Annotated in this window: 47 protein-coding genes and 2 tRNA genes (1 of these 49 running past the window's edge); 8 read left to right on the top strand and 41 right to left on the bottom strand. The window is 40.3% G+C overall.

Annotation, left to right across the window (positions count from 1 at the left end):
• Window positions 1-190: 190 nt before the first annotated feature.
• Complete coding sequence (locus tag WC819_05120) at window positions 191-466, bottom strand: HU family DNA-binding protein (protein ID MFA5986698.1); 276 nt, start codon at window positions 464-466, stop codon at window positions 191-193.
• Window positions 467-751: 285 nt separating this feature from the next.
• Window positions 752-2,302: a ribonuclease Y gene (gene rny / locus WC819_05115; protein MFA5986697.1), complete on the bottom strand. Its 1,551-nt coding sequence runs from the start codon at window positions 2,300-2,302 to the stop codon at window positions 752-754.
• A 271-nt stretch (window positions 2,303-2,573) separates the two neighbouring features.
• Here rny and gpmI point away from each other — a divergent pair, with 271 nt between their 5' ends.
• Complete coding sequence (gene gpmI / locus WC819_05110) at window positions 2,574-4,160, top strand: 2,3-bisphosphoglycerate-independent phosphoglycerate mutase (protein MFA5986696.1); 1,587 nt, start codon at window positions 2,574-2,576, stop codon at window positions 4,158-4,160.
• A 99-nt stretch (window positions 4,161-4,259) separates the two neighbouring features.
• Here gpmI and WC819_05105 read toward each other — a convergent pair whose 3' ends face one another.
• The 6 genes from WC819_05105 to nusA form a co-directional block, all read right to left on the bottom strand.
• Entirely contained in the window at window positions 4,260-4,856 is a 597-nt protein-coding gene (locus tag WC819_05105; protein ID MFA5986695.1) for a hypothetical protein, read from the bottom strand.
• A gap of 178 nt (window positions 4,857-5,034) precedes the next feature.
• The gene (locus WC819_05100; GenBank protein ID MFA5986694.1) at window positions 5,035-5,610 is read right to left on the bottom strand and encodes an ATP-dependent Clp protease proteolytic subunit; all 576 of its coding nucleotides are present in this window, start codon (window positions 5,608-5,610) and stop codon (window positions 5,035-5,037) included.
• 218 nt (window positions 5,611-5,828) lie between these two features.
• Window positions 5,829-7,118: a trigger factor gene (gene tig / locus WC819_05095; protein MFA5986693.1), complete on the bottom strand. Its 1,290-nt coding sequence runs from the start codon at window positions 7,116-7,118 to the stop codon at window positions 5,829-5,831.
• Window positions 7,119-7,195: 77 nt separating this feature from the next.
• A complete protein-coding gene (locus tag WC819_05090) occupies window positions 7,196-7,549 on the bottom strand; it encodes a four helix bundle protein (protein ID MFA5986692.1) in 354 nt (117 codons plus the stop codon).
• Window positions 7,550-7,774: 225 nt separating this feature from the next.
• Window positions 7,775-8,305 (bottom strand): inorganic diphosphatase, encoded by a 531-nt coding sequence (locus tag WC819_05085; GenBank protein ID MFA5986691.1) that lies wholly within the window; start codon window positions 8,303-8,305, stop codon window positions 7,775-7,777.
• 196 nt (window positions 8,306-8,501) lie between these two features.
• The gene (gene nusA / locus WC819_05080; GenBank protein MFA5986690.1) at window positions 8,502-9,890 is read right to left on the bottom strand and encodes a transcription termination factor NusA; all 1,389 of its coding nucleotides are present in this window, start codon (window positions 9,888-9,890) and stop codon (window positions 8,502-8,504) included.
• 358 nt (window positions 9,891-10,248) lie between these two features.
• On the opposite strand from nusA, the gene WC819_05075 reads away from it, so the two are divergent.
• The 4 genes from WC819_05075 (at window position 10,249) to WC819_05060 (ending at window position 13,626) form a co-directional block, all read left to right on the top strand.
• Complete coding sequence (locus WC819_05075) at window positions 10,249-10,881, top strand: hypothetical protein (protein MFA5986689.1); 633 nt, start codon at window positions 10,249-10,251, stop codon at window positions 10,879-10,881.
• Between the two features lie 42 nt (window positions 10,882-10,923).
• Complete coding sequence (locus WC819_05070) at window positions 10,924-11,409, top strand: hypothetical protein (GenBank protein MFA5986688.1); 486 nt, start codon at window positions 10,924-10,926, stop codon at window positions 11,407-11,409.
• Window positions 11,410-11,660: 251 nt separating this feature from the next.
• On the top strand, window positions 11,661-12,323 hold the full coding sequence (locus WC819_05065; GenBank protein ID MFA5986687.1) for a hypothetical protein: 663 nt from the start codon (window positions 11,661-11,663) through the stop codon (window positions 12,321-12,323).
• A gap of 10 nt (window positions 12,324-12,333) precedes the next feature.
• Entirely contained in the window at window positions 12,334-13,626 is a 1,293-nt protein-coding gene (locus WC819_05060; protein MFA5986686.1) for a hypothetical protein, read from the top strand.
• 66 nt (window positions 13,627-13,692) lie between these two features.
• On the opposite strand, the gene WC819_05055 is transcribed toward WC819_05060, so the two are convergent.
• The 9 genes from WC819_05055 to WC819_05015 form a co-directional block, all read right to left on the bottom strand.
• Entirely contained in the window at window positions 13,693-14,295 is a 603-nt protein-coding gene (locus WC819_05055) for a TrbC/VirB2 family protein (protein MFA5986685.1), read from the bottom strand.
• Between the two features lie 85 nt (window positions 14,296-14,380).
• On the bottom strand, window positions 14,381-14,728 hold the full coding sequence (locus tag WC819_05050; GenBank protein ID MFA5986684.1) for a hypothetical protein: 348 nt from the start codon (window positions 14,726-14,728) through the stop codon (window positions 14,381-14,383).
• Between the two features lie 39 nt (window positions 14,729-14,767).
• Window positions 14,768-15,115 (bottom strand): pilin, encoded by a 348-nt coding sequence (locus tag WC819_05045; protein ID MFA5986683.1) that lies wholly within the window; start codon window positions 15,113-15,115, stop codon window positions 14,768-14,770.
• A gap of 92 nt (window positions 15,116-15,207) precedes the next feature.
• Window positions 15,208-15,552: a DUF2523 family protein gene (locus WC819_05040; protein ID MFA5986682.1), complete on the bottom strand. Its 345-nt coding sequence runs from the start codon at window positions 15,550-15,552 to the stop codon at window positions 15,208-15,210.
• 330 nt (window positions 15,553-15,882) lie between these two features.
• Window positions 15,883-16,152 (bottom strand): hypothetical protein, encoded by a 270-nt coding sequence (locus tag WC819_05035; GenBank protein ID MFA5986681.1) that lies wholly within the window; start codon window positions 16,150-16,152, stop codon window positions 15,883-15,885.
• Between the two features lie 19 nt (window positions 16,153-16,171).
• Window positions 16,172-16,630: a hypothetical protein gene (locus WC819_05030; GenBank protein MFA5986680.1), complete on the bottom strand. Its 459-nt coding sequence runs from the start codon at window positions 16,628-16,630 to the stop codon at window positions 16,172-16,174.
• 137 nt (window positions 16,631-16,767) lie between these two features.
• Window positions 16,768-17,922: a lytic transglycosylase domain-containing protein gene (locus WC819_05025; protein ID MFA5986679.1), complete on the bottom strand. Its 1,155-nt coding sequence runs from the start codon at window positions 17,920-17,922 to the stop codon at window positions 16,768-16,770.
• Window positions 17,923-17,930: 8 nt separating this feature from the next.
• Window positions 17,931-19,352: an extracellular solute-binding protein gene (locus tag WC819_05020; protein ID MFA5986678.1), complete on the bottom strand. Its 1,422-nt coding sequence runs from the start codon at window positions 19,350-19,352 to the stop codon at window positions 17,931-17,933.
• 18 nt (window positions 19,353-19,370) lie between these two features.
• On the bottom strand, window positions 19,371-19,901 hold the full coding sequence (locus tag WC819_05015) for a class I SAM-dependent methyltransferase (protein MFA5986677.1): 531 nt from the start codon (window positions 19,899-19,901) through the stop codon (window positions 19,371-19,373).
• A 340-nt stretch (window positions 19,902-20,241) separates the two neighbouring features.
• Here WC819_05015 and WC819_05010 point away from each other — a divergent pair, with 340 nt between their 5' ends.
• Window positions 20,242-20,721 carry a nucleoside 2-deoxyribosyltransferase gene (locus tag WC819_05010; protein ID MFA5986676.1) on the top strand — a complete coding sequence of 160 codons (480 nt, stop codon included), beginning with the start codon at window positions 20,242-20,244 and terminating at the stop codon, window positions 20,719-20,721.
• Between the two features lie 69 nt (window positions 20,722-20,790).
• Here the strand turns inward: WC819_05010 and WC819_05005 are convergent, their stop codons facing one another.
• Complete coding sequence (locus WC819_05005) at window positions 20,791-21,411, bottom strand: GDSL-type esterase/lipase family protein (protein ID MFA5986675.1); 621 nt, start codon at window positions 21,409-21,411, stop codon at window positions 20,791-20,793.
• A 230-nt stretch (window positions 21,412-21,641) separates the two neighbouring features.
• On the opposite strand from WC819_05005, the gene WC819_05000 reads away from it, so the two are divergent.
• Complete coding sequence (locus WC819_05000) at window positions 21,642-22,958, top strand: radical SAM protein (protein MFA5986674.1); 1,317 nt, start codon at window positions 21,642-21,644, stop codon at window positions 22,956-22,958.
• Between the two features lie 184 nt (window positions 22,959-23,142).
• Here WC819_05000 and WC819_04995 read toward each other — a convergent pair whose 3' ends face one another.
• The 14 genes from WC819_04995 to WC819_04930 form a co-directional block, all read right to left on the bottom strand.
• Entirely contained in the window at window positions 23,143-24,318 is a 1,176-nt protein-coding gene (locus WC819_04995) for an MFS transporter (protein MFA5986673.1), read from the bottom strand.
• A gap of 623 nt (window positions 24,319-24,941) precedes the next feature.
• The gene (locus WC819_04990; protein ID MFA5986672.1) at window positions 24,942-25,109 is read right to left on the bottom strand and encodes a hypothetical protein; all 168 of its coding nucleotides are present in this window, start codon (window positions 25,107-25,109) and stop codon (window positions 24,942-24,944) included.
• A gap of 178 nt (window positions 25,110-25,287) precedes the next feature.
• Complete coding sequence (locus WC819_04985) at window positions 25,288-25,797, bottom strand: hypothetical protein (protein ID MFA5986671.1); 510 nt, start codon at window positions 25,795-25,797, stop codon at window positions 25,288-25,290.
• Between the two features lie 200 nt (window positions 25,798-25,997).
• Window positions 25,998-26,669: a hypothetical protein gene (locus WC819_04980; protein ID MFA5986670.1), complete on the bottom strand. Its 672-nt coding sequence runs from the start codon at window positions 26,667-26,669 to the stop codon at window positions 25,998-26,000.
• Between the two features lie 195 nt (window positions 26,670-26,864).
• Window positions 26,865-27,335, bottom strand: coding sequence for a hypothetical protein (locus WC819_04975; GenBank protein ID MFA5986669.1), 471 nt, complete (start codon window positions 27,333-27,335; stop codon window positions 26,865-26,867).
• 10 nt (window positions 27,336-27,345) lie between these two features.
• Window positions 27,346-27,474 (bottom strand): hypothetical protein, encoded by a 129-nt coding sequence (locus tag WC819_04970; GenBank protein MFA5986668.1) that lies wholly within the window; start codon window positions 27,472-27,474, stop codon window positions 27,346-27,348.
• Window positions 27,462-27,983, bottom strand: a complete 522-nt coding sequence (locus WC819_04965; GenBank protein ID MFA5986667.1) for a hypothetical protein — start codon at window positions 27,981-27,983, stop codon at window positions 27,462-27,464. Before WC819_04965 ends, WC819_04970 begins: the two co-directional genes overlap by 13 nt.
• A gap of 13 nt (window positions 27,984-27,996) precedes the next feature.
• Complete coding sequence (locus WC819_04960) at window positions 27,997-28,524, bottom strand: hypothetical protein (GenBank protein ID MFA5986666.1); 528 nt, start codon at window positions 28,522-28,524, stop codon at window positions 27,997-27,999.
• A 12-nt stretch (window positions 28,525-28,536) separates the two neighbouring features.
• The gene (locus WC819_04955) at window positions 28,537-28,947 is read right to left on the bottom strand and encodes a TIR domain-containing protein (protein MFA5986665.1); all 411 of its coding nucleotides are present in this window, start codon (window positions 28,945-28,947) and stop codon (window positions 28,537-28,539) included.
• 319 nt (window positions 28,948-29,266) lie between these two features.
• On the bottom strand, window positions 29,267-29,938 hold the full coding sequence (locus WC819_04950; GenBank protein ID MFA5986664.1) for a DUF2268 domain-containing putative Zn-dependent protease: 672 nt from the start codon (window positions 29,936-29,938) through the stop codon (window positions 29,267-29,269).
• Window positions 29,939-30,097: 159 nt separating this feature from the next.
• A complete protein-coding gene (locus WC819_04945) occupies window positions 30,098-30,412 on the bottom strand; it encodes an STAS-like domain-containing protein (GenBank protein MFA5986663.1) in 315 nt (104 codons plus the stop codon).
• Complete coding sequence (locus tag WC819_04940; GenBank protein ID MFA5986662.1) at window positions 30,409-31,380, bottom strand: hypothetical protein; 972 nt, start codon at window positions 31,378-31,380, stop codon at window positions 30,409-30,411. The genes WC819_04945 and WC819_04940 overlap by 4 nt, the downstream gene beginning before the upstream one ends.
• A gap of 228 nt (window positions 31,381-31,608) precedes the next feature.
• Window positions 31,609-32,403, bottom strand: coding sequence for an amidohydrolase family protein (locus WC819_04935; GenBank protein MFA5986661.1), 795 nt, complete (start codon window positions 32,401-32,403; stop codon window positions 31,609-31,611).
• A 311-nt stretch (window positions 32,404-32,714) separates the two neighbouring features.
• Entirely contained in the window at window positions 32,715-34,055 is a 1,341-nt protein-coding gene (locus tag WC819_04930) for a hypothetical protein (GenBank protein ID MFA5986660.1), read from the bottom strand.
• Window positions 34,056-34,330: 275 nt separating this feature from the next.
• Here WC819_04930 and WC819_04925 point away from each other — a divergent pair, with 275 nt between their 5' ends.
• The gene (locus tag WC819_04925; protein MFA5986659.1) at window positions 34,331-35,407 is read left to right on the top strand and encodes a hypothetical protein; all 1,077 of its coding nucleotides are present in this window, start codon (window positions 34,331-34,333) and stop codon (window positions 35,405-35,407) included.
• A 360-nt stretch (window positions 35,408-35,767) separates the two neighbouring features.
• Here the strand turns inward: WC819_04925 and WC819_04920 are convergent.
• The 9 genes from WC819_04920 to WC819_04880 form a co-directional block, all read right to left on the bottom strand.
• Window positions 35,768-35,859 (bottom strand) — tRNA-Ser (locus tag WC819_04920).
• 96 nt (window positions 35,860-35,955) lie between these two features.
• On the bottom strand, window positions 35,956-36,120 hold the full coding sequence (locus tag WC819_04915; GenBank protein MFA5986658.1) for a hypothetical protein: 165 nt from the start codon (window positions 36,118-36,120) through the stop codon (window positions 35,956-35,958).
• A gap of 40 nt (window positions 36,121-36,160) precedes the next feature.
• Window positions 36,161-36,859: an ABC-2 family transporter protein gene (locus WC819_04910; GenBank protein ID MFA5986657.1), complete on the bottom strand. Its 699-nt coding sequence runs from the start codon at window positions 36,857-36,859 to the stop codon at window positions 36,161-36,163.
• 101 nt (window positions 36,860-36,960) lie between these two features.
• A complete protein-coding gene (locus WC819_04905; protein MFA5986656.1) occupies window positions 36,961-37,761 on the bottom strand; it encodes a hypothetical protein in 801 nt (266 codons plus the stop codon).
• Window positions 37,748-38,731 carry an ATP-binding cassette domain-containing protein gene (locus WC819_04900; protein ID MFA5986655.1) on the bottom strand — a complete coding sequence of 328 codons (984 nt, stop codon included), beginning with the start codon at window positions 38,729-38,731 and terminating at the stop codon, window positions 37,748-37,750. The genes WC819_04905 and WC819_04900 overlap by 14 nt, the downstream gene beginning before the upstream one ends.
• Window positions 38,732-38,934: 203 nt before the next feature.
• Window positions 38,935-39,019, bottom strand: a tRNA-Ser gene (locus tag WC819_04895).
• Window positions 39,020-39,200: 181 nt separating this feature from the next.
• Window positions 39,201-39,830, bottom strand: coding sequence for a hypothetical protein (locus WC819_04890; GenBank protein MFA5986654.1), 630 nt, complete (start codon window positions 39,828-39,830; stop codon window positions 39,201-39,203).
• Window positions 39,802-40,071, bottom strand: coding sequence for a hypothetical protein (locus WC819_04885; GenBank protein MFA5986653.1), 270 nt, complete (start codon window positions 40,069-40,071; stop codon window positions 39,802-39,804). The genes WC819_04890 and WC819_04885 overlap by 29 nt, the downstream gene beginning before the upstream one ends.
• Before the next feature lie 452 nt (window positions 40,072-40,523).
• Window positions 40,524-40,888, bottom strand: the 3' portion of a protein-coding gene (locus WC819_04880) for a VIT1/CCC1 transporter family protein (protein ID MFA5986652.1). The gene runs 115 nt beyond the window's last position; only the last 365 of its 480 coding nucleotides appear in the window; its start codon lies off the right edge, out of view; its stop codon occupies window positions 40,524-40,526.

Below are 40,888 nucleotides of genomic sequence, written 5' to 3'. Positions count from 1 at the left end.
GACCAATGAGGAAGCAGGTGCTCATGATCGCAAAGAAGACTTTTCTGAAAGGCATGAATTTTGTTTTGGCTATTTATGCTGTGTATTATAGCATTTCTCACTAAAAAGCAAAAATTCTTTCCGTAATCCGAAAAGAATTTTTGCGCCATCTTTTTGTTCTCAAACAAAAAGCAGAATCGTCCAAAAAAATTTATGCCTTGATCGCATCTTTCAATGCTTTACCAGCCTTGAATTTTGGGACAGTTGTTGCAGCGATTTGGATCTTCTCTCCTGTCTTAGGATTGACGCCTTGTCGTGCTGCACGCTTTGATGCTGAAAATGTACCAAAGCCCGTAAGAGCAACTTCGTTTCCACCTTGTAGTTGTGACGTAATCTCATCTGTAGCAGCTTCGATCATACGCTCTACATCGCGTTTGCTCATATCAGTCTTTGCTGCAATTGCATCGATCAACATTCCTTTGTTTATTTTTGCCATTGTAATTTCACCGTCCTTTCTATCTTTAGATTTTACCTATTATTTTTAATGCACTTATTGTACTACTTTTCTAGCAAATAAGGCAAATCTGTTATTCACAGTCCTTCACTCATGATGCGTGCAAGGACGATATTTGTCAATATTTAGATTTATGAGACACACTGCATTACTAGACACACCTTGTTTTAGACACGCTACCGCTTTAGATTTGTAGACCTTCTCACGCGTCTACTGGTCTACCTGTCTAAAGTGTAGCGTGTCTACCGATCTACTTATCTATCGTGCGTATTCCACAGCACGCAATTCTCGTAATACATTTACCTTGATTTCTCCAGGATATTTCAATTCCTCCTGAATTTTGTCAGCAATATCGCGGGCAAGTTTTATTGCGCCAAGATCATCCACAGCCTCCGGCTTTACAAACACACGAATTTCACGACCTGCTTGAATTGCATAACACTTTTCGACTTCCGGAAAACTATTCGTTAGCGATTCCAATTCTTCCAAACGCTTGAGATAATTTTCTACCGTGTCTTTGCGCGCTCCCGGACGTGCCGCAGAAAGTGCATCCGCCGCCGCAACAATATACGCTTCAGGTGTTGCATAGGGGTACTCATCATGATGCGACATCATGGCATCGATCACGCGCTTATCAACATTGAATTTTTGCAAGATCTTGATCCCAATTTCCACATGTGTGCCCTGCACTTCATGATCAACCGCTTTCCCGATATCATGAAAAAGCCCCGCCATCTTGGCAACTTTCACATCACACCCTAATTCAGACGCAAGTGCACCCGAAAGATAGGACACTTCCAATGAATGTAACAACACGTTTTGTTTGAAACTTGTACGATAACGCAATCGTCCCAAAATATACAGCAATTTTGGTTCTAATCCGGCAATACCCACTTCATAGGCAGCAGCATCTCCCGCCTCACGAATACGATTGTCAATCTCTTTTTCCGCCCATACCACGATCTCTTCGATCTTTGCGGGATGAATGCGCCCATCCTCGATCAACTTCTCCAGAGCGATCTTTGCTACTTCCCTGCGTACAGGATCAAAAGATGACAAAACGATCGAATCCGGCGTTTCATCAATGATCACTTCCACACCCGTCATGCGCTCCAAAGCACGAATATTGCGCCCCTCCTTACCGATGATCTTCCCTTTGATTTCCTCTGAAGGAATCGTGAGTGTCGACGTCATCACCTCCGCCGCATGAGAGCGTGAATACTTTTGGATGACATGTGTCATGATATCCCGCGCCTCTTTTTCCAGCTCTTCATGTGATTGCTTTTGTAAACGTGCAACATGCTGTGCAAAATCCTCTCGATTTTGCTCTTCCGTTAACTGCAAAAGTGCTTTGCGCGCTTGTTCCTGCGTAAGCTCGCTGATACTCTCCAGTCGTTGCATTTCCTCTATACGCATTTCCTCTATACGCGTGCGCACATCACGCACCTCTTGTGCTTTTGCTTCCAGCGCCTTTTTACCTTCTTCCGCCTCATCCAATTTGCGATCAAGGAGATTTTCACGTTTTTCCAACCGTTTTTCCGTAGCGCGAATTTCTTGCTTGCGTTCCCGCTCTTCTTCCTCGGCCTTTTCTCGAATACTGACTACCTTGTTTTTTGCCTCGAGTTCGATTTCCTTTGCCCTATTTTTTGCCTCGAGTTCGATTTCCTGCGCCTTCGTTTTTGCCTCTGCAATGTTGTTTTCCGCCGTCTTTGCTTGACTTTTGGCAATGGTTTGTCGCACGACATAACCAACGCCGGTTCCAACAATTAACGACGCAACAGCTATAAGCAATAGTGTTGAGCTTATCATAAAAATATTCGGTCGTCTGCTGTGTACGATAAGGATATATCAAAAACAAACACGCAAGTCCACACGTATTATGTCTGTTTTTCTCCTGTGATTGACACTAAAAGATAGATCATATCATTTGATAATTTGCACCATGATACTCCTGATATACATCCCATTATTTCCACAACAGCAACCGTTCGGATCATTAATATTACTGGGTAAATCATACTATATGTAGGCATATTTGTCAAAAGAGCTAAAAGAGTGATAAAATGAAAGAAGTAAAATAATGATACAAAAAAATATTATGTATTCTCCCGTTGTTCTCGTAGTAATTGATGGATGGGGGTTAAGTAGTTCACCCGACAATCCGCTCAATCAGATCGAATTGCCAACTTTTGACAAACTTAATAACTATTATCCCCTCGTTGCCTTACAAGCATCGGGTATTTCTGTCGGTCTCCCGTGGGGCGAGCCAGGCAACAGTGAGGTTGGTCATATGACAATGGGCATGGGCAAGATCATCTATCAAAGCTTTCCGCGCATTTCCCTCTCAATTCAAAACGGCAGCTTTGATCAAAATCCTGCTCTTACCAATGCCATGCAAGAAGTCAAAGATCATGATGGCGCACTTCACATCATGGGACTCGTTGGCGACGGTGGCGTTCATGCGGCAAGAGAACATTTGTACGCCCTAGTTGACCTCGCACACAAAAAGAATGTCAAAAAACTTTTCGTTCACTGTTTTATGGATGGTCGCGATTCTTCACCCACATCCGGCATACGCGTCATACAGGAGATCGCTGACAAGCTCAAACAGATTGGCGTTGGCACAATTGCGTCACTGATCGGTCGCAATTGGGCGATGGACCGCAACAATAACTGGGACCGCGTTGAAAAAGCCTACCAAATGCTCGTACACGGCATAGGCGAAAAAACCACAGACCCTGTCGCCACAATCCAAAAATCCTATGATAATAACGTCACAGATGAGTTCATTGAACCGATCATCATCACAGACAGTGCTGGCGCGCCACTCGCAACGATCAAGAATGGCGACAGTGTGATCTTTTTTAATTTCCGTGAAGATCGCGCACGAGAACTTACGATGGCATTTGCTCTTCCCGGTTTCGAAAAATTTGATCGCGGCGAAAAACTTGAGATCAATTTTGTCACAATGGTAGAGTATGAAAAAGATCTCCCCGTCAATATCGCTTTTCCTCCGGAAAACGTACAGAATGGTCTCGGCGAGGTCATCAGCAAACATGGTCGCAAACAACTGCGCATCGCAGAAACTGAAAAATATGCGCATGTGACATACTTTTTCAACGGTGGCGCCGAAGAGGCTTTCCCCGGCGAAGATCGCGCATTGATCCCCTCCCCCGCAGTTGACAAATTCGACGAGAAGCCGGAAATGAGCTCCTACGAATTGACAGACAAGATCATTGAGAGTGTTGACGCAGAAAAATATGATTTTTATGTGATCAATTATGCCGCTCCCGATATGGTCGCCCACACCGGCAATGAACCGGCAGCCAAAGAAGCAGCCAAGGCAACGGATGTCTGCATGAACAAACTCATCAAAGCAGTCCTCACCAAAGGCGGTTGCCTCCTCATTACCGCAGACCACGGCAACATCGAGATCATGCGCAACTCACACACCGGTGAAGTAGACACCAAACACAACACCAGCCCGATCCCGCTATGGTTTGTCGCTCCGGATAATCATCGCAAACGAACCGAGGAAGAGGTTATGCGCAATCAAACGGAGATCCGCGGACTCATGAGCGACATCGCCCCAACCGTTCTCGACATCATGGAAATCCGCAAGCCCGAAGAAATGCAAGGCGAAAGCCTCCTCCCATCATTGCAATAAAAATATTCCTAATATTATACCATTTAAAAAACGCATACTTTCATTTTTCATAATTAAAAAGAGAGTTGGCAAAAATTCTTGCAAACTCTCTTTTTGGCATCACATTGCCATAATTTTTTCAAGAAATATTTCTATCTCTTGAGGATCTTTTCCTCTGTTTTCACACATGACGATCTCCTCCATAATGGAGAGATATGCGGATGCCTTGGCAGATTCAACGATATCTATCGCTGAATCAAACTCCAAGGGCAGGGACTTCTTGCTCATCTCGAATGTCAGGTATTGATAGAAGGATGTTCTCCTCTTTCCAAAAAGATATAAGATATTGATAAAATCGCTTCCTAGTTCTTTTCGTTTTTGAATCATCTCCTCAACCACATCAAGAATCGTTTTTCCTTCGATATCCGACTCAAGCTTCAACGCAACATGCGTCAAGCTGAGCCATGCGATATACTCCAAACCCGAACCATCAAAATTAGTGATACCAATTTCACGAAAGATCAACGCCTGATGCTGCTTATCTGGAACAAGATCTTTCAATTGGATATCCGATGATGCCTGCAACAATTTCGGAAGTTTTTCGATATACTCATACCACCGGCCATACCGTTGAAGGATTTTCCCTTTACGATAAAAATCATTTTTACCAATAACCATTTCCTCAGAAATATCTTCTACTATTCTTTTTCGTCCCATATTGTGATCCTCCTGCGTTAATTTTGATTGTTTTTTGAAAATTCTAATTTGTAATGTACAATAACCGAAAATTATATCATATAATACACAATTTGTCAAATACGCAAAAAACTCCCTTTTTAAGGAGTTTTTTGCTCTCTACAACCTACTCTTCTACCACCTAAAACCTAGTCCGCATTTATTTCACAATTCTGTCCACGATACCATATTTTTTTGCTTCTGTTGCGCTCATGAAATTGTCACGATCACTGTCTCGTTCGATCACTGTGATCTTTTGCCCTGTGTGTTTTGCCATGATCGCATTGAGTCGTGCTTTGGTCTGGATGATGTGTCGCGCGTGGATATCCACATCGCTTGCTTGCCCTTGCGCGCCACCCAATACTTGATGGATCATCACTTCTGCATTTGGCAAGATGAGACGTTTCCCTTTTGCACCGGATGCAAGGAGGAGAGACGCTGCCGATGCGCTCATTCCCACACAAATTGTCGACACATCCGCTTTGACGTGTTGCATCGTGTCATAGATCGCCAACGCGCTCGTCACCACACCGCCCAGTGAATTGATATACATGCGGATATCCTCATCACTCCCTTGCGCATCGAGAAACAGGAGCTGTGCGATCACACTGTTTGCGACATCATCATCGATCGCCGTCCCCAAAAAGATGATCCGATCTTTGAGCAAGCGCGAATAAATATCATACGCACGCTCATATTGTCCGCTTTTTTCGATCACTGTTGGGATGTAGTACATAAAATTAGTATATTAGATTAATTTGACACACCTTGTTTTAGACACACTGCGTTTTAGACACGCCATTGCTTTAGACACACTGCGTTACTAGACACGCTTTGCTTTAGACACGCTACCGCTTTAGATTTGTAGACCCCTGTCTACCTGTCTACATGTCTACATGTCTACCGGTCTAAAGCGTAGCGTGTCTACTAGTCTACCCGTCTAAATTGTCTAAATTATATTTTTTCTAAGATCTCAAAAACTTTTTCATTGCGCATCATGCCACGTGTGTATTCGTACAACTGGCGCATGTCGAGATTTTTCCCCAGATCCTGCACACCCTTGTACATCGCAAGCGTTTTGTTCATCTCTTCTTCAATCTCCTTACTATCGATATTTACTTCTTCATCCTCGGCAAGTTGCTCCAAGACAAGCGCACTGAGCACACGCTTTTTGGCCTGTGGCTCCCATTCTTTCTCCACGTCATCTTTGGTTTTGCCGATCTTTTCGAGATACATGTCCAACTGCATGCCACTCATTGACAGTTGTTGTTCAAATTCTCCCAGCATGCGATGCAATTCTTCGTGGATAATCATTTCTGGGAGGACAACATCGATCGTGTCAGCAAGTGCATCCAAATATTTCGCACGTTTTTCTTCTTGCATTTTTTTCTCTTTTTCTTTCTCCATGCCCTCTTTTACACTTTTTTTGAGATCATCCACTGTTGCAAATTGCGCACCAAGCGACACAGCAAATGCATCTGTGATCTCCGGCGTGATCCGTTCTTCGACAACATTCAATTTCACTTCAAATGTCGCATCTTTCCCTGCGAGATTTTTTGCATGATAGTCTGCAGGAAATTTCAACGTAAATGTTTTTTCTTCACCCTTTTTCATACCAATCACCTCTTCTTCAAATCCCGGGATAAAAACCCCTTTGCCCAACACCAATGAGTGATCTTTACTTGTGCCATTTTCGATGATCACACCGTCTTGCTTGACCGTAAAGTCAATCTTCACATGGTCATCTTTTTGTGCGGCACGCTCCACCTCTTTGTGCTGTGCACGACTGTTGGCAATATGTGCGATCTCTTCCTGCACATCTGCATCAGAAATCGTTTTTACATCTTTTGCGCTTTCTTTGTTGACCTTTTTGATCACATCTTTCCATTTCTTTGGCAAAACAATATCCGGCAAGACCGCCACCACGATTTTGATCTCGATATCATTGCCCTCTGCGAGTTTTGTCACACTGACCCGTGGCGCACCGATCACCTTAAGCATCTCCTTTGCCATGATATCTGTATAGTGCTTACGCAACAATTGATCCGTTGCATCCGCAAGGATTTGCGCACGATTCACACGTCCCAAAGCAACATCTCGTGGCACAGCGCCTTTGCGAAACCCCTTCACCGAAACATTTTTGACCGCCTCGTTCAAGAGAATCTCAAATTTTTCTTCCGCTTCGATCCACGGGATCACCACGTCAATATTCACATCCTCATTTTTTTCGATCTTATACTCCATAATGATAGTATATTAGATTAATTAGACACACTGCGTTTTAGACACGCTATGCTAGTAGACTTGTAGATTCTTTTGCACTATTTCAATCCAGATCTAAATTTATTGATCATTTTCATCACTTCTGTGATTTGTCGAATTGTATTTTGAAAATCAACTTCTTCTATATAATGCAATCTCCTTGATATATGCAGTTGCGTTTCAAGCTCTGCTCCAGAGCCAAATGCCATCGTAACAAAATGATGAAAATCTTTATTGGAATTACGACGACTTCCCTCTGCAATATTTGAAGGAATAGAAACGGCACATCGTCGCATTTGTGCAGACAAGCCGTACTGTTCATTCAGTGGAAATTTTTGAGTAACACAATAAATTACCTCCACCAAATCCATTGACTTTTGCCACACAGTAAGTTTTTCGTAACGATGGTTCATATATTTTTTTAGACACACTATGTTTTTAGACACGCCTTGCTTTAGACACACTACGCTATTAGACACACTGCGTTTTGGACACACTACCGCTTTAGATTTGTAGACTTGTAGACCCCTGTCTACATGTCTACCCGTCTACTAGCGTAGCGTGTCTACCCGTCTAATAGTCTACCGGTCTAAAGCGTAGCGTGTCTACTTGTCTAATAATCTACCCGTCTAAATTGTCTATTTATTGAACTTCTTCTTGTAAATTTTCATACTGCGTACCACAGCGGCCATTGCGGCCTTTTTGTTTTTGAAACCGGAAACGATCACTTCCTTCTTCTCAATTTGTTTATATGTCTCAAAAAAATGTTGGATTTCTTTGACTGTGTGCTTGTTGATGTCTGACAAATCTTTTACATCATCCCATCGCGGATCATCCACAGGCACAGCGATGATCTTGTCATCGCTATCGCCGCCATCGATCATGCGCATCACAGCGACCGGTCGTACCTGCACCAAGATACTCGGCGCGAGAGGATATGTCGTCAACACAACCACATCCAACGCATCATTGTCGTCCCATAGTGTTTGCGGTGCAAAACCATAGTCAAACGGGTAATCCTGCGCTGTCTTCATCGCGCGATCCAATTTGATAAGACCGGTTTCCTTGTCGATCTCGTATTTGTTCTTTGACCCTTTCGGGATCTCGATGATCACATTGAATTCTTCCGGTACATTTTTCCCGAGAGTAACATCATGCCATAGGTTCATATATTTTGATCATTATTAAATTAATATAATATTGGACACACCTTGTTTTAGACACACTACGTTTCAGACACACTGCGTTACTAGACACGCTACCGCTTTAGATTTGTAGACTTGTAGACCTTTCTACATGTCTATTTGTCTAACAGTCTACCTGTCTAAAGCGTAGCGTGTCTAATAGTCTACCCGTCTAAATTGTCTATTTCTCTTCCTTTTTCTTTGTTGTTTTTTTCTTTGCTGCCTTCTTTGCTACTTTTTTTGTCGCTTTCTTTTTTGCCTTTGGCTTTTCTTCTGTAGTTGTTTCCTCTGCAACTTTTTCCTCCTCCACAACTACTTCTTCCGTCGCGATCTCTTCTGCAGGCACATCTTCTTTTGCCACCTCTTTTTCAACCTCTACATTTGCGCCCGGCACACGACTTTCGTCCGCACTGATCACGTCCAGATCCCAATGCGTCAATTTCACTGCGAGACGCACGTTCTGTCCGCGTTTGCCGATGGCGAGTGACAACTGATCATTTGGGACAATGACCGTCGCTTTGTGTGTTTCCTCATTCAAACGCACGCCCAAAACTGTTGCGGGAGAAAGTGCCGCTGTGATGAAATCTTCTGTTTTTTCATTCCACTCGATAATGTCAACCTTCTCTCCGGCCAATTCTTCAATGATCGCATTGACGCGTGTGCCTTTCTGCCCTACACATGATCCGATCGGATCAATGCCCTCTTCCTCAGTGTACACTGCGATCTTGCTACGGGATCCCGCTTCACGTGCAATTGCCTTGATCTCGACAGAACCGGCAAAGATCTCCGGCACTTCCAATTCAAACAATCGACGGATGAGATCCGGATGCACACGGGATAACTTGATACCGGGACCCTTTGGATCCAACTCCACACTCTCCACATACACCTTGATACGTTGTCCTACATTGTATCTTTCACCACGCACTTGCTCCCGTGGGAAAAGCACACCCACTGATTTGCCCAAATCCACAAAAACGTTTTTGCCTTCCACACGTTGCACTGTACCGTTGACCACTTCGCCTTCTTTTTCTTTGTATTCGCTGTACATCGCATTGCGTTCCGCCTCGCGGATGCGCTGGATGATCACCTGCTTTGCTGTTTGCGCCGCCACTCGACCAAATTCGGTATATGAAGGCAGCTGTTCCTCTACGACAGAACCCAGCTCCACAGCACCATAACGCTCACGCGCGTCAGCGATCGTAATATCGCGCTCCGGGTTAAACCGTGGCTTGCGATCTTCTTGCTCTTCTTCATCGACGATAATATCTTGCACCTCAGATACAGGAGCCTCTTCTTCCACAGCATTCGGATCGATAAACTCACGCGTCGTTTCATCTACCACTTCTTTCATAAGATAAAACTTCATGTCACCGGACACACTGTTGAGTTCCGCACGAATGTTTTGTCCGCGCTTGCCATATTCTTTTTTGTACGCCGCCGCAATTGCTGTTTCGACAGTTTCCATCACCTCATCCACTGCGATCCCTTTTTCTTCTGCGAGTGCAGTCATCGCACCCGTGAAATCACTAAATGCATTTCTCTGTTCCTCTTTCTTTGCCTTTGCCATATGTTTCTTGTATTAAATTGTTATATACATGATAGTTTACCCTGTTAAATAAGATTTGAGCCAATCTTTTGCTCCTGTCATTCCGGCCTCCGAGCCGAAATCTATCGACTCTCATTCATTTTTAATAAAAAAATTCGCGTCTCACCGACCCGAATCATGCAGAAATCATCTCATTTCGTACCCACATTGTAGCAACCCCCTCAAAAAATGTCAAATTTATGCCCTCCAAAAAACGTTTGACAAAACATAAAAAATATGATATAATGAACGGTTACAGTCAAAGTGCGCACATCGTGCCTCAGGCTGTAAAAACGTTTGTTAACTTAAAAAATTCATATAATCCTAGGAGGGCTATGTAATGGTTGATCTAAAAAAAGCGGGAAACAGTTTAAAAATGGGCGTTGGAATTATCGGCAGTATTTATGCTGGAATTGAAACACTCAAACACTTGTTTGGCAATAAAAACGCATCACTGACCAATTCCAATGGTTGCCTGCAAGCTGACGCAAAAGGACGCGACCAGAGACACAACACGCTCTTTTTTACAGCATTGGCCAAAGCATCCGAAGAACTGGAATCCGACATCAACAAAAGAAATGTGATGATGTCACAATTCCTCACAATTCTCAATGCTCAAAGTGCCTCTGTAAGAAAAAATGCTATGTTATGTATCGGACGGACTGAAACCAGACAGATCGATAATACACACGGAGAAGAAATCATCACCGCTATCAATGCCCATGGCATCAGCATCCTGAAATCATGGTTGCAAATGGATGAAAACACATTGAGACTGGCGCTTCAAGCGTCAGTCACTAGTTCCGACATTCTAACGGAACGAGTTAGTAAAATCAATGATGTATGTGGTGAAATCTTAACCGCACTCACACCAACTCCCGAGGAAATTGAGGCACGTAAGAAACGCAAAGAACGTGTCAGCAAAGGACCGCTTGATTTGCTTTTTAAATCTTTTACCAAAGAAAAAAAGTGATGTCACTCGACTTTCAAGTCTATTTTTCATGGAGGAATAGTTATGTCCGCACTCATTGATTTGCTTAAACACATTATTCATGGAGAAAACATAACCAATATGGAAGAATGGTTTGTTGAAAAAACAAGTCCTCTCTATCGTTTCGTTGTTTTTGGCATCATTGGATTTGCTGTAATGATTGCCATTGGGATCACGGCAACTGTAAATGGATTCAAGAGTATCAACTTTGCCTTTTGGATCATTTCGATGCTTGCAATTCTGATCTTGCTTCTATACGGAAAATACATTTTTCGTGTGGGAGTCGCCGGAGTCGCCTATGGTGCCACAAAATCAGGAATGAGTGGCATCGAAGCTGGGACAAATCTACTCAAACAATATTTCACGTTTGGGTTGAATATGGTGATGGTTGTCACAGGAGTATTTGGCCTGCTGACATTTATCAACTTTTCCTGGACCAGTGCAGGATTTGGAATTTTTGGCGGTGTTCTAATTGCCGCTGCATATCTCAAAAACCCAAAAAAGACGTGAAAACGCCACAAAAAGAGGTAGAAACTGTTACAGTTTCTACCTCTTTCTCTTTTTATGGGCATAGATTATTTTTAAATCAATTCAAGCACGTTTTTTTAATCAGATGTTTTTTGTTGACAAAACATCCGAAATGTGATATAATGGACCACTACAGTATCAGAGTACACGCATCGTGCCTCGGGCTGTAAAAACGTTTAGTTTACTTAAAAATTCAATAATCTACATAACACAGGAGACCTAAAATGAAAACCATGACTGAACTCATAGACCGTGCTTTAACCGCTTTTAACACTATTGTAAATATTTCTCAGATGAAAAAAGAATCTGATGAAAAAAGTGGTGGTAAAAAGGATGAAAAAAAGCCCGAAGAAAAAAAACCAGGCGCTACTGCGTGGCTTACCAATGAGGATGAACGGATCTGGGCGCAACTGTTTTATCAGTTAACCCCCGATGAAAAAACCTCTCTGACGATCTTTCTCGAAAACCTCCCTCCAGACGGAGATGGGTTCATCGCCGAAAGGTATCGCCGGATGTCACAACAGTATTTTCGCCTGATCGTTGTCGGACTTGACGTTCGGCAAGTCACAAAGAAGTTTCAGGCGGTCAAAAAGAAAGGCGATACAGCATTCACAGTCAATCGTGATCGCACAATCACCGAAAAAGACCACCGCATGGACTTTCTGAAGAAACTCGCTCAGGAGGTTAATTGTGACCCAGTCGAGGCAAAACGCATTTACAGACAAATGGCTGTTGGCGGTTTACTGCCTGACGATCCATCAAAAATGTTTGAAAATGTAAAAAAATCAGCCAAGACCCTAAATACTACGCTCATCGTTATATTAGGCATTCTGGGCATTGGAACATTCTTAGCGATCATAACATTCATCCATTTCTATAACACGCTACCAAAATAGGAGATAGACCATGAGAAGAATATTTGGTTACGCAATCGGCACATTTCTCGGATATGTCTTTGTCTTAGTGACAATGGCAAGTGTCTGGGGAACAACTATGCTGATTGCCTACAGTGCGAATGCCAGTGGTAATCTGGCACTTGTTGGAAAAATGTTTATTGGATCCATTGCTACTGTTGTTTTTGTACAATGGAGTCCAATTGTATTGGCATTAACGGCACTCATCGGCTATATTTACTCGATGTTGCCGGGAATTGGCAGTCAAAATGCGCGTGAGGATATCGCAAAGGTACAAAGCATAGCAAAAAACATTTGGATCTATGTCCTTATCGCTTTTGCCATGCCACTACTGGTCATGTCGTTGTTTCAGTTTCATACAAAAAATAATACAACAATCATTGTGACATTTACTGTTGCAACGATTGCGTGTATTATCTGGAACATCGCGATGCAAAAACCGCGCAAAGCCATTTGGCAAGCATTTTTGTGGCTTGGCATCTACGGTTTCATTAAATGCCTGGTATTTGCATATCCAGTAGAGATGTATGATGTATTCGGATTTTTTCCGGGTGCAAATATCTACACTGAAAAAATCGAGAGGCAAAGAAACACGCTAGAAAACACTCTCAAATCGCGTCATGAAAGTGACGTTGACATTGAGACAAAAGATGACGCAGAAACAGCTGAGGCTTTCACAAATCTTTGCAAGTTGCGCGGTGAAACGAGTGACGAAGTTTTTGCCAATAAAGAAACGCTTTGTAAGAAAAGTGAAATGGCTTGCAAGATTATCACGAAAGAGGCGGAGCGACAGAAAAAAGGCATAATCAACTCCACGCTCAAAAAAGCTGGAGAAATCAAAAATGCCATCGGTAAAAAATTTGTCGACGAGCCTGAACCGGTATGGACACCTGTTGGTGAGATGAAATATACTCCCAACAATCCAGATTGGACAACGGTATCCATCACTGTTCCAGAAGGTGAGGGATTGTGTCGCATTAAATGTGTACGTGGATACTATCAGTATTTTACTGACAAAGGATCTACGAGTTACATTGAGCCAGGTGGGCGATCTTATGCACAGAAGTTAGCATTGGAGGACTCACGGTACACACCACTTGCCCAACTGATCAAAGTCAATGGGGTCACGAATAGCGTGAGAACTCATGAATTTTCTTGTGGAGGAAAAGTGGTTAAAGCATCGTTCAAACCGAACATGCACAGTACAATCCCTGAAGATTTTTCCAAAAATGAAGGGGATGCCATATTCCTGGTGGAAAAGCAAATTTTTCCTCCCAATAAATAAACCTCAACAAAAGACGGTCGTATGCAACGCATACAGCCGTCTTTTCTTTTTTCTGTAATATATTTTTTAGAAAATTTTGATGACTTGCGTCACGATCACGAGAGAAAGCAGTGAGACGACAAGTCCGATGATTGCATATTGGATCGTCTTTTTTGCCATATCGGCACGATCTGACCCTGCTGATGTGATGTACATGATTCCACCCACCACGAGCATGATCACAGACAACGTACCAATGATGCTCAAGAGGAATTTCAAAGCCTCCTCAATGATCTGGGTCAACGTGCGATCAACCGTCACCGTACTCGGCGCAGTACCTCCAAGAATTGTATAGATCTCTTTTAGCAGTGCCGGTGCAGCCAAGGCGATGGCCAGACCGATGATTGCCGCAGTAACCGCCTTTTTTGCCAAATCGACACGTCCGCTCTCTCCTCCCGACGTGATATAGATGAGACCGCCCACCACGATCATCAGCACCGCGAGAATTGCGATGATCCCTTGCACCGCCGTAAGCACTTTGCCCAATGCGCCCTCGACAGTGCTTTCGCTAAGTGGGTTTTTGAATTCTCCGCTTTCTACTGCATGAATATCCGTTACACAGATACCCACGGCAAACGCACATGCGATGATCGGGATGATAAGAGGATACATGATTTTTTTGTATGGCATAGAGGTATATATAAAATAATACTAAATTATAATGATAAAAAATTACTTATGAAACGACCTTGTATAAATCATCACTCAACCATTACTACCAACCTGCACCGAGCACCTCACCTACGATTACCACAATGACATATGCCACCAGTACGATCACCAACCCGATGATCGATGCCGTGAGTAATTCTTTGGCTTTGTCCGTCTTGGCACTGTCCCCTACCGACGTCATGTACATGACACCGGCGACAACGATCATGAGCACAGCAAGCGATCCTGCGAATGTCAATATCCACATGATCACTGTTTCTATTATATCTGAAAAACTGGTCGCTTCCACCAAGCCATACGATTCCGGTTTTGTGACACTTGCATATGCGTTTTGCGCCACCATGACCATCGGCATGAGAAGTACATAAATTTTCTGTATGATCTTTTTCATTTTTTTGTATTTAGTGTTTATGCAAAAAATTTGACACTGTTACCAACCACTGACGCCGAGTGTTTTTCCTATGACCGTCACGATCACATATGCCAATAGTGCGATCACCAGGCCGATGATCGATGCTGTGAGCCATTCTTTCGCTTTGTCAGTTTTACCACTGTCTCCACCGGATGTCATGTACATAATGCCCGATACAATGATCATAAGCAATGCCAATCCCCCGATCAGGCTCGTGACGAAATTTAACACTTTGCCCAAGATAGGCGCAAACTCTCCGCTTGGCAATCCCTCAACTTTTGGTGCTGTGATCCCTGAGGCCGCTTGCGTGATCATCGGGATCAAAAGATATATCGCCCATGTAAAAAAAGAAATAATTTTTCGCATATATTTTTTTTAATTTTTTTGTTGCCTTTATTATACACTGTCGCAAACAAAAAAACAAAGGGTTTATGCCCTTTGTTTTTTGTGTAATATATTTAGTTCAATGCATTGCCAATGGTCAACACGATCACATATCCGAGAAGGGCGACTACCAACCCAATGATCGCAGATGTGAGTATGCTTTTTGCTTTGTCCACACGACCTTCGTCGCCACCTGATGTGATATACATGATACCAGCCACAACGATCATGAGAACTGCCAATGAACCGAGGAATGTAAGCAACCACTTGATGATCGTAACGATCAGATCATCAGCACTTGTTGCTGTCGGCACACCTCCTGGATCTGCCGGTTTTTGATACTGTGCCATGACCACTGCAGGTGCGAGAAGCATTGTCGATGAAACAGCATAAAATGCTTTTTTTATTTTTTTTATCATTTACATACACCTCCTTTCTTTTTTTGTTTTTTACTTTTCATACGTTCTATTATCTCACAATTTCATTTTTATACCAAATTCAATTTGAGTAATGATTCACCTTTTTCACGGTTATTGCGAAGATAGAATTAAATATTTTTGAAATCTATACAAAAAACGCTTACTAAATTTCATGCCTGATCGATCCGACTACCTACTCTCTTTGTCATTCCGGACTTGATCCGGAATCCATGACGCTACACAGACCTGATCTCCATGCTTCGACTTCCTACAAAGAAAACCGTACTTACGAAAACGCTCTAATATTTGATTTGCTTGATTTTGCATTTATCAAAAAAAACCGATGACCGTTTTTACAATGATCAGCGACAATATCGCCACAACCAATCCGATCACACTTGCGGTCAATGCTTTTTTTGCTTGCGAGACACGTTTGCTTTCTCCGCCGGACGTCATATACATAATACCCGACACGATCACACCGATCATCGCCAATGCACCGACAATTGATATCACAAACAGAAGCACCTTATCCAAAATAGAGCCGATTGTCGGTGCGTTCGAGATCACACCTGCTTGCACATCATTGATTGCCCACATACGTTAATTACAAAAAAAATTAATTTTTTCCGGTACTTTCTGCCGTACATTTGAAATTCCATGCATTACTCCCCAAGCCAGTCAAATAATTTTGAGATAGTTTAAGATCCGATGATTCATTTTGAAAAACACTGTTGAGGATGAATGTGATCGAGATGAATGCAAAGAGCATGACCATGACACCGATGAGCGTGTTTTTTACCGCGGATTTGGCCAGTGATGTCATGCCGGAATCTCCGACGGAAACGATATAGATGATGCCGGCAACAGTAATGACGACAATACCGGCGATGCCGATCACTTCAACGAGAAATTTGATGACGCCGTGAATGCCGTAGATGAGATCACAGATGGTGCATGCATTTTGACCTTTGCGACCGCAATTGACGAGAATAACGCCTGCCGCAGATACACTGGTCGGCAGACCAATGAGGAAGCAGGTGCTCATGATCGCAAAGAAGACTTTTCTGAAAGGCATGAATTTTGTTTTGGCTATTTATGCTGTGTATTATAGCATTTCTCACTAAAAAGCAAAAATTCTTTCTATTCTTCTCACAAACAAAAAACTGTCAGCCGGATCTGATAACTTTTTTATATAAAATACTTACATAACCATCAGCCGCCCAAGCATTGCTTCTGATAATTTTGCACTTTTTGTACGTAATCACGTGTTTCTTTATAGCCTTGTTTACCCGGATCGCTTGTTGCACCTTCAATTGTCCCGTCTTTATAATATTGACATTGCCATGCCGGCATACGATCCGGATAGCCTGCGCGACCTTTGCATCCTTCCGATTCGGCAAATGGTCCAAGTTTTCCCGCGCTTGCCTTTGTCCCACCCCCGCCATTATAGGATGCAATGAGATCATCATTACCCGAATAATATGATTTCCCATCCGGAAATGACTCTTTTGACGTGCCCAATCCCGTACCATCACTTGCATTAAAATACGAATAATTATTGATCTGACTTTGGTTTGATTTTAATAGTTCTGCTGCCCTCTTGATACTTGCGTCTGCATCATTCAAATTTGCACCACCGGCATTTTCAGGCTTGATTTGCATCAAGCCCACCGATCCAGCTGAACTACTGCCAACATTTTGATTACACCCGCTTTCTGTCATTGCTATACCTTTCAAAAGACACGCCGTGTCTTTATTTCCGTTTGCCGCACTATTAAAAGAGCTGTCATATTTATCACAATTTTTAGACAATGTTCCTAAATCCCCTTTATCAGTGCCACCTGGATCTGTGGTTCCGGGGTCAGTCGTACCAGGCGTTGTCGTACCTGGTGTTGTTGTGCCCGGTGTTGTCGTAGTGCCCGACGATTTTGCTTCACAACTAAAATTCCATGCATTACTCCCCAAGCCAGTCAAATAATTTTGAGATAGTTTAAGATCCGATGATTCATTTTGAAAAACATTATTGAGGATGAATGTGATCGAGATGAATGCAAAGAGCATGACCATGACACCGATGAGCGTGTTTTTTACCGCGGATTTGGCCAGTGATGTCATGCCGGAATCTCCGACGGAAACGATATAGATGATGCCGGCAACAGTAATGACGACAATACCGGCGATGCCGATCACTTCAACGAGAAATTTGATGACGCCGTGAATGCCGTAGATGAGATCACAGATGGTGCATGCATTTTGACCTTTGCGACCGCAATTGACGAGAATAACGCCTGCCGCAGATACACTGGTCGGCAGACCAATGAGGAAGCAGGTGCTCATGATCGCAAAGAAGACTTTTTTGAGAACCATATTCTTCACTAATTTAACGGTTGCAATTGTTGGATCCTCTGTTGACCAAGCATGAGAGATTCATGCACACCCATTTGTCCCGTATTGACACGATCGATCATGTCATAAAAAATTCCATCAACCGCATCTGCATTATATCGCCACCATGTACGCGCGATCAGATTTCCGCGCGCAAAAGCGCCGAGCTTCACATCTGTTTTCTGCTTTTCGATCAAGTCACGCCTTGCGGCCGGCTTTCCCGTTTGTTCGAGATATTTTTCTGTGAGATCGAATTCCGGCATATATGTTAGCGCTTTACCACTGATCGCATTTGTCAAAGCGACACCCTTTTCTGATGGAAATGCAATCGCATGCAAAAACTGCCATGCCTCATGCACACGCATAGCATCGGTAATTACCACCGCCTTGGGATCGGTTGACTGCGTCGGCGCTTTGTTTTTTGCTACCACAAAAACCCAATAATTTGCAAAATCCGCTTGATCACCCACGGAGTCAAGAGAATTTTGTGGCACATCAGCTACGGCAAAATTCAATTTTGCATTTTTCGCCTTGATTGTGTCATAGTGATATGAGTAATTGATCGTCATTGCCGTTGTTCCTTCAAAAAATTCATCGATAGAATAATTTTGATTTTTATTCCATGTGTAATTTGGCTTTCCTGCAGATGCAAAACTCGTGTAATATTCCAACGCCTTTTCTCCGGGAGTGCTTGATCCCGCATCTATTGAACTAGATTCTCCAAACGTAACACGATTGCCATCAGCGATTGACATTTGCGCACCGCCCTGGATCATCATGAGTGACAAAATATCCGGTGCCCTATTGACATTGATCACACCATTTGTGTTATATGACGTACCGATCGCCGCACCGCTTTGTGTGATATTGCCGAACTCATCAATACGCGTGAGTGCTTGCACTGCTGTGTCAAATTCTTTCCATGTGCGTGGCGGTCGCGTGATTCCCGCCGCATTAAAAATATCCTTGTTATAATAGAGAGCTAGTGAATCCACTGACATCGGCACACCGTAGATTTTCCCATCAACGATCATATCATCTGCGACAACATCGACGAAATTATTGCGAAAGTCCTGCTCATTGATCATTGTGTTCGGCACCGGCACGATCTTATCCTGAAAGTCCGGTAACCATGAGTTATGGATCATAAACACATCAGGTCCCGTCCCGGCAGCAAGTGCACTGAGCAGATCCTCTTTGTACGATTCCAATGTGATCTTGCGATAACTGACCGTAGAAATGTTTGGATTGATCTTATTGTATTCATCAAAAGACTCCGTATATGCATTGGAGTTATCAAACGTCCCCCACACATCAAGTTGTACTTGATATGAGCTGTCGGCACCTTTGCATCCAAAGCCGGAAAAAGTCATGATTGCAAAAAGTGTCACAAGGGCAATAACTTTTTTCATAAACATACATTCAAATAATTATTTGGTAAAAATAAAGGCATAATGATATCGTCCCGCATCCAGCTCCAGTGTATGAGAAAAACCCGCTTGATCCGCGAAAGCGACAACTGCTTCCGGCGGAATGCGCTTCTCCATCCCAAATCCCTTGATCACGTCTTCGCCCCAGCCCACGACCAATAAATTACCGCCAATTTTCAACACGCGACGCGATTCGACAAAAAGTGCCATCTTATCTTCGTTTTGCAAGAGAATTTTGCGCATCACCACATGATTGATCGACGCATCATCCAATCCGGATCCTTGTACTTTCTCCAGATTTGATCGTCGCGTCACAATGTTGTGCAGTCCCATGACCTGTGCGCGATTTTTGACCGCCTCCAAAGCGGATTCCATAACATCAAAACAAAAAACTGTACCTTTGGTCAACCGTGCCAACGGAATGGAAAAAATCCCCGGACCACACCCAAAATCCGCCACATTGTCCGCCTCCATGATATTACATTCTTTGAGTAACTTCTCCGGTTCAAGCACCAAATCTTCTGCATGCATATTTTTTATTTTAAATACCAGTACAATTGTCCCTAATTATACCACAAAACAATTGCGAACCCAAAGAAAACCTGCTTCTCATAAGATTTTGACCGCCAATCTGAAAACCCCCTTGTCATTCCCGTGAAAACGGGAATCTAGTAGCGACATTTATCGTACATGAGATACTTCTGGATTCCCGTTTTCACGGGAATGACATATGCTTGTAAAAATGAGGTTTTCAAACTCGCAAATATGGGAAATTGACTTTCTCTGGCAGAAATGATATAAATTCTAGTCACAGAAATATAGTCGTTCTTTAATTCTAAAAAATATTCTCACAAAGAAAAGGAGAAAGTGCATGGAAAAATTATACCTGGCTGGCGGACTTTTCAATGCCGGCGAAAGACTTCACAATCTTTATCTGGAGAAACATTTGAAATCTCTGGGTTATGAGATCATTTTGCCCCAGAGAGAAGCTCTCACACACTTTGACGGTCAATTTTTTAATGTGAGCGAAATTGTCGAAAGCTGTCGAAAGATCTGTGCCGATCCGGAAGTCGCATATGTAGGTAATGCCGACGGACCTGATACAGATAGTGGCACGTGTGTTGAATATGGTATTGCGATCACTGCAACCGGCAAAGCAATCGTGTATCGCACTGATTTTCGCACGGATTTAACCAAAGAATTGGGCGTCAACGCCATGCTTAACGCAAGAGGAACAACATTTATTTATGATCCTTGTTTCTTTACAGAACTGGATCAGGTTGAGCCCTACTACCGTGCACTCGCCATGAGAATTCACATCGCCCTCATGGAATCTTATGACCAAGCGTAAGTCATAAAGAGTCTGCACGACCAAAGGCAATATGCTCACACGAGAATATTGCCTTTTCTTTTTTGCCATTCAACGATTGTCAAAGAGTTCCATTATAATGGATGACAATCTTTTTTCGATCACGGCATATCCCGCATCATTGGGATGGACTGCATCCGACATATATTGCCTCTTCCCAAAAACATCCTGTAAAATATCCGAGACATACACGGAACCGGTTTTTTGCGCAAGTGCTTGATAATCATCCCCTCTCCCATCACCGACCACACCGCTTCGCACACCGACAAGGATCACCACTGACCCCTTGTCTTGAAAAAAACGGATCATCTTTTCCAAATTTTGAAAAGTCTCTTCTTTCGGGATTTTTTTGAGTACGTCATTGCCACCAAGGATCATGAGGACTACGCCAGGATCTTTTTCCAAAACTTGTGACACTCGCCCCAAAGCGTCTCGCGTCGTATCTCCGCTTTTTCCATGATTTATGACCGCCTTTCCCGTCGTTTTTGCGATCAGACTTGCGAGGTCATTTTCCTCTGTCGCGCCCACGCCTTCCGCCAAGCTGTCTCCAAAGACAACGACTGTTTCATTCTTTGGCGGCATATTTGTGATATCCACCTTTTTTGTAAAAAAGAAATACCACCCCGCCAGGATCAAAACGACACCACCTACAATGATCACTATTTTTTTCATAGTTTTTTATAATGCTCTATGACCAGCATACCATGAAATGATTTCACATTTCCACCCATGTAAAAAACCTATTGATCCTTTTTAATGAAAGACTACTAAGAATCAATCCTTTATATTTCTAGTGCGAAATAACGATGATATGCCATTTGTATAAATAATATCAATATGCTACTGTTTGGATAAAAGAATTCAAAAATATTGCACATTAACAATCTACAGAGGAGATCATCGTGAAAGCGTCTTACTATAACCACCTTGTTTCAAATGGCCCGACTGCAACTCTGATATTTAATGCGCTTAGACACTCCATTACTGAGATTGACTCAGAAATTGCCAAGCGGATTGAACAAAATGATTTTGCTGGGATAGATCCTAAAACCATTAGCATCTTAAAGGCACAAGGGATCATTGTTGACAAACTTTTTGATGAAAAAAAGTATTTTCTCATTAATCATCAAAAAAGTAAATATCACAGCGACACAGCAGAGTTTATAATTTTGACAACATATGCGTGCAATTTGAGCTGTCCATATTGCTATGAGGGACACGGGCAAAAGTCTAAATTGAGCAAAATGTTCAAAAAGTATATGGATTTAGACACCGCAAACAGAACTGTCAAGTTTATAACAAATTGGAGCCGTGACATTGGCGTAAAAAAAATTATTATTACTTTATTTGGTGGTGAGCCGATGCTCAACATAAAAATCGGCTTACATATCATTAGGGAAATATATAGTTTTGCTATGAATAATGGCATTGAGTTCAACTGTACTGCATTTACAAACGGCACATTGCTTACCTTAGAGATTATCAACGAACTCAAGAAATATAATTTTGACAAGCCCCTTATAACTTTGGACGGCTCTCGAGATTATCATAATGAGAAAAAAGTCCTCGCAAAAAAAGGAACTTTTGATCTCATTCTTGGCAACATAAAACTTTTACAGGACAATGGTTTGTCTACAATGATCAGAATAAATGTTGATCGAAGCAACACTGGTTCAATTGACAAATTACTTTCTGAAATTGAACGGTCTGGTCTTAAAAAAATTGAACTAAGTTTCAAACCTATACACGAATTAACCAACAGGGAGTGTAAATTATGCGGATATTCAGACCAAGAATTTGCAAAATTTGCACCAACGCTTTGGGAAAAAGCATTAAAACGTGGGTTTGCTGTTGCCAACATTGATATTTATGATTCTCTTGTGTATTGCGGGAATCAAATGACTAATAATTTAGCAATAGACCCTTTTGGCGATCTCTACACTTGCCTAAACTATGTTGGAAACACAGAACATAGATTTGGAAATATTGGGGATGGTACAGCAAATCCTAACTTTAATCATGTATATTATGATTGGATGTCGAGAAATCCTCTTGACTTGGATGGCTGTAATAATTGTAAATTGCTTCCTATTTGTGCGGGAGGCTGTGTTGGCCAAGCACATAACGAAAAAGGAGGATATCATTTTGGCCACTGCATAACGGAAAAATGGCTGATACCTGAGCTCGTAAAACTAAACTATGTCTATGGAAAAAGATAAGGAGACATCGCAATGAAAAGAAAATCCAAAAGAACAGAAGTAAAAATCGTCAAGCAAGCTTCTGCGATCCATAGGAAACCTACCGGGTCACACCAGTCAATGCATCGTTCTATGAGATAGAGCCAATCACTATCCTTTCCCGAAGCTTCTTAGGAGGCTTCGGTTTTTTGTATTTTTTTTGCATCTAACATTTTTCACGTAATGGCAAAAAAATGAGAGGGATGGCTATCAAAAGTATTCCGCTAATTTGAAAGGCTGTATTTATTGTATAGAGTTCTGCCAAATAACCAACCAATGGAGCAAATATGATAATGCCAACCTTGTTTGCAAGGTTGGAGAGAGAATTGACGGTTGCCCTTTGGTTTGATGCTACTTCGATATTAATCATATGATTGATAATGGGGTTTCTCAAACCAACAAAAAAAGAAGGGATAATAAGGAGTAATGCAGCTATATATTGATGTGTTAGAGTTGCCATTATAGTTGAAATGGACAGAAGGAGCACCAAAATAATCAGAGTTTTTTTATTACCAAAACGTTTTGAAATGGTATGGGACAAATACAATCCAAATGACGAGAGAATGAGCGATAGTGCAAATATATAGCCAAAATATACGATAGGAATTTCTTTAAATTTGAAAAAAAGAGGATTTAACAGATGAATAGTTTCACTGAATGCATACAACAAAAATCCACCAACGAACAATATCGTTAATTGCGTGTTAGTTGTAACAGTTTTCAGAGAAATAAAAATATGTTTAAAAATATTCTTTTGACCATCTTTTATATAAAATGGCTCTTTGATAAAAAAAAGCAAAACCAGTGCAATCACAACAGGGAAAAAAGAAGCAAAGATTGGTGCCCTTAAAGAGCTTTCCGCCAAATAACCGCCAATAACCGCAGCAATCGAACCTCCGGCTGGCCAAAGCGCGTAATAGATCCCAATCACCTTTTTATAATCATGCTCTCTTCCCTCTTCTTTGAGAGTATCATATATCAACGCATTTTCTGCGCCACTACTCAGACTCATCGCCAAAGCGTTGCATACAGCATATGCCACAAACATGTACATACTTCCTCCAATGTATAAAAAAGTTATTGACAAAAGAGTTACAGCATAGTCTAACATCATGGTTAATTTTCTTCCAAATAAATCAGCTATGGCCCCAGTAGGTGCCTCAAACAAAACAACTGCTACTGCTTCGATAGAAAAAACCCAGGCAATATTTGTGACCGTAAAAAGATGTTTTTCAAAATAAAGGGCAAGAATAGGAAGGAAAAAAAGCATGCCACCAAACACAGCAGATATGTACATTATTAATATATTGTGGGGTCTTGCTCCAGTTTTTTTTGTTAGCATTGGATTATCCTCTTAATAGCTAATAACATTATAACAAATGGGGTACGATTTACTAATAACTTAAAATAGTTAGAATGCTCTCCCCGCCAGGATCAAAACGACACCACCTACAATGATCACTATTTTTTTCATAGTTTTTATAATACTCCATGACCAGCATACCATAAAATGATTTCGCACGTGCTGTTTTCAACAATTTTGACGACCAATAATAATTATGTTAGCATAAAGCGTCAAAATGCATACATCAGTATTGATGTTTTTTAAAAATAATCCACAAGAGGAGTAGGACGACATGACAACCACTGAAAAAGAATCGCTCCACAAATGTGAAACCTGCCCGGATGGCAAAAACTGTGAAATCAAAGAGATTGCAGTTAAAAGAGGTCTGGGCATCAACTGTTTGTACATGAAAAACCTAATAATGAATCCCCCAGACCAAAAAGGTCATCCATCCCACGTCTCGAACGGACAATGATCCGGTCATAGCATGACCTGACTTTTGCCAGGACACTCTTCCCAACTGCACCACCTATCAAGGTTGTGCAGTTTTTTATTACATGCGAACGATGCTTTTTCTGTAATTTAGTATGTATGTGCAATGTATATAATCTTGCACAAATTTACTGAACGAGCACATGACTGATCGCCACGCCGATATAGTATGGCCATAACAAAATTGCCAACACGCCCTTCCAAAATGTCAGCTGGAGAAATCCAATAGTAAAAAGCCATCCGGCAAACCACGAAAAAGCAGTGAATCCATGTTGTTCCACCCTGATCTTTTCCATAATCAATATTTTATACATATTACTTAGACTAAGTATAGTACAAAAAGCCATTATATTCATCTCCAATCAAAAAATCCCATTGTCATTTACATGATAATAGGATTTTCTGTTAGCGGGGAGTGTGAGACTGCGTCATGCATCGCATGATACATGACGATGGTGGAGATTTTTTGGTTTATTATCCGCATTCTTTAATAATTTCTTGACACTTTTTAAATACAATAAGCTTTTCATCCCTATAAGATTTCCATTTATCTGGCATTCCCTCTTTGTATGACTCAATCATTCTATTAAAATCTAATTCACTCCTAAAAGACGGCGTGTTACATTCTTGATTATCTGAATACAATTTTCTACATTCGACTTCATTATTTATTTTAATTTGCGTTCCTTCGTTTTTCAAATCTGATTCCTCTATTTTTGCACTCTGTAAATCTATTTGCTGCTGACAATTTGCAAGTTCTGTTTTCTGATTATCAACAATAGATTGAAGATCCGATATCTTTGTATTAAGTTGCTCATCTGAATTTTTGTTATCGTTAACTTTATCCGCCATTGCCAAAATAGTTACATCAGAAGCCATCCCCAAAATCAAGTTCCTCGTAACGCTATTTGCCATTCCAGCTACAGGAGAAATTAGCAGTCCAATTATAAATCCAGCAATAAAAAAGTATATTATTTTTTTCATATGGTTTACGTTAATAAAATTAACTATTATTTTAACTGTATCACAAAAAAATCAACATCTCTATCTCCCCATACAAAAACAGCCCGTAAAAACGAGCTGTTCTAAATCTTCTTCGCAAGCAACTGGTGGAGAGTGTGGGATGATGTTATAACTTTTTTGATGAATAAAACAGTATCATTTTATCAAAAGTAAAATGATTATTATTTATTAATTTCTCCTTTCCAAAAATCATCTTCCGAAACAAACTCATCATGCACTCCCCCATACATCGTCATGTGTTCCTGCACAATTGATTGCAAATATTTCTTTGGCAATTCTTTATTTAGATTTGCTTCATATTCATTAAATTTTTTAACCATAAATATATGATGATTTTTAACCAATTCCACCACTGTTGCATCCGTTGCAATTTTATCCGAACCAAACTGTGATTTCACAACTTTTTTTAGTTCTTTATTTAGATTGAAAACGGGAAGCACATTATACCCTAAGGGTAAATCATGCCTCTTATTATTATATTGAAAACCTCCATCATTTAGAAAAAAATCCGTTCGTTCATCATGCTGATTTCCATTACGCCACTTCCTCAAGAATTTGTGTACAAAAGGATAATCCTTGTATTTCATATCTGGAAACAACCAAAATAGAGCACTTATCGAAGATTCAGCGTATCTATATAATGCCTCATTTAATTGCCAAGTATTAAATTTTCTACACTCATGAAACTGTAAGAGTATTTGGTTTTCTTCAATTTCCCCTAAAAGGGCATGATGCGCTCGCTTGTATGCAAACCAATAACGTCGAAGTAAGTCAAGTTTTTTCTTTAGTTTAACATCTAGTGCAGTTGGTTTTTTCTCTATTGCCTTATCCATGATGCATGCCTTATTATGTTTATGCATTCATTATATGACCTTGTTTAAAAATGACAAACTTCCCCATCAAAAAGTCCCATTATCTTGGACTTAAAATCTGTGCGGGGAGTGTGGGACGATGTTGGAACTTTTTTGATAACAAACGATATTTTCTGTCAAATTTCTAATTAATAACACTATATTTGATTCATTTTTTCATTTGCAATTTTGCGAGCCTCTGAAAATATTTTGATAGTGATATCTTTCATCTTTTTTATTATTGTTGTCTTCATATGTATTATCAATAAAAGTTAATAAAGACAATACTACGCTAACTATTATTGCTCCGACACCAATCCAAATAGTCCTCTTTGCATTTCGATATGCCAAATAATTAAAATATGCCTCATAACTCAATATATATTTTGAAGTATCTGCGTTCCCATTTGGCCCTCTCTCAAGCAAAACAAATGGAGTGATTCGGTTAGAAGTTCCATTTTTATTATTATATGCTTCTTGCAAAAATTCATCAACAATTTTCCAATCATTCACTCTATGTGTTTCGTATCGCTTCTTAAAATGTTCATACATAAAACCATTAGGAAAATTCATCCCAAATTTTATTGCTCGAAGATGAATCAGATCTTCATCCTTGTTCTTCAAATATGATTTTTTTAGGATTGTCATTTATATACAACTATTCACTGTCGTCCTTTTTCGAAAAATTCTTTACATTTTTACTATGTGGATCATAACCCTTTTCCTCATAGCTAACTAGTTTCGGATCAAATTTTGGCGTTTCATCTTCAGTTTCTAACTTTGGCATATCTGACACATCATCTTTATTATCATTTTCCATATGAAAATTAAATTAGGATTAATTAAATTTATAAAAACAAATATTAAAGCAATAGAGGAAGAAAATATTGAATAAGCAAAAAATTTGTTAACATGATGTAATTTTTTCACATTTTCATTGAAAGCATGCACGTAATTAATGATTAAGACTTCTTGAGTATATTGCTTTGATTTGTTGAAATATCCTTCATAAAGTTTTTGTGGATCAGGATCTCGTCTATACTTTTGCATAACTAGCCCTCTCAAGTCAAATAGGATTGATAAAAAAAAGCACACTACTGCAAAAAACATCATCCATGAAATACATTCCTTTCGAGATCCTAAAAGGTTAGATTGTAAGAGTGAAGCCAATATTATACTATTAAGCGCAAGTAAAAAATTAAATTTAACTGCCACCTGATCTATGGAATCTATCTGCCTATTTAATCTCTCTTTTACCTCAGAATAAATTAATTCTATGTTTTTTTCTTTTTTCATATTTATCCTCCATTTACATTGCACATATCAACGCTCCTATTTTTGGACATAGGTTGAGAAATAAAATGGTTATATAAATAATAATAAATATCCAAGGGACCATGAGCTCAATATGCGAGAACGGCCAGTAAACTTTCTTGTTTTTTCCTCTTTCCAATATTTCCCATTCTGTGTCATAAAGCGCTAGTGGTAATCGTCTTTCAATCATGTGAATAACTTTGAATTTTCCACTATTTAAACATTTATAAGAATAAATAATTCTATACCAAAAATAACATAATACGATCCCTGAAATAGAAGATAGAATGAACAAGCTTACTATTTCTGAATCACTATTTTTCGCAAGTATATATCCCAATAATGCAACCAAGCTACTATTTAAAGCAAGAAAAAATTCATTTGATTTTTGTCTACGATCACTTATTTTTTCTGCAGAGTCAATATAAACCTTATATTGTTCCAATAAGTGTTCTATATATTTATCTCCATAATTTTCATTCTTCGAAACAAATAGTTTTTCTTCCAATTTTTTAATATCCATAAAGATTATGATTTAGGCTAATCCTTTTATTGCATCAACAATTGAACATGTTTGCCACCTAACTATTTTATCGGCATTTTTCTTGACAATTTGTGATGTTTTTTCACTAGCCCAAGGCTCAATTGCAAGAATAGATTTTGGATATTGAAAGCCATTCTTAGCAATGTCAATTTCAATATTGATCCACTTGCTATATGTTGAATAAACACCCGCTAATATTATTACGACATCACAAAATCTTATTTGATTTGCAATCGCTTGCTTTAAAAGAAGTTGATTTGGAGCATTATGAATGGGATCATGCTTTGGAACAGAATAATCTTTAAAATGAAAATAGGGATCATTATTAAGCATTTTGATGAGCCTATTATAGTTTTCGCCATAAGCCCATGAATGACTTATAAAAATACTATACTGTTTCATATGCGATTCATTAATTATGATAAATTCAAAATTTTATACTCCACATATTTTCATCTTTCAATTTAGATAATTTTCTTCCATGATTTATTTTTATATTCGACATATTATAAAGTTTACGAATTATTTACAGTATACTCCCGTTCAGTAAGTTTTCGCAACTTTAGGCAGAAAATCCCATTTTCTACCATACTTGGCTTTTTGCGAATTGTCACCTGCAATCAAGATTAGAATTAAATTAAAAAAACCACGCAGTAAATTGCGTGATTTCCTTTACAAGGAGTGGGACGACGTTGGAACTTTTTTGATGAAAAAATATGATTTACACAGTTTTCATGAACTCATGATCTTTTAGTTTTATAATATCGCTCCATGAAACATTTGGATTTTGTTTCTTATAACGTTCAACGAAATAATATCCCAATTTATAGCCGATCCATCGTGGGAGATCACCCGTGCCATAAAACCATTTTTCATGGTCATATTGGTCATCATCAGAAATATCTCTGCTTAAATAAATGCTCAAAAGATCTTGTATTTCTGTTTCCGAGTATTTTGTCCATGGCATTTGAGCTTGCGACCATTTTTCATGTGCAAAATAGGACGCGATACCCTCTGAGATTACTGCTTTTGATAAATTATGATGGAAACCAAGTTCTTCTTTGCTTAAAAAATTTCCCCTAGCAATATGATTTAATTCGTGATAGATTGTTGCTGGAATTTGTGTTTCAATGATCTTTTGAAGTTCTGCGACAGAACGACTTGGATCAATATAAATCATAACAAGTTCTTTTGACCATACTTGGCCACCTTCGCCTGTTTCCGGTATCACTGCATCACTATTTGGCCATATAATGATATTAACAAGGTTGATATTTAACATTACACACGCCTTTTTTGTATGCTCATCCATGATTTCATTGAGCTTTTCTTTCACTGATCCGTAATTAAAATCTCTTGTTTCAATAAAGTGTTTTATGATATTTGCTGACATAAATTTATATAAAATATGCTTTCAGCATATCATAAAAAGTTCCACACGTCCCTACCTCTCTATACAAAAACAGCCCCTGGATAAAAGGTGCCTGACCCCAATTATTCAGCATCCACAGTGCTTTGCGGATTTTCTACAACTAAATTGCATCTATCGTTATTATTTTTCATAATTTTCCGAATCAAGACTTTCCTGCATATATTCAGACACCGTTTTAATAACTTCTTTTACAACATCAGAACAATTTTTGTAGTGTATCTTTTCCAAAGCTACATCACGAAACCGCCGAATTGGTTCAGAGATCAAGGCGTGAATAAATGATTGAGTTGTACCGCTAACTCCAGAAAAATCCAATATGACCTCCTGACCATCTGCCAAGGTCGGCATAATATCGGTGACACGTAAATCTTTTGCCACGTCTTTATTTTCTGCAAAATCACCGACAAGATCCTTAATCTTAATTATTTTACTCATATAAATTTTGGTTCTTTATATTTCTTTCGCTTACGATCCCTAACCGCCTTGCCATAAACTTCTCGTATCGCAGAGAGAAGCTGGGTAAATTCAGATTTATTTTCAAGGGATAAATCTATTGCCACCAATGTCCCTTGAAAATAAGGGGCGTCGTCGCGTTCAGAATGACGATCGTCATCCGGATCGGAATGGAGCCGTGGTTTCTCTATTCTCTTATCGTGAAGTAGTAGTTTATAAATACCGGATCCACTGTAAATCATGAAATAGTTACGTGCTACTTGCGCGATAGATTTAATGAAAAATAATCCGGCACCAGCATTATCTTCTGTTCCGCCTTCTTTTCGTGTTGTCCCCGAAATACCGGGTACCATTGCCCATTTGATTGCAGCTATATCTGTCTTTGACCGAGAAGCCCAATAGTGTTGCAGACTCTTTTTAATACCAATACCGCCATCACAAATACCAATACGAATTGTGTTTGATTTTTTATAGTATTGAGCCGCAACAATCGCTCCATGCGTACTTCCTGAGTGTTCCAATACATTACGAAGCAGTTCCCCAATCGTATATTTAATAGCATCCGTTTTATCAGCAGGTAAATGCAAAAGAGGAATCATGTCAGTAATAAATTTTGACTGCTCGGTAGAATTTTTGATAATCGTGACGGGTATAAATCTTCCCGATTCTTCTTTCTTGTTAATAGTATATGGTGACTTTTGATGTGTGAATTCAAAAAGCCCCATACGATCAAGATACGAACCGGAAGTTGCTGTAATATTTTCAAACGTAACATTCTGCTTACCTGCCCGCATCGCCATTTCTACAATTAAAGCTAAAACAGCAGGATGCACATTGATCCACTTTGGATGAGAATAAATACGAAGATTATCAGGATCAGAAAAATCTAAACTGCTGATAAAGCGGTCAAAATTACGTAAATAATCGGAATTAGATAATGTTGCTTTCATATTGCTATCTTACCTGTAGAGCGTATTTGTGTCAATACACGCTCTACAGGGAATAAAAACCTCGAAATATATAACTAGGACGGTCCTAGATAAATGATTTCAATTTATACGATTATCATATCACAAAAAGTTCCACATCCCTACCTCCTTATTCAAAAACAGCCCTGTACCGTACGGTACAGGGCGGGGAGTGTGGGACGATGTTGGAACGTTTTTGATGAGAAATTATCAAATATTGTAAATCTTGACTGCATTACTGCTAAATATCTTCTCCTCAATTTCCTTTTCAAGACCCAGTGATCTTATCAAATTGATATGTTCTTCAATCTTGCACATTGGCCAATCTGTGCCAAAAATAACCTTAGCAGGTCTATCCACGATAGTTTTATGTAATATTTCTCTCACTTTTCCAATGCCACCACTTTTTTCCACAACTTCCTCATCAGCCATAGCCGCAGTTTCAAAATAGATATTTGGAACGTTTTTGGTCAATTCATAACAATAGTCCATTCGTGGCCAAAAATAATGCGTGATAATGACTTTCAATCGTGGAAATTCCTTTGTGATCTCCACAATATATTTTGGATCATTCCACTGTGCGCATTCACTGTTTCCTGTATTTTCGCCAGTGTGAAACAGCACAGGCACCTCAAGATCTTGGCATAATTTGTAATACGGCACACATCTTTCATCTGTCGGATAATATGGATCATGACCTGGAAAAAATTTGAGACCAACGATTTTTTTCTCTTTTATCAATTTTTGATATTTTTCTAACTCACTTGATCCACGTTGAATAATCTGCGGACTGCCAAGAAAATAGAAATTCTTTTTGTCTCCAATCAATTCAATCGCTTTTTCCAAATCTGCTATTTGATCACTGTTTTCAATATTATCTGGAACAATGATCGCTCGTTCAATATTGTATTTTTGCATATCATTTAAAAGAATTTCAAATGCTTCTTTTAAATTTTTTGCATTATTCTCAAAAAGTGAGATATGTACGTGCGTATCAATAATCATATATTTTTAAATTTCATAATAAGAATATCACAAAAAGTTCCACGTCCATACCCCACTATACAAAAACAGCCCTGTACCGTACGGTACAGGGCGGGGAGTGTGGGACAATATTGGAACGTTTTTGATGAATAATTAATAAAACCTGCAAAAACAACGATGAAATTTTCCTACAATATTTTTCACTATGAAGGACTTTCATAAAAAACATCTTAATATCTAACAAAAATGGATATCGAAAGAACATCATAAAAAATTTAAAAGCCTCAGATGAAATTCATCCTCGGCTTTTTGATTTAAACAATTTCTATTATCTAGATTCTTCTAGCATAATATGCACGTCTACCTTCCTTTCCGCATTGAATACACGCACCCCGCTCTTGACTAGAATAATCCCAACCAATCATCTCACCTCGACCAACGCTGGTTTTAACTCCATGCAAACAGGTAGATTCACTACAGAGGAATATCTGAGCTACTTTTTGACTATTAAGGACATCAATGATTATTCTTGCATCTTCGCAAACAAAAATCATCTTGGAAATATGAGCATCCACTGCTTTTCTCAGAATTCTGCCGTCCAAATTTTTCAAGTATTCACTCACTTCCAATAAAAGATTTTTTGGATCACTATCACATCGATCATCAAAACGATAGTAAACTTGACAAGTGTCTGTTTCATTCAATCGAATTACTACCGGATAGCCGGATATCTCCAAATTCTGATAAAAGACTCTTTTATTTCGTTCTGGGATTTGAATCCTTACTCGAATTCCAGCCACATTGAGATCTTTTTTTATTTTCTCTGCCTGCAAAAGCATGCCAGCATCTTTACTGCTAGGAATGATTGCCACTTGAATAGGAGCAAAACTACTCGGCAATACCAATCCTTTTTTGTCCGCATGCACCCATAGAGATGCTAGGATCGCTCTGGATGAAAATCCTGCTTCCGCCTGATATGCAAAATCTGCAGTGTCTCGATTTTTAATATTAAAGACACGAGAAAAAATTTGTCCTTGATAATACGAGGCGCCAAGAAGAATGGTCTCCCCCGTTGGCAAAATGCCATCAAAACCAATGTGCCTTTCTGCCACAGGCTTATTTGTTTCACCTGGACGGTCCACGATCAAGACTGGAAGTGAAAGAATGGAAAACCAACTCCTCAAAATATCATTAAGACGATCTACTTCAATATGCGCCTCTCCTGCATTTTTAAATGAGGCATGTCCTTCTACAAACATATCATTCTCACACTGACGAAATATCTTTTGAGCAGATCCTTGACGAAACATTTGTCCAATGGAAAAAAACCTTAGAGGAAGACCTCTTTTTTTTGACCACTTTGCAAAAAGAGGATAAAACACAATTTCACCAGAGGGTCGCAGAAGTAAGTCACTTTTTCCTTCAATGCAAAAAACACCTCCATCAAAATTGCAAATTTCCATACAAAGCTTGTTGAAATGACTTCTGTGAGCTAAGAGCGGGAAACGTCCCTCTTCATAACCCTGCAGTTCAAAAAGCTCTATAATCTTTCTCTCCAAAATTCGAAGCATCTTCATGCCGTCACCCAACCAAACTGCCAAGGATGTTTCCTCTGCAAAATCCATCAGGCCACTCTCCACCAACGCTCTCTTAAAATCTAAACATGTTTTCATGAAATCAACCTCCTTCACTTTATGCGCTCAATAGTTTTTAAATCCACTGAATAGAAATGTGCCTCCCCCATCAAAACTCAAGCTCTTTTTGTTAAGGAACTCGAATGTTAATTAATATCATAATAAATAAACTTTGTCAACATCCACAACAACTTATTCTCTTGACAATTTATCAAAAATATGCAATATTGAACTGATCTTTGCATAGAGATCATTAATTTTATTTTAGTGTACTTTTAAAATTTGAACCAACCTCAGAAGATAAGGAGTGAATCATGAGAAACGTGAATATTGATGACATCGAAAATTTTCCTAATTGGCGTGTAGGAATGTCTCTGGCAGCTGATTGGTCTTGGGGCTTTTCCATTGTGGTTGGAATGTCCAAAATGTATGCAGAAGGATTTCTTCCTGCAATTGCATGGATTGTGGGCAATTGTCTGGCTATCCCACTCACCGCATTTATTCGACGACATGTTCCTTCCAGTAAAAACTGGGGGAACTATATTCCGATGCTACTACTTTTTACATTCCTAGCATTTCTCACCATCAACATAAATATGAAAGGATTGATGGTAGCACTTACCGGAGGTCATGAAAAATTTGCCACATATGTCTTTGTGAGTAAAGAAACAGCAACATGGCTGATTGTAGCATTTGCATCTATTACAATTTTCTATGTAAAATTTGGAGGACTTCGATTTCTAATGATAACTGATATTGGAGCCTATATAGGTCAGATAACAGCTATCATTGCAATGGCAATAACTGCATTTGTAACAAATGACGGCACTATGAATAATATCGTCCTATCAAAAGGCGTTGACTGGAAGATGATTGCGCTATTCAATTTCTCAGGCATCATCATTGGCTCACTCACCCACGCTCACCACCATCAAAAACTCTCAGCAATCAAAGAAGAAAGAATGATTCCTACTGGAATGTGGGCATGTGCATGGTTTGCAATTTACATGTTTTTTGTTATGATTGTCGCATTTTATTTCAACGATAATCTCTATCTTGGAATCATGTTTCTTATTCTAATGATTTCACTTGCCGTAAGTTCAATTGATTCGGGTGTTTCTGGACTTAATTTTATATCCGAAAAAATCGGATTTAGTGAGAAAAACAGTAAAATCGCAGGGATGTTCATGGCAATGTGCATCATCATCGGCTGGCCTTTCTATGGCAAATCAGGAACTCTTAGTGCCATTTGGGATTTGCTTGCAGCAGTTCGAACGCCAGTTGTTCTTATTTTTCTAACAAGCTCAATCTTGATGCTGTTTCTCAAAAAACTTGGTATCGTTTCCAAAAGCAAATCTTTGCAGACACTAAAAATGCTTCCATTGGAATAATAATCAATAATTATTGTCATCAAACAGTGACTGGAGATTAAACAAATAAACCTCCCGAGAATCTCGGGAGTTTTTTATTTTTATTTCAATTTTTTCGAGTTACAATTTTACAAACTTCACTTATAGCATCGTCAGATCGAATCACTCTACTCCACTCAGAAAATTTCGCATTATAAAAAATAAGAGATTATTTGCGGAGAGGCAGGGAATCTCACGTCGCTTCGCTCTTTGACACCTTGCGGTTTCAATACTTCCACCACGGGGAAACTATCGTTTTCCCGACCCCTTTCCATGTTCGAATCCCTCCCTTCTCCAATCAAAAAATCCCACTATCATTTGCATGATAATAAGATTTCTTGTTGGCGGAGAGGCAGGGATTCGAACCCTGGGTCCCGTTAAAACGAGACAACTGATTTCGAGTCAGTCCCATTCGACCACTCTGGCACCTCTCCAATATTTAATTATTTGTTCATGTTAACCGCTTCCTCCCGAGGCGCCTGCCGGTAGGCAGGGACCAGCCTTGGGCTGGCCAATATTCACTTATTTTTCTAACTTGTGCGTGTGATCTTTTTGACGAGCTCTTTGGATTTTGCATCACCCTCGGCATACGTGGGCTTTTCCTCTTCTGGTCGCAAATCATTTATGCTCTCACCAAATTCATCATGATCAGGATGGTCCTGTTCCTTTTTTTCTTTGTCATCTTGCATATTCATAATACCGACTATAGTAGCACAATAATGAAAAATTGTCTTTTTACCTCCCAAATGTCATGAAATTGGCACTTTCATACCGTTTGATCGAGTGGCGAAAAAACCACATCGCTCCCGCAAACCATACAGCCGTAATACCCATCAATACAAGCATGTGTACGACTGACACGGATGCGAGAATTTCTGTCGGCAATGCTCCGATCACGAGTGACGGGATAAGGAATGTAAAGATAAAACGCATCGTCCCATGAAATAACCCTCCATGAAAAAGTGTCGGCGTCATGAAGAGGTCAAAGAGACTATATGTCACAGAATACGCATCAGTAAAATAAAAACTCGCAGAATAGATCAAAACACTCACGACAAAAAACATCACCGTCGCATTGATCGTCAAGAGAAATAGGATCATCAATTGTGTGATATGTATATCCACAACCCATGCATAGATACCAAAGCACGCCACGCCAAATACAAAATCACCCACGGCTGAGGCGTGAAATGCCGATGTTGCCACACGCAGAAGTACATTTTTTGGCGAGAGCAAGAAGCGGTCAAAGACACCGTCTGCGACATATTGTGGTAATAATTTGATGCCGACAAAGATCGAAAATGTGATCCCATATGACAGTGCCACAAAGCCATCCAGAGCGAGGATATCAATTGCACGCCATCCGTTGATCTCTCCCACAGACTGTATGAAGAAAATCCAAATTACGAGAAATGACACGTTATTGATCGCCATACCCAAAACGGTGAGCGCAAAACTTGTGCGCAACTCCGTACTATTCGCAATATTTTTTTTGATCGCATACAATGCAAATCGCAAGTCATTCATCATATATTTTATCCGCCATTGATCGATACTCTCTTGTGCGCGTAATGATTGATCACATATAACACCACGAGACCAATGCCAATCCACATTATTTGGATCCCGACAAGCATCGGCCATTTTTCTTGCCATGAGACATTCACTGTGTGTGTGATAAAACTCGCTGCGCCAAAAGGACTCCACACGGCAACCTTGTACAGGAGAGGCGGGAAAAGTGCGACCGGCAAATAGGAGCCACCCAACACCATGACAATTTTATCCACGAGCCAGAAGATCGGATTCACATCTTCGATCCAAAACGCCATAAATCCGACGATCGCATACAGTGTCAGCGTCAATATGATCGCGCCACAAAAAACTGCAAAAAGTGTCGGGAGGAAAATACCGATCGTCATCGTTTCCGGTATGCCGACCCACCAGATCAGTAGTGCGCTACCACACACGCTCACAATCACAAACGAACTGATCCCGCTGCCCAATTGCCACATCACACGGTAAAAGATATATGACACTGGTTTGGCAAAGAGTGTTTCCACAGTACCACTGCGCACATCTTGCATGATCATGCGTGTGATCTCGCGCAAACGCAATGTGATAAAAGCAAAATAGAAAAAAATACTCCACGCCACAACTCCAAACGTCGTGTCGTTGATCACACCGTTTTTGAGACGGAATACATATGCATACAACACAAGCAACACCCCGCATCGGACAAACATCAACATCATATCCGCAATCACACGACCGCGATAATACCATTGATCTTTGATGAGCGTTGTGATGATCTTGTGCGCGAGTCTAAGCTTTTTCATAAATATGTCGGATCACAGTTTCCAGATCTGCATCATAAACATCAACATCCTGCACATCAAAAAGTGCCAGAACTTTTGTCAGCGCATGCGTCACACTGATCACACTGATATCTACAACAATAGAAATTTTATCTTTGTCCTCCACGAGATATCGCACGCCCTGTGGCAACGCGGGAAAATGGCGAAAGGTTTCCTGCGGGATGAGATCGATGTATTTTTCAAAAACGAATGTATGCGCCAATTCCTTCGTCGGCAAATCTTTGATGATCGCGCCATGATGGATCACGATCGTGCGATCACACAAGAGCTCGATATCTCCCACATCATGCGATGTCAAAAAGATCGTCGTGCCTTGCTCCGCATTGATGCGCAACAATAATTCTCGCAATCGCTTCTTTGCAACCACATCCAATCCGATCGTCGGCTCATCCAAGAGAATGATCCGCGGTCGATGCATCAGTGATGCCGCAACTTCCCCGCGCATACGCTGACCGAGAGACAATTTGCGCACAGGCTGGTCCATAAATTTTTGAAGACCAAAAAGTTCCACAAGTTCTGCGATGCGCTCTGCAATCTGTTTGTCCGTCAGATCATACATCACACCAAAAAATTCCAACGAGTCCGTAAGCGGTAAATTGGGCAAAAGTTGCGATCGCTGTCCAAAGACGGTACCGATCTGATACGCCAATTTTTTGCGGTCGCGTGCCGGATCAAAACCCAACACATCGATCGATCCGCTGGTCGGATGCAAAATACCGGTAAGCATTTTGATCGTCGTGGACTTCCCTGCGCCATTTGGACCGATAAAAGCGATCCGCTCTCCCGCACCAACACTAAAAGACACATCGTCCACAGCGACAACCGTACGTTTTTGTGGTGCAACGAAGTTTTTGAACCATCCTGCCGACTGTTGTTTCACCGGAAAGACAAATTCCTTAGTCAAATTTTTCACCTGCATGATCGGTTTCATAGACATGAAAAACCATTAATTTGTAAGCTCATCGTAGCATATTTAAGTGAATTGTCTATCATAATTCACAGCAAAAAAATTTCAACGTCTATTCTTCCCCATACAAAAACAGTCCTGTATCGTATGGCGTAGGACTGTTTTTTCGTACGATATTTGACTCCGTTTTTTATTTCTGGCGGAGCCCTGTACCGTACGGTACAGGGCGGTGAGGACAGGATTCGAACCTGCGTAGAGTTGCCCCTAACACGCTTTCCAAGCGTGCGCCTTCAACCACTCGGCCACCTCACCATTATTTATTGCATTCTATTGATCTTACTTCCATTTTCACGATCCGAAGTACTATATCATAGTACACAAAAAAACAAAAGGTAACAACATACCGTCCCTGCGAGTAAACAGAACAACAGACGATTAAAAAGTAAAAAGCGGCAAGTTTTTTCACACTTGCCGCTAAGCCATTCTTTTTTTATCATTTAAAAACTGAGACGTGTTTTCCAAGTTGCGTCAGATGATTTTTATGAATGATGAGTGTGTCATGCTTGCGTTCATACTTCTCTTTGGACACAACGGGTTCGTACACTCCCCAACCCTCCCTTGATGGTCTCAAAAAAACGTACCCTAATTTTTTTGAGATCCCGATAACCGGGCTTGAATCCCATGGCGTTTCCCACGAAGGATTTAAAAGAAGTCCGCCCACTTCTCCTTTCCATAAACGAGCTGCCCAGATGCCGATACTCCCACCATCGATCAAGATCGACTTGAATTTATCAATAATTTGACGAGAAACTGGACTGTATATACGCTCTCTTTCCCTAAGGAGTAGATACATATCACCAATACCCACCGAAGGCGGACTTGCCTCAAGTCTTTCAAACACCTCCAAATCCGTAATTCTCCAGACGCTGGAAGAATCGGGACGAAACCCAAAAATTTCCTGGCTGTTGATGTCTCCGATATATGCTGATTCAACTACTCCATTGGATACAAATGCCACCATTGAACCAATGCCATGCGATTGGCGTCTGATATACGCCTTGGTCCCATCGATAGGATCAATAGTGAAGTACGCATCAATCCCGTCGGCAGTGGAAATCACCAAAGAATCTTCCTCCGATAATACCAATTTGCGGAAAACACTCCTGGAGCAGTTTTACATAGATCTCTTGTGCCATTCGATCCGCTGATGTAAAAACGTCATCCATATTTCCGCTATACCCCTCTTTTTTTGTCACCTCAAAATTTTTGATCTGCCTGCGAGCCACAACGATCGCCCTTCTCACGAGCTCTTTCAAAATAATGCCCATTGCCGAACCGTTCAATGTATAGTGCTTTTCAGACATAATCACCTCCGTATTATTATGTGATTGGTAAACAACTGATACTCAAGTAAATCAGATAATAAGTCACGTGTCAACATTTATAAGTTGATCCTCTATAGAAAATAAAATGCTACCTCTGCAAGTACAGCATCGGTAGCATTATTTTGGACAAAAGAACAGAAGAAATACGTCAACACCGTTTATCCGTGATCCATTTCCCGCAGTCAGCACACGTTATTCTTTCAAAAGAAAACTTATGCCCAAACTCATTTTGGCTATAGATCGTTTCTTTTTTGGTATGAGAACAACAGCAACAATGTCTGTTATCGCACGTACACTCCTTCATGATCATTCCTCCCTAAAAATTTGTTAGGTAAAATATCCCAAAAGCAGCCTACCAGAACCTATGCGAAATCTCTTTCTGCCATAATAGAGAGTCAGACCCATAAAAGTCAAGTACCGATATAATGCTTTTATTTCAGCAGATTGGCCAAAAGGTAAAAAACATATGCGCAAACAACGCCAACCATCATCATGGTGAAACCAAAGACCAACGGGGATCGATGCTCCAGTTGCGCCTCATGTACACCGAGAATAAAGAGAAGCACCAGTCCCGTGATGATCGAGATGATCCTTGCAAGTGAAAGATCATTGATCAACACATAAGAAATAAGAGGCATCCCGACAAAGATAAATGTAAGAAAACATGATCCAAAGGCCTGTCCCAGATCATCACTGGAACACATTTGAGAATTATGCATACGCGTACTGGAAACCAACGGCCCAAAAGCATTGGCAAAACTACTGGCCAAACCGACGATCAAGCCGGAGAGTATCA

It is taken from the genome of Parcubacteria group bacterium (genome assembly GCA_041660065.1).
GTDB lineage: Bacteria > Patescibacteriota > Minisyncoccia > Moranbacterales.
Note: the sequence above shows the minus strand (reverse complement) of the source record. Positions and strands in the feature narration are given on the sequence as shown.

Coding starts and splice junctions, on each gene's coding strand:
- rny (MFA5986697.1), bottom strand. CDS start 2,302: ATGATAAGCTCAACACTATTGCTTATAGCTGTTGCGTCGTTAATTGTT.
- gpmI (MFA5986696.1), top strand. CDS start 2,574: ATGATACAAAAAAATATTATGTATTCTCCCGTTGTTCTCGTAGTAATT.
- WC819_05105 (MFA5986695.1), bottom strand. CDS start 4,856: ATGGGACGAAAAAGAATAGTAGAAGATATTTCTGAGGAAATGGTTATT.
- WC819_05100 (MFA5986694.1), bottom strand. CDS start 5,610: ATGTACTACATCCCAACAGTGATCGAAAAAAGCGGACAATATGAGCGT.
- tig (MFA5986693.1), bottom strand. CDS start 7,118: ATGGAGTATAAGATCGAAAAAAATGAGGATGTGAATATTGACGTGGTG.
- WC819_05090 (MFA5986692.1), bottom strand. CDS start 7,549: ATGAACCATCGTTACGAAAAACTTACTGTGTGGCAAAAGTCAATGGAT.
- WC819_05085 (MFA5986691.1), bottom strand. CDS start 8,305: ATGAACCTATGGCATGATGTTACTCTCGGGAAAAATGTACCGGAAGAA.
- nusA (MFA5986690.1), bottom strand. CDS start 9,890: ATGGCAAAGGCAAAGAAAGAGGAACAGAGAAATGCATTTAGTGATTTC.
- WC819_05075 (MFA5986689.1), top strand. CDS start 10,249: ATGGTTGATCTAAAAAAAGCGGGAAACAGTTTAAAAATGGGCGTTGGA.
- WC819_05070 (MFA5986688.1), top strand. CDS start 10,924: ATGTCCGCACTCATTGATTTGCTTAAACACATTATTCATGGAGAAAAC.
- WC819_05065 (MFA5986687.1), top strand. CDS start 11,661: ATGACTGAACTCATAGACCGTGCTTTAACCGCTTTTAACACTATTGTA.
- WC819_05060 (MFA5986686.1), top strand. CDS start 12,334: ATGAGAAGAATATTTGGTTACGCAATCGGCACATTTCTCGGATATGTC.
- WC819_05055 (MFA5986685.1), bottom strand. CDS start 14,295: ATGCCATACAAAAAAATCATGTATCCTCTTATCATCCCGATCATCGCA.
- WC819_05050 (MFA5986684.1), bottom strand. CDS start 14,728: ATGAAAAAGATCATACAGAAAATTTATGTACTTCTCATGCCGATGGTC.
- WC819_05045 (MFA5986683.1), bottom strand. CDS start 15,115: ATGCGAAAAATTATTTCTTTTTTTACATGGGCGATATATCTTTTGATC.
- WC819_05040 (MFA5986682.1), bottom strand. CDS start 15,552: ATGATAAAAAAAATAAAAAAAGCATTTTATGCTGTTTCATCGACAATG.
- WC819_05035 (MFA5986681.1), bottom strand. CDS start 16,152: ATGTGGGCAATCAATGATGTGCAAGCAGGTGTGATCTCGAACGCACCG.
- WC819_05030 (MFA5986680.1), bottom strand. CDS start 16,630: ATGCCTTTCAGAAAAGTCTTCTTTGCGATCATGAGCACCTGCTTCCTC.
- WC819_05025 (MFA5986679.1), bottom strand. CDS start 17,922: ATGGTTCTCAAAAAAGTCTTCTTTGCGATCATGAGCACCTGCTTCCTC.
- WC819_05020 (MFA5986678.1), bottom strand. CDS start 19,352: ATGAAAAAAGTTATTGCCCTTGTGACACTTTTTGCAATCATGACTTTT.
- WC819_05015 (MFA5986677.1), bottom strand. CDS start 19,901: ATGCATGCAGAAGATTTGGTGCTTGAACCGGAGAAGTTACTCAAAGAA.
- WC819_05010 (MFA5986676.1), top strand. CDS start 20,242: ATGGAAAAATTATACCTGGCTGGCGGACTTTTCAATGCCGGCGAAAGA.
- WC819_05005 (MFA5986675.1), bottom strand. CDS start 21,411: ATGAAAAAAATAGTGATCATTGTAGGTGGTGTCGTTTTGATCCTGGCG.
- WC819_04995 (MFA5986673.1), bottom strand. CDS start 24,318: ATGCTAACAAAAAAAACTGGAGCAAGACCCCACAATATATTAATAATG.
- WC819_04990 (MFA5986672.1), bottom strand. CDS start 25,109: ATGGAAAAGATCAGGGTGGAACAACATGGATTCACTGCTTTTTCGTGG.
- WC819_04985 (MFA5986671.1), bottom strand. CDS start 25,797: ATGAAAAAAATAATATACTTTTTTATTGCTGGATTTATAATTGGACTG.
- WC819_04980 (MFA5986670.1), bottom strand. CDS start 26,669: ATGGATAAGGCAATAGAGAAAAAACCAACTGCACTAGATGTTAAACTA.
- WC819_04975 (MFA5986669.1), bottom strand. CDS start 27,335: ATGACAATCCTAAAAAAATCATATTTGAAGAACAAGGATGAAGATCTG.
- WC819_04970 (MFA5986668.1), bottom strand. CDS start 27,474: ATGCCAAAGTTAGAAACTGAAGATGAAACGCCAAAATTTGATCCGAAA.
- WC819_04965 (MFA5986667.1), bottom strand. CDS start 27,983: ATGAAAAAAGAAAAAAACATAGAATTAATTTATTCTGAGGTAAAAGAG.
- WC819_04960 (MFA5986666.1), bottom strand. CDS start 28,524: ATGGATATTAAAAAATTGGAAGAAAAACTATTTGTTTCGAAGAATGAA.
- WC819_04955 (MFA5986665.1), bottom strand. CDS start 28,947: ATGAAACAGTATAGTATTTTTATAAGTCATTCATGGGCTTATGGCGAA.
- WC819_04950 (MFA5986664.1), bottom strand. CDS start 29,938: ATGTCAGCAAATATCATAAAACACTTTATTGAAACAAGAGATTTTAAT.
- WC819_04945 (MFA5986663.1), bottom strand. CDS start 30,412: ATGAGTAAAATAATTAAGATTAAGGATCTTGTCGGTGATTTTGCAGAA.
- WC819_04940 (MFA5986662.1), bottom strand. CDS start 31,380: ATGAAAGCAACATTATCTAATTCCGATTATTTACGTAATTTTGACCGC.
- WC819_04935 (MFA5986661.1), bottom strand. CDS start 32,403: ATGATTATTGATACGCACGTACATATCTCACTTTTTGAGAATAATGCA.
- WC819_04930 (MFA5986660.1), bottom strand. CDS start 34,055: ATGAAAACATGTTTAGATTTTAAGAGAGCGTTGGTGGAGAGTGGCCTG.
- WC819_04925 (MFA5986659.1), top strand. CDS start 34,331: ATGAGAAACGTGAATATTGATGACATCGAAAATTTTCCTAATTGGCGT.
- WC819_04915 (MFA5986658.1), bottom strand. CDS start 36,120: ATGAATATGCAAGATGACAAAGAAAAAAAGGAACAGGACCATCCTGAT.
- WC819_04910 (MFA5986657.1), bottom strand. CDS start 36,859: ATGGCGATCAATAACGTGTCATTTCTCGTAATTTGGATTTTCTTCATA.
- WC819_04905 (MFA5986656.1), bottom strand. CDS start 37,761: ATGAAAAAGCTTAGACTCGCGCACAAGATCATCACAACGCTCATCAAA.
- WC819_04900 (MFA5986655.1), bottom strand. CDS start 38,731: ATGAAACCGATCATGCAGGTGAAAAATTTGACTAAGGAATTTGTCTTT.
- WC819_04885 (MFA5986653.1), bottom strand. CDS start 40,071: ATGTCTGAAAAGCACTATACATTGAACGGTTCGGCAATGGGCATTATT.